This window comes from Dokdonella fugitiva, from assembly GCF_014138265.1.
Lineage (GTDB): Bacteria > Pseudomonadota > Gammaproteobacteria > Xanthomonadales > Rhodanobacteraceae > Dokdonella_A > Dokdonella_A fugitiva_A.
Map to the genome: position 1 here is coordinate 1 of NZ_JACGXL010000001.1, position 57,408 is coordinate 57,408.

The 57,408-nt window shown below is 69.7% G+C and carries 48 protein-coding genes (1 of these 48 only partly in view); 28 read left to right on the forward strand and 20 right to left on the reverse strand.

Translation table 11 applies throughout. The features are described from left to right. Positions 1–141: 141 nt before the first annotated feature. From FHW12_RS00005 to FHW12_RS00015, 3 genes are read right to left on the reverse strand one after another with little or no spacing between them, the layout of a single operon-like run. Positions 142–1,008 (reverse strand): arginase family protein, encoded by an 867-nt coding sequence (locus tag FHW12_RS00005; protein WP_182528946.1) that lies wholly within the window; start codon positions 1,006–1,008, stop codon positions 142–144. Then, on the reverse strand, positions 986–2,104 hold the full coding sequence (locus tag FHW12_RS00010; protein WP_182528947.1) for a peptidogalycan biosysnthesis protein: 1,119 nt from the start codon (positions 2,102–2,104) through the stop codon (positions 986–988). Before FHW12_RS00010 ends, FHW12_RS00005 begins: the two co-directional genes overlap by 23 nt. Next, positions 2,104–2,964 (reverse strand): alpha/beta hydrolase, encoded by an 861-nt coding sequence (locus FHW12_RS00015; protein WP_182528948.1) that lies wholly within the window; start codon positions 2,962–2,964, stop codon positions 2,104–2,106. Before FHW12_RS00015 ends, FHW12_RS00010 begins: the two co-directional genes overlap by 1 nt. Between FHW12_RS00015 and FHW12_RS00020 the strand changes: the two genes are divergently transcribed. The 3 genes from FHW12_RS00020 to FHW12_RS00030 all read left to right on the forward strand — a co-directional run bounded on the left by FHW12_RS00020 (position 2,957) and on the right by FHW12_RS00030 (position 4,272). Beyond that, positions 2,957–3,283, forward strand: coding sequence for a hypothetical protein (locus FHW12_RS00020; RefSeq protein ID WP_182528949.1), 327 nt, complete (start codon positions 2,957–2,959; stop codon positions 3,281–3,283). The genes FHW12_RS00015 and FHW12_RS00020 overlap by 8 nt on opposite strands. A gap of 153 nt (positions 3,284–3,436) precedes the next feature. Next, entirely contained in the window at positions 3,437–3,598 is a 162-nt protein-coding gene (locus tag FHW12_RS00025; RefSeq protein WP_182528950.1) for a hypothetical protein, read from the forward strand. A gap of 98 nt (positions 3,599–3,696) precedes the next feature. Then, positions 3,697–4,272 carry a Maf family protein gene (locus FHW12_RS00030; protein ID WP_182528951.1) on the forward strand — a complete coding sequence of 192 codons (576 nt, stop codon included), beginning with the start codon at positions 3,697–3,699 and terminating at the stop codon, positions 4,270–4,272. Positions 4,273–4,280: 8 nt separating this feature from the next. Here FHW12_RS00030 and FHW12_RS00035 read toward each other — a convergent pair whose 3' ends face one another. Together FHW12_RS00035 and FHW12_RS00040 are read right to left on the reverse strand one after the other, a co-directional pair. After that, the gene (locus FHW12_RS00035) at positions 4,281–4,439 is read right to left on the reverse strand and encodes a hypothetical protein (protein ID WP_182528952.1); all 159 of its coding nucleotides are present in this window, start codon (positions 4,437–4,439) and stop codon (positions 4,281–4,283) included. A gap of 316 nt (positions 4,440–4,755) precedes the next feature. Further along, positions 4,756–7,098 (reverse strand): winged helix-turn-helix domain-containing protein, encoded by a 2,343-nt coding sequence (locus FHW12_RS00040; RefSeq protein ID WP_182528953.1) that lies wholly within the window; start codon positions 7,096–7,098, stop codon positions 4,756–4,758. 214 nt (positions 7,099–7,312) lie between these two features. On the opposite strand from FHW12_RS00040, the gene FHW12_RS00045 reads away from it, so the two are divergent. From FHW12_RS00045 to FHW12_RS00060, 4 genes are all read left to right on the forward strand, one after another. Next, entirely contained in the window at positions 7,313–8,860 is a 1,548-nt protein-coding gene (locus FHW12_RS00045) for an Rne/Rng family ribonuclease (RefSeq protein WP_182528954.1), read from the forward strand. An 18-nt stretch (positions 8,861–8,878) separates the two neighbouring features. Further along, positions 8,879–12,769, forward strand: coding sequence for a YhdP family protein (locus FHW12_RS00050; RefSeq protein WP_182528955.1), 3,891 nt, complete (start codon positions 8,879–8,881; stop codon positions 12,767–12,769). A 115-nt stretch (positions 12,770–12,884) separates the two neighbouring features. After that, complete coding sequence (gene tldD / locus FHW12_RS00055; protein ID WP_182528956.1) at positions 12,885–14,327, forward strand: metalloprotease TldD; 1,443 nt, start codon at positions 12,885–12,887, stop codon at positions 14,325–14,327. Further along, positions 14,324–15,535, forward strand: a complete 1,212-nt coding sequence (locus FHW12_RS00060; RefSeq protein WP_310735100.1) for a hypothetical protein — start codon at positions 14,324–14,326, stop codon at positions 15,533–15,535. The genes tldD and FHW12_RS00060 overlap by 4 nt, the downstream gene beginning before the upstream one ends. 12 nt (positions 15,536–15,547) lie before the next feature. Here the strand turns inward: FHW12_RS00060 and yjgA are convergent, their stop codons facing one another. Further along, positions 15,548–16,090: a ribosome biogenesis factor YjgA gene (gene yjgA / locus FHW12_RS00065; protein WP_182528957.1), complete on the reverse strand. Its 543-nt coding sequence runs from the start codon at positions 16,088–16,090 to the stop codon at positions 15,548–15,550. A gap of 24 nt (positions 16,091–16,114) precedes the next feature. Here yjgA and pmbA point away from each other — a divergent pair, with 24 nt between their 5' ends. Then, positions 16,115–17,470 carry a metalloprotease PmbA gene (gene pmbA, locus FHW12_RS00070; RefSeq protein WP_182528958.1) on the forward strand — a complete coding sequence of 452 codons (1,356 nt, stop codon included), beginning with the start codon at positions 16,115–16,117 and terminating at the stop codon, positions 17,468–17,470. Positions 17,471–17,529: 59 nt separating this feature from the next. Continuing rightward, positions 17,530–18,492, forward strand: coding sequence for a hypothetical protein (locus tag FHW12_RS00075; RefSeq protein ID WP_182528959.1), 963 nt, complete (start codon positions 17,530–17,532; stop codon positions 18,490–18,492). 282 nt (positions 18,493–18,774) lie between these two features. On the opposite strand, the gene FHW12_RS00080 is transcribed toward FHW12_RS00075, so the two are convergent. The 3 genes from FHW12_RS00080 to FHW12_RS00090 all read right to left on the reverse strand — a co-directional run bounded on the left by FHW12_RS00080 (position 18,775) and on the right by FHW12_RS00090 (position 23,059). Then, positions 18,775–20,244 carry an MFS transporter gene (locus FHW12_RS00080; RefSeq protein ID WP_182528960.1) on the reverse strand — a complete coding sequence of 490 codons (1,470 nt, stop codon included), beginning with the start codon at positions 20,242–20,244 and terminating at the stop codon, positions 18,775–18,777. Positions 20,245–20,253: 9 nt separating this feature from the next. Continuing rightward, positions 20,254–21,306 (reverse strand): LacI family DNA-binding transcriptional regulator, encoded by a 1,053-nt coding sequence (locus tag FHW12_RS00085; protein ID WP_182528961.1) that lies wholly within the window; start codon positions 21,304–21,306, stop codon positions 20,254–20,256. Between the two features lie 76 nt (positions 21,307–21,382). Then, the gene (locus FHW12_RS00090; protein WP_259392787.1) at positions 21,383–23,059 is read right to left on the reverse strand and encodes a tryptophan halogenase family protein; all 1,677 of its coding nucleotides are present in this window, start codon (positions 23,057–23,059) and stop codon (positions 21,383–21,385) included. A 235-nt stretch (positions 23,060–23,294) separates the two neighbouring features. Here FHW12_RS00090 and FHW12_RS00095 point away from each other — a divergent pair, with 235 nt between their 5' ends. The 5 genes from FHW12_RS00095 (at position 23,295) to FHW12_RS00115 (ending at position 30,517) form a co-directional block, all read left to right on the forward strand. After that, positions 23,295–25,709, forward strand: a complete 2,415-nt coding sequence (locus tag FHW12_RS00095; RefSeq protein ID WP_182528962.1) for a TonB-dependent receptor — start codon at positions 23,295–23,297, stop codon at positions 25,707–25,709. A gap of 220 nt (positions 25,710–25,929) precedes the next feature. Continuing rightward, positions 25,930–27,327, forward strand: a complete 1,398-nt coding sequence (locus FHW12_RS00100; protein ID WP_259392788.1) for a GH1 family beta-glucosidase — start codon at positions 25,930–25,932, stop codon at positions 27,325–27,327. 18 nt (positions 27,328–27,345) lie between these two features. Beyond that, on the forward strand, positions 27,346–28,605 hold the full coding sequence (locus tag FHW12_RS00105; RefSeq protein ID WP_182528964.1) for a cation:proton antiporter: 1,260 nt from the start codon (positions 27,346–27,348) through the stop codon (positions 28,603–28,605). Continuing rightward, the gene (locus FHW12_RS00110) at positions 28,602–29,990 is read left to right on the forward strand and encodes a sugar porter family MFS transporter (protein WP_182530089.1); all 1,389 of its coding nucleotides are present in this window, start codon (positions 28,602–28,604) and stop codon (positions 29,988–29,990) included. The genes FHW12_RS00105 and FHW12_RS00110 overlap by 4 nt, the downstream gene beginning before the upstream one ends. A 101-nt stretch (positions 29,991–30,091) precedes the next feature. Next, positions 30,092–30,517 carry a DUF4870 domain-containing protein gene (locus FHW12_RS00115; RefSeq protein WP_182528965.1) on the forward strand — a complete coding sequence of 142 codons (426 nt, stop codon included), beginning with the start codon at positions 30,092–30,094 and terminating at the stop codon, positions 30,515–30,517. A gap of 19 nt (positions 30,518–30,536) precedes the next feature. On the opposite strand, the gene ispA is transcribed toward FHW12_RS00115, so the two are convergent. From ispA to FHW12_RS00145, 6 genes are all read right to left on the reverse strand, one after another. After that, a complete protein-coding gene (gene ispA, locus FHW12_RS00120; RefSeq protein ID WP_259392835.1) occupies positions 30,537–31,421 on the reverse strand; it encodes a (2E,6E)-farnesyl diphosphate synthase in 885 nt (294 codons plus the stop codon). Between the two features lie 185 nt (positions 31,422–31,606). Then, positions 31,607–31,858, reverse strand: a complete 252-nt coding sequence (locus FHW12_RS00125; RefSeq protein WP_182528967.1) for an exodeoxyribonuclease VII small subunit — start codon at positions 31,856–31,858, stop codon at positions 31,607–31,609. 11 nt (positions 31,859–31,869) lie between these two features. Next, positions 31,870–33,249, reverse strand: a complete 1,380-nt coding sequence (tilS, locus tag FHW12_RS00130) for a tRNA lysidine(34) synthetase TilS (protein ID WP_182528968.1) — start codon at positions 33,247–33,249, stop codon at positions 31,870–31,872. Between the two features lie 19 nt (positions 33,250–33,268). Beyond that, positions 33,269–34,291, reverse strand: coding sequence for an L-threonine 3-dehydrogenase (gene tdh / locus FHW12_RS00135; RefSeq protein WP_182530090.1), 1,023 nt, complete (start codon positions 34,289–34,291; stop codon positions 33,269–33,271). Between the two features lie 156 nt (positions 34,292–34,447). Continuing rightward, the gene (locus FHW12_RS00140; RefSeq protein ID WP_428993602.1) at positions 34,448–36,832 is read right to left on the reverse strand and encodes a heavy metal translocating P-type ATPase; all 2,385 of its coding nucleotides are present in this window, start codon (positions 36,830–36,832) and stop codon (positions 34,448–34,450) included. Beyond that, entirely contained in the window at positions 36,829–37,254 is a 426-nt protein-coding gene (locus FHW12_RS00145) for a MerR family transcriptional regulator (protein ID WP_182528969.1), read from the reverse strand. The genes FHW12_RS00140 and FHW12_RS00145 overlap by 4 nt, the downstream gene beginning before the upstream one ends. 254 nt (positions 37,255–37,508) lie before the next feature. Between FHW12_RS00145 and FHW12_RS00150 the strand changes: the two genes are divergently transcribed. From FHW12_RS00150 to FHW12_RS00195, 10 genes are all read left to right on the forward strand, one after another. Further along, positions 37,509–37,949 (forward strand): response regulator, encoded by a 441-nt coding sequence (locus tag FHW12_RS00150; RefSeq protein WP_310735102.1) that lies wholly within the window; start codon positions 37,509–37,511, stop codon positions 37,947–37,949. A 43-nt stretch (positions 37,950–37,992) separates the two neighbouring features. Continuing rightward, complete coding sequence (gene miaA / locus FHW12_RS00155; protein WP_182528971.1) at positions 37,993–38,952, forward strand: tRNA (adenosine(37)-N6)-dimethylallyltransferase MiaA; 960 nt, start codon at positions 37,993–37,995, stop codon at positions 38,950–38,952. A gap of 148 nt (positions 38,953–39,100) precedes the next feature. Next, a complete protein-coding gene (gene hfq, locus FHW12_RS00160) occupies positions 39,101–39,382 on the forward strand; it encodes an RNA chaperone Hfq (RefSeq protein ID WP_182528972.1) in 282 nt (93 codons plus the stop codon). A gap of 198 nt (positions 39,383–39,580) precedes the next feature. Further along, entirely contained in the window at positions 39,581–41,002 is a 1,422-nt protein-coding gene (gene hflX / locus FHW12_RS00165; protein ID WP_182530092.1) for a ribosome rescue GTPase HflX, read from the forward strand. 130 nt (positions 41,003–41,132) lie between these two features. After that, positions 41,133–42,170, forward strand: a complete 1,038-nt coding sequence (gene hflK, locus FHW12_RS00170) for an FtsH protease activity modulator HflK (protein WP_182528973.1) — start codon at positions 41,133–41,135, stop codon at positions 42,168–42,170. After that, the gene (gene hflC / locus FHW12_RS00175; protein WP_182528974.1) at positions 42,170–43,030 is read left to right on the forward strand and encodes a protease modulator HflC; all 861 of its coding nucleotides are present in this window, start codon (positions 42,170–42,172) and stop codon (positions 43,028–43,030) included. Before hflK ends, hflC begins: the two co-directional genes overlap by 1 nt. 4 nt (positions 43,031–43,034) lie before the next feature. Continuing rightward, positions 43,035–43,220: a DUF2065 domain-containing protein gene (locus tag FHW12_RS00180; protein WP_182528975.1), complete on the forward strand. Its 186-nt coding sequence runs from the start codon at positions 43,035–43,037 to the stop codon at positions 43,218–43,220. A gap of 206 nt (positions 43,221–43,426) precedes the next feature. After that, a complete protein-coding gene (locus FHW12_RS00185) occupies positions 43,427–44,719 on the forward strand; it encodes an adenylosuccinate synthase (protein ID WP_182528976.1) in 1,293 nt (430 codons plus the stop codon). A gap of 134 nt (positions 44,720–44,853) precedes the next feature. Then, positions 44,854–45,147: a DUF4279 domain-containing protein gene (locus FHW12_RS00190; protein ID WP_310735155.1), complete on the forward strand. Its 294-nt coding sequence runs from the start codon at positions 44,854–44,856 to the stop codon at positions 45,145–45,147. 132 nt (positions 45,148–45,279) lie between these two features. Next, the gene (locus FHW12_RS00195; RefSeq protein WP_182528978.1) at positions 45,280–45,765 is read left to right on the forward strand and encodes a DUF6496 domain-containing protein; all 486 of its coding nucleotides are present in this window, start codon (positions 45,280–45,282) and stop codon (positions 45,763–45,765) included. A gap of 13 nt (positions 45,766–45,778) precedes the next feature. On the opposite strand, the gene FHW12_RS00200 is transcribed toward FHW12_RS00195, so the two are convergent. The 3 genes from FHW12_RS00200 to FHW12_RS00210 all read right to left on the reverse strand — a co-directional run bounded on the left by FHW12_RS00200 (position 45,779) and on the right by FHW12_RS00210 (position 52,143). Next, positions 45,779–47,209: a glutamate synthase subunit beta gene (locus FHW12_RS00200; protein WP_182528979.1), complete on the reverse strand. Its 1,431-nt coding sequence runs from the start codon at positions 47,207–47,209 to the stop codon at positions 45,779–45,781. Continuing rightward, entirely contained in the window at positions 47,206–51,660 is a 4,455-nt protein-coding gene (gltB, locus tag FHW12_RS00205; protein ID WP_182528980.1) for a glutamate synthase large subunit, read from the reverse strand. The genes FHW12_RS00200 and gltB overlap by 4 nt, the downstream gene beginning before the upstream one ends. Before the next feature lie 261 nt (positions 51,661–51,921). Next, positions 51,922–52,143, reverse strand: a complete 222-nt coding sequence (locus FHW12_RS00210; protein WP_182528981.1) for a hypothetical protein — start codon at positions 52,141–52,143, stop codon at positions 51,922–51,924. 248 nt (positions 52,144–52,391) lie between these two features. Here FHW12_RS00210 and FHW12_RS00215 point away from each other — a divergent pair, with 248 nt between their 5' ends. Next, positions 52,392–53,339, forward strand: coding sequence for a sensor domain-containing diguanylate cyclase (locus FHW12_RS00215; RefSeq protein ID WP_182528982.1), 948 nt, complete (start codon positions 52,392–52,394; stop codon positions 53,337–53,339). Between the two features lie 42 nt (positions 53,340–53,381). Here FHW12_RS00215 and FHW12_RS00220 read toward each other — a convergent pair whose 3' ends face one another. Continuing rightward, complete coding sequence (locus FHW12_RS00220) at positions 53,382–54,239, reverse strand: MBL fold metallo-hydrolase (protein WP_182528983.1); 858 nt, start codon at positions 54,237–54,239, stop codon at positions 53,382–53,384. Continuing rightward, the gene (locus tag FHW12_RS00225) at positions 54,226–54,573 is read right to left on the reverse strand and encodes a cupin domain-containing protein (protein ID WP_182528984.1); all 348 of its coding nucleotides are present in this window, start codon (positions 54,571–54,573) and stop codon (positions 54,226–54,228) included. Before FHW12_RS00225 ends, FHW12_RS00220 begins: the two co-directional genes overlap by 14 nt. 92 nt (positions 54,574–54,665) lie before the next feature. Here FHW12_RS00225 and FHW12_RS00230 point away from each other — a divergent pair, with 92 nt between their 5' ends. The 3 genes from FHW12_RS00230 to FHW12_RS00240 all read left to right on the forward strand — a co-directional run. Beyond that, on the forward strand, positions 54,666–55,586 hold the full coding sequence (locus tag FHW12_RS00230) for a LysR substrate-binding domain-containing protein (RefSeq protein WP_220484269.1): 921 nt from the start codon (positions 54,666–54,668) through the stop codon (positions 55,584–55,586). Between the two features lie 102 nt (positions 55,587–55,688). Continuing rightward, positions 55,689–56,798, forward strand: a complete 1,110-nt coding sequence (locus FHW12_RS00235) for a DUF3182 family protein (RefSeq protein WP_182528985.1) — start codon at positions 55,689–55,691, stop codon at positions 56,796–56,798. Positions 56,799–56,895: 97 nt separating this feature from the next. Next, a protein-coding gene (locus FHW12_RS00240; protein WP_182528986.1) for a HAMP domain-containing histidine kinase crosses the window boundary here: on the forward strand, positions 56,896–57,408 show its 5' portion. The gene runs 165 nt beyond the window's last position; 513 of the gene's 678 nt are visible here — the first part of the coding sequence; it begins with the start codon at positions 56,896–56,898; its stop codon lies off the right edge, out of view.

The following is a 57,408-nucleotide window of genomic DNA, read 5'->3' on the forward strand; positions in this document are numbered from 1 at the left end:
TCGGATCCGACCGACGGCAGCTGGTCCACGATGGACAACTTCCTCGTCGGCACCGCCAACTGATCCCGATCCTGGGATGAAACGCAGAGGCCTCCCTTCGGGGAGGCCTCTTTTTTTACCCGAAACGGCGGCCCCCGCGTTTCAGCGCGCGGCCTCGATGCGTTCGAGCAGGCGCAGGTTCAGCGCGTGCTGCTGCGCCTGCCACGCGGCGAGCTGCGCAGGGTCGATCTCCGGTTGCTCGTCGAGCGCGCTGAGCTTGCGTTTCCACCACGTCGCATAGCGGTAGGCGGAGACGTCGCCGGTGACGTCGCTGCCGACCAGGCGGCCGCGCAAGGCGTCGATCGCGGCGAACAGGTCGGTGTCGAGCAGGCGACCCTGGTCCCAGTTCGTGCGCGCGATCGCGGGATCGAGCACGTCCTTGTCGATCGAGAGGTAGACCGCGTGTTTCGCCCCGCATTGCTCCTCGACGAAACGGTCGAGCAGGGCCGCGCGCGTGTCGAACGCGCGGAACGCGTGGGCGAGGCCGATGCGCGCAGCCCAGCGCGTGTCGACGCCGATCGTCCAGTAGCTGAGCTTGCGCCGGTGCAGCGGCGCGAGGTAGTTCTCCCATGCGTGCGTGCGCGATACGTCCGCCGAGCCGATGCCGAGCACGTGCACGTGGCCGACGTGCGGCAGCAGCGCGACCTTGCGCACCCACGAGCCGCAGTGCACGCCGAACGGGAAGCGCATGTTGTCCGGGTGGTTGTCGAACACGACGACGTCGAACGGGCCGCGCGTCGCGCGCCGTTCGATCAATGGCCAGCTCAGGTGGTGGTAGTCGCCGCTGCCGAGGAAGACCGTGCCGTGATCGCGCGGCAGGCGCGCGTCGAGCTCCGTGGCGAGCGCGCGCAGCGCGCGCAGCGAGCAGCCGAAGCGGATCGCCTCCTGCCGGTCGGCGAGGTCGAGCACGGTCGCGCCGGGCAGGGCGCCGACCGAGCGGTCGAAATCAAGGACGACCGGCGCGGCCAAGCGCGGCTCCTTCGTCGGCTTTGGCGTCGGCCCAGGCACGGTCGCTCTCGAAACGCGACGCGACCCGGCGCAGCACCGCGCGCAATACGCGGCTGCGCGGGCGTACCGCGTGCCGCGTGAACGTGAAGCGCGCGCCGAGGTAGGCCTTGATCTCCGGATCGGTCCAGCCGGCGACGTAGCAGCACAGGTCGCGGCGGCGTGCGTAGTCGAGGTTGTGCATCCAGCTCACGAAGTAGAGGTTGTGCTCGCGCGCGGCGGGATAGGAGAAGCCGACGTACTTGTCGACGAGCGCCTCGCCGACCTGGAAGCAGAGGTTCCAGCCGATCATGCGCCCGGCGTGGCGATAGGCGAACAGGATGCCGCCGCTGCCGGCATCCTGCAGCAATGCATCGAAGAACGCGCGGCTGAGCCGGTCGAAATGGATCTCGCTCTGCGCGTACACCTCGAGGTAGAGCGCGTAGCAGGCTTCGCGCAGCGGCGCGTCGGCGAACGCGGGGCCGGTCGGGATCTCCTCGATCTCGAGCGCGGCGCGCGCGCGCAGCTTGCGCCGGATGTCCTTGCGCCGCGATGGCGACAGGCGCCCGAGATAGTCGTCGGCGGATTCGAAGTCGATCGGCACCCAGGCCAGTGCCTGACCTTCGAGCAGCACGAAACCGGCATGCTCGCACGCCTCGGCGATCGCGCGTGCCTGCGCGTTGCTCGCCTGGTCGAGCAGCGGCGATTCCTGCGGAATGTCCTTGACGATGAGGAACGGCTGTCGTGCCGCGGGCTCGGCGAGCCATTCGTCGACGAGTGCCGTCGCATCCGCCCCGCACGGGAACAGCGCGTATTCCGACACGGTGGTGCCGACGAAGCACGTTCGCGGTCGCAGCAGGCGGCCCCACCAGCGGTACAGCGGCAATGCGGACACGCGCCTGCGCAACTCGTCGTCGGCCGTGGTCAGGAGGTCGAACGGCGCGACGAACGCGGGCGTGCCCGAGCGCGTCGCAAGCGCGGTGAATCCGTCGGGCGGGTGCGCGAGGAAGTGGCCGACCAGCGCGGGTGGTTCGAGCAGGTTGCGGAATTCCGCGGCCGGCGTGCCCGTTGCCGTCGCCATCACTCGGTCGCGGTCGCGAGGCGCGCGCCCTGCGGCGGCTCAAGCGCGCGCTGTTCGGCGATGCGCCGGAAGAATGCCGCCGAGCGTTCGATCAGCTTGCCGCGTTCCTGGTCGACCGTGACCATGTGGTAGCTGTCACCGAGCAGCAGCGTTTCCACCGGTGCGCCGACGCCGCGCTCGATCGCGCGCACGTTGCGCAACGACGCGACGTCGTCGTCGGAGGAGTGGGCGACGAAGCACGGCGCGCGCACGCGCCCGAGCCGGTGGCGCACGTGGCGCGAGAGGCGCTGGAATTCGGCGAGCGACGGCCACGGGAAGCCCGCGAGGCCGGCCGCCTGGCTGTCCCCGGCGAGCATCGCGCCGACGACGCGGTTGCGGATGCGTTCGTCCTTGATGCCGTACGGTTCGACTTCGGCCGAAACCTTGTCGCGCCCGAAACCGAGCGACGTCAGCAACGGCAGCAGGAACGCGAGCCGCCCGATCGGCGGGGTCGCCCAGCCGTCGTGGAAGAACGTCGTGCCGTACAGGCCGAGGCCATCGACGTCGTGCGGACGATCGATCGCGAGCTTGAGCGCGAGGATCGCGCCCATCGACAGCCCTGCGACGAACAGGTGGTCGACATCCTCGCGCAGTCGCGCGGCCGCGGCGGTGACGCTCGCATACCAGTCGCGCCAGCTGGTTGCGAGGAGGTCGGCGGCGTCGCCGCAGTGGCCGGCGAGCTGCATGCCGAGCACGCTGAAACCGGCCCGGTGCAGGCCGTTGCCGACGAAACGCATTTCGGTCGGGGTGCCGGTGAGCCCGTGGATCAGCAGCACGCCGGAGCGGCCGCCGCGAAGGTGGAATTCGGAAGGCTTGATCATCTGGCTCGACGAAGGCGCGAGCGCCCGCGGGGCGCCGATGCGACGAAGCATCGCGCGGGCGTCTTTCGCACGGGTTTCGCCGCCGGCAGTTGGCCTGACCTTTGCTTTGGATCATCCAACGCCGGATTCCGAGCCCGTCATGAGCCGCATCGCCCACTTCTGCCACACATCGTTCGCGAGCCTGCATGCGCTGTTTCCCTTGCTCGGCGCACTCGTCGCGGCACGTGCGGAAGGTGATTGCATCGCCAAGGCGATTCCCGGCCTCGGTGCCTGCACGAGCACGTACTGCAAGCCCGAGCGCCGCGTCGCGTTGCGCTGAGGCGCAGCCGCCCCGACGAATGTCAGATTCGCGCGAAGCACGTCAGGTACGGCGTACGCCGCCTTCCGCCATCCCCCATTTGTCGTGCGCGAGTCGCGGCACGAAACTTGCTGAACCCATTTCGGAACATCCGGCGAGTCTCAGGGGGACTCCATGAGCTACGACATCCTCAAGAGCCTCGGGCTCGACCATCTCGATGCCAGTTCGCCCGATTTCGTGAAGACGCTCGAGCGCATGCAGCGCGAAGCGTTCCAGAGCCTGCAGAAGGAAGAGCCGCGCCGCGACGGCGATCGGCCGGAGACGATCGTCGGCTGAAACGCCGTTGCTACGGCCACGCGCGCGGACGCAATCGCCGCCGCACCCGGTATAGTCCGCCCGCGCCGTCGACGACGGCATCGAGCGAACGGACCCGCATGCCGATCCACCTTTTCCTCGCCTCCCAATCGCCGCGCCGACGCGAGCTGCTGCGGCAGATCGGCCGCGAATTCGACGTGCTCGACGTCGATGTGCCCGAACGCCGCGAACCGGACGAAACACCCGAGGACTACGTCAGCCGCGTCGCGCGCGAGAAGGCCGGCGCCGGCCTCATGCAGGTCGCCGCCGTGCACGACGCGGTCGTGATCGGCGCGGATACCGAAGTCGTGCTCGACGACGATGTGTTCGGCAAGCCGGTCGACGCCGCCGATGCAACGGCGATGCTGCGCCGCCTGTCTGGACGCAGCCATCGCGTGCTGTCCGTGGTCTGGTGCATCAGCGCGGGCCGCGAGGAGCATGCGCTCAGCGTCTCGACGGTCGAGTTCGCGCCGCTCACGGAGGCCGACATCGCCGACTACGTCGCGACCGGCGAAGCCTTCGGCAAGGCCGGCGCCTACGGCATCCAGGGCCATGCCGCCGCCTACATCCGCCGCCTCGACGGCAGCCATTCGGCGGTCATGGGATTGCCGCTGCACGAGACCTCGCTGTTGCTGCGCCGGTTCGAGCGCGCCTGAGGCGACGCTCAGCGACGGCCCGCGACGGCGCTTTCGGCGATCATCGCCTCGGCCGGGTCGCCATATGCCGTGGCCCAGGCCTGCTCGAGTTCGGGCGTGAACGCATCGCCGAAGTGCTCGTGCAGCGCCATCAGCAGCGCGGCGCCGACGTCGTCGTCCTCGCGCATGCCGTAGCCGACGTGGCGCCGGCCGACAGCACGCGGCCGGGGGTTTCGCACAAGGTCAGCAGCAGGTCGAACGCGCGCCGCGACGCCGCGCGTTCGCGCGCGCCGACGAACACGCGACGGCCTTCCGGCTCGATCACGACATCGGCGAAGCAGTATCGGTAGGAGGCCGCCTGCGGAATCCCTGCGCCCATCGGTCGTCGTCGTGGATCGAGTGTGGCCGGTCGCGGCCGGTGTCGTCGGCCGTCCTGCCGACGCGTTCGCTCATAGCGTAGCGGTCGTGCGCATCGCAGTGCCAGCCTTGGTCGTCGCACGGTGGCTACGGCGTCGCGACAGCGAGGTCCGGCACGTCGAACTGCGGCGCGTGCTGGAGCCGGTCGAGGCGTGCCTGTTCGGTGTCGGCCTCGGTTTCGCGGTGCGTGGCGCGCAACGCGGCGATGCGCAGGGCGATCGCTTGCGGGTGTTGCTCGAGCCATGGCTTCCACGCTTCTCGCGAAAGCACGTCGTCCGACTGGCCTGCGGCGACCTGCCAGCGGCCGAGCTGGAACAGGCTCGCCAGCGCGGCGGGGCCGGCCGCGGCGGGCGCCCGGTCGAGCCGTTCCGCGAGGTTCTTGATCGCGCCGGCGGCGTCGCCGTCGACGAAACGCAACTGCGCGTCGACGAGCGGCAACCACGCGGCCCATGCGCGCGCGTCGTCCCGGGCGATCGCGCGGAACGCGTCGGCGGCGTCGTGTGCGCGCTTCGCGTCGCCACTCGCGGCGGCGGCATCGACGATGTCGGCGAGCACGGGCGCTAGGCTGCGCGTGATGCCGGCCTCGGCGTAGACCGCGCGTGCCGCGTCGTAGTATCGCAGTGCACCCGCGTGGTCGCCGCGTCGTGCGGAGCGCTGGCCCAACGCCCAGTCGAGTTCGGCGCGCCAGTACGGGTTGTGCTGGCGTTCTGCCGCGGCGCCGATGCGCCGCGCAACGCGGTCGATGTCGCCGTCGCGGCCGAACGGCACGAGCACGCCGAGCAATTGCAGGCTCGCGAGCATCTCGAGCTGCACGTCGCCGCGCTGCCGCGCGAGTGCGAGCGCCTGCTGCAACAGCGTCGCGGCATCGAGCAGGCGGCCCTGGTTAGCCTCCGCCGCGCCGAGGTTCGCGAGCGTGTTGCCTTCGAGCGTCGCGTCGCCCGCGGCCCGCGCGGCGTCGAGGCCTTCGCGCAGTCGCGCCGCCGCCGCGGCCGCATCGCCGGCACCGTTGTCGACCGCCGCGAGGTTGACGAGCACGAGCGCTTCGCCGCGCCGGTTGCCGGTCTTGCGCGCGAGCACGAGCGCGCGTTCGAACAGCGCGCGCGCGTGGTCGAAGCGGCCGCGTTCGTCCTCGACCGACGCTTGTGCGACGAGCAGGTCGGTGAGCACGTACGGCCGGCTTTCCGACACGTCGGCGAGTGCCGCGTCGAGATGGCGGGCGGCCGCCTCGAGGTCGCCGCGACGGAACGCGAGCGAGCCGAGCTGGCGCTCGGCCGCGACGAGCAATTCCTCGTCGCCGTGTTCGCGCGCGGCAGCGGCGACTTTCGCGGCGTTGTCGGCGCTCGCCTGCGCGTCGCCAGCCGCGCCTTGCGCGACCGCGAGGCCGAGGCGCGGCCAGGCGAGCCCGGGATCCTGGTCGAGGCAGATCTCGAAGTACTTGCGAGCACCCGCGGTGTCGCCGTGCAGTTGCGCGTCGAGGCCGCGCGCATAGGCCTCGGCGAGGAACGCACTGCCGATCCCCGTGTGGCGCACGTCGGGCAGCGGCGAGAGATCGAGCCAGCGGCGCACCTGCGCGACCGCGTCGACCGCGAGCGGCGCCGGCGCGCTGCCGTGCAGCGTCTCGCTGCGGTCGGCCGCGCCCGCGGCGACGAGGCGCACGTCGAGTTCGTAAAGCGGGCCGACCCGGCGCAGGCGCGTCGCGACGAGATGGGTCGCGCCGAACGCGGCGCGCAATGCGGCGGCGCCGTCGGCATCGAGCGCGCGCGTGGCCCCGTCGTTCGCGAGCACGTCCTTCGCCGCGACCACGTCGACGCGCCCGTCCTCACCGAAAAGGCCAGCCATGAGGCCCATGAGGCCGTTGCGCGTCCAGGCGAGGCCGTCGTCGCCGCTGCGGTCCTCGATCGGCAGGATCGCAATGCGCGTGCCCGATGCCGCGACTCCGACGGAGCGTGGCGTCCCGGCACCGCGGTAGGTGAGCACACCGGCGAGCAGGCCGGCGAGCACGAGCACGGCGATCCAGGCGACGAGGTGGCCGTGCGATCTGCGCGCGGGTGGGGCAGGCGGCGTCGCCTGCGCAGCGGGCGCGGCATCCGTCGGCGCGCCCTCGGGGGACGCGTCGTCGGCGAGTTCGACCACCTCGCCGACCCAGCGCAGCCCGCGCCCGTGCACGGTGCGGATCACGCGTTGCGCGTCGCCGTCGTCGCCGAGCGCGCGTCGCGCCTTGCGCAACTGCTGCGACAGCGCGGCATCGGTGACCGGTCGGTCGCCCCAGAGCACGGTGTTGAGTTCGCGCTTGTCGAGCGCGCGGCCGCGTTCGCGCAGCAGCAGGGCGATGAGGTCGAACACTTTCGCCTCGACTTCGATCGGCACGCCGTCGCGCCGGATCTCGCGCGCGTCGAGGTCGATCAGGGTGTCGCCGGTTCGGTAACGCAAACGTGCAACCAGGAAGCGGGGAGGGCGAGGCCGCGCAAGTCTACATGGACGCGCCGCGCCGCCGGCGGCCGGGCTCGTGCCGCAATCCCGGCCACCGTTGACGGCGCGCCGAAAGGTAGCTTTGCAAACATTGCTCGACATGCGACCGGCGCATTCGACAAGAAGGTCGCCGTAAAGCTATAAGTCGCTTCAATTTCCCCCTCCAAGTCCTTACATGTCCGAAGAAATCCTGATCAACGTGACCCCGCGGGAAACGCGCGTCGCCCTGGTCGAGAACGGCATGCTGCAGGAGGTTCACGTCGAGCGGGCGAGCCGCCGCGGCTACGTCGGCAATATCTACAAGGGCAAGGTCAGCCGGGTCATGCCTGGCATGCAGGCCGCCTTCGTCGAGATCGGCCTCGACCGCGCGGCGTTCCTGCACGCCTCGGACATCGTGCGCCCGCATGCGACCCTCACCGGCGAAAACGGCGAGGGCGCCGCGGCTCCCTCGCCGCCGATCACCGAACTCGTGCGCGACGGCCAGGACATCGTCGTGCAAGTGGTCAAGGACCCGATCGGCACGAAGGGCGCACGCCTGACCACCCACCTGTCGATCCCGTCGCGCTACCTCGTGCTGCTGCCGTACAGCAAGGTGCTCGGCGTGTCGGTGCGCATCGAGGACGAAGTCGAACGCCAGCGCCTCAAGGACATGCTGGCCGCGTTGACGATCGGGATCGAACCTGCGGCGGCGGCTTCGCCGGCCGCGGCGGCCGCGCCAGCCGCGGCGGCCGCGCCAGTCGCGTCGCGTCTCGGCTACATCGTGCGCACGAATGCGGAGGGCCAGTCGCGCGAGGCGCTCGCCGAGGACATCGACTACCTCGGCAAGCTGTGGACGAACATCCAGGAGCAGATGGCGCGCGTGCGCGTCGGCGAGCGCATCTACGAGGACCTCAGCCTGCCGCTGCGCGCGTTGCGCGACCTCATGCGGCCGTCGATCGAGAAGGTGCGCATCGATTCGCGCGAGACGCTCGAGCGCGCGCAGCGCTTCGTCTCGCAGTTCATGCCCGAGTTGGCCGAGCGGGTGGAGCATTACCCGGGCGAGCGACCGATCTTCGACCTGTACGGCGTCGAGGACGAGATCCAGAACGCGCTCAAGAAGGACGTGCCGCTGAAGTCGGGCGGTTACCTGATCGTCGACCAGACCGAAGCGATGACGACCATCGACGTCAACACCGGCGGCTTCCTCGGCACGCGCAACCTCGAGGAGACGGTGTTCCGCAACAACCTCGAGGCGGCGCAGGCGGCCGCGCGGCAGCTGCGCCTGCGCAACCTCGGCGGCATCATCATCATCGACTTCATCGACATGACCGACGAGGAGCACCAGCGCCAGGTGCTGCGCCAGCTGCAGAAGTCGATGGCGCGCGACCACGCCAAGGCGACCGTGTACGACATGTCCCCGCTCGGCCTCGTCGAGATGACGCGCAAGCGCACCACCGAGAGCCTGGAGCGACAGCTGTGCGAGCCGTGCCCGGCGTGTTCGGGGCGCGGCAGCGTGAAGACCACCGAGACGATCACCTACGAGATCTTCCGCGAGATCACCCGTGCCGTGCGCCAGTTCGATGCGCAGCAACTGCTCGTGCTCGCCGCGCCGAAGGTGGTCAACCGCATCCTCGAGGAGGAATCGGTCGCCGTCGCCGAGCTCGAGGAATTCATCGGCAAGACGATCCGCTTCCAGCCCGAAGAGCATTATTCGCAGGAGCAGTACGATGTCGTGCTGCTGTAGCACCTTCGCGGAGGTCGTGTGACGACGGTCCTGCGGATGTGCCTGCGCCGGTTGCGCTTCGCGCTGCTGGCGGTGGCGGCGACGTGCGTGATCGTGCTCGGCGTGCTCGCCGGCATCACGCAGCTCGCGATGCCATGGCTCACGCAGCATCCGCAGCAGGTCGAACGCTGGTTGTCGGATCGCCTCGGCCGTACGGTCACGATCGGCCACCTCGACGGGCGCTGGGTCGGCGGCGGTCCGCTGCTCGCGCTCGATGACGTGCGCATCGCCGGCAGCACGGGTAGCGCGCCGCTGCTGATTCCGCATGCCGAACTCGCGTTCGACCTGCTCGCCGCCGTGCAGCGAAACAAGGCGTTCACCGAATTCCGCCTCGCCGACGTCGAGCTCCGGCTCGTGCACGAAGGCGGCGAGTGGAAGCTGCGCGACTTCGACCTCGGCGCATCGTCGCCGCGCGACGAGCCGGTGTCGATGGGTGCGCTCGGCGCACTCGAGATCACGCGCCTGAAACTCGGCATCGACGATCCCGCGCAGGACCTGCACCTGCAGTTCGCCGCACCGGTGCTGCGCGTGCTGAACCGCGGCTCGGTCATGCGCGTGCTCGGCCGCGTGCGCAGCGCCGGCAGCGAGGCACCGCCGCTCGAACTCGTCGCCGACATCGATCCGGCCGAACGTTCGGGCGACGTCTACGTCGGCGGTCGCGACCTCGACCTCCCCGCGTTCGCGGCCGGGATGTCGCCCGGTGGCGTGCGGCCACTCGCCGGCCGCGGCGCCGTGCAGGTCTGGTTGCGCCTCGCCGCCGGTCGCATCGACGACGTTCGCGCGCGCATCGACCTCAAGGACGCGCAGTTCGCCGCGAGCGATCCGGTGGCGATCGGCGACGGCTCGCTGATCGAGCCGCGCGCCGCGTTCGACCGGCTCGCACTGGTCGCGCGCTGGATGCGCGAGGCGGACGGCTGGACGCTCGACGTCGCCGATTTCGTGACCGCGCTCGACGGCAAGCCCGCGCGCCTCACGCTCGAACGCCGCGGCGACGACGTGGCGCCGCACTGGCGCGCCGGCGTAGCCGCGGTCGCGCTCGAACCGCTCGGCAACCTCGCGATGCTGTCCGCGCGCGTGCCGGGCGAACTGCGTCGCTGGCTCTATCTCGCGCACCCGCGCGGCTCGCTCGAGCAGGCGGAGTTCGCGCTGCACGACGACGCTTATGCGGTGAGCGCGAACCTGCGCGGCGGCGAAGCGACGAGCGTCGATGCGATTCCCGGCATCGAGGACCTCGACGTCGACGTCGTCGGCGACGAGGCTGCGCTGCTCGCGCAACTGCCGGACAAGGCGTTGCGCGTGAATTTCCCGCGCGTGTTCCGCAAGCCGTTCGCGTTCAGCCGGTTCGGCGGCGACGTCGTCGCGCGCCGCACCGAGGACGGCTGGCGCATCGAAACCGATCGCGTCGGCTTCGAAGGCGAAGGCTACGGCGGCGAGCTGCGCGGCAGCATCGACGTCGCCGAAGGACGGCGGCCGAGCCTCGACTTGTACGCGCTCGCCTCGCACGGCGACGTCGTCGCGGCAAAGCTGTTCTGGCCGACCAACACGATGCCGCCGCAGGCAGTGGCCTGGCTCGATCGCGCGCTCGTCGGCGGCCGCATCGAGCAGGGACGCGTCGCGATCCACGGCGATCTCGCCGACTGGCCGTTCCACAACCGCGCCGGGCGCTTCATCGCGGTCGGCGCGCTCGACGACGCGACGCTCGCCTACCACGAGAACTGGCCGCCGGCCGAACACATCCACGGCACGGCGACCTTCGTCAACGACGGCATGCGCGTCGACGCCGATTCCGTCACGTCGATGGGCAACAAGGTGACCGAGGCGAGCGCGACGATCGAGGACTTCGGTCCGCTCGTGCTCGACCTCGCGGCCAAGGGCGAGGGCGGAGGACCGGGCCTGCTCGCGTTCCTGCGCGCGACGCCGATCGGCAAGCGCTACCAGGAGCAGCTCAAGGACGTCGCGGTCGGTGGGCGCGGCGTGGTCGATTTCACGCTGAAGCTGCCGATCAAGGAAGTCGAGGCGCTCGCGCTCGACGGCAAGGTCGAACTCGCCGGCGCGCGCATCGACCACAACGCCTACGGCCTGCATTTCAACGACGCCAGCGGCGTGCTGCGCTTCAATCAGAAGGGCTTCCTCGCCGACGCGTTGGACACGACGTTCCGTGAACGCAAGGCCAAGCTCACGGTCGCGATCGGCGGCTACGTCGCCGATCCGCGCCACGTATTCGAGGCGAGCGTCGGCGGCACGTGGCCGGTCGCGAGCGTGTTCGCCGACGTACCGGTGCTGTTGCCGATGCTCGGCAGCGTGCAGGGCGAATCGGCATGGACCGCGCGCGTCGGCGTCGACCACGCGGAGAACGGCAACGCGCGCGCGACGCTCGGCCTCGACAGCGACCTCGTCGGCACCGCGATCGCGTTGCCACCGCCGCTCGCGAAGGCGGCCGACGCGAGCGTGCCGTTCCACCTCGACCTCGGCCTGCCGTACGCAGGGCAGGAATTCAGCGCCCGCCTCGGTGCGATCGCCGGGTTGCGCGGCCGTGCACCGGGCGGCGGCCGCGCGTTCGGCGCGCGCATCGATTTCGGCGAAGGCGCGGTCGCCGCACCGCCCGCGCAGGGCATCATGATCGGCGGGCGCGTCGCGCGCCTCGATGCGGGTTCGTGGCTCGACCTCGTCGAGAGCGGCAGCGGCGGCGGCGACATCGTCAACGCGCTCGACGTGCGCGCCGACGATTTCGTGTTCGGCGGGCGCGAGTTCGACGATACCGGACTCGCGATCGAGAACACGCCGGCGAAGACCACGATCCGCATCGACGGCGCCGCGCTCGCGGGCACGCTCGAGGTGCCGCGCGGCGACCTCGCCGCGCACGGCATCACCGCGACGTTCGCGCGCGTGCACTGGCCCGAAGCGCCCGCCGACGCGCCCGACGCCGGTGCGCTCGCCGACGTCGCGCCGGGCTCGTTGCCGCCGCTGCACCTGCGCGTCGAGGATTTCCGGCTCGGCAAGGCGAGTTTCGGCAGTGCGCAGTTCGACAGCCATCCGATCGCCGGGGGCATGCAGATCGACACGCTCGAATCGCATTCGCCGAACGTGACGATGATCGCGAGCGGCGACTGGACCGGCGGCGCGATCGAGAACCGCTCGCGCATGTCGATCCAGCTGAGCGCGCAGAACCTCGGCCGCATGATGGATGCGCTCGGTTTCTCCGGCCTCATCGACGGCGGCAGCACCAAGGCGACGATCGACGCGAGCTGGTTCGGCCCACCGTCCGCGTTCGCGCTGCCCAAGCTCGACGGCACGCTCGCGATCGACGTCGCCGAAGGGCGCATCCTCGACGTCGAGCCCGGAGCCGGCCGCATCTTCGGCTTGTTCTCGCTGACCGAGATCCCGCGGCGCTTGAGCCTCGATTTCAGCGACTTCTTCCAGTCCGGCCTCGGCTTCAATTCGATCAAGGGCACGTTCCGGCTCGCCGGCGGCAATGCGTACACGGACGGGTTGCGGATCGACAGCCCGGCCGCGGAGATCATCGTCAGCGGCCGCACCGGCCTGCGCACGAAGGACTACGACCAGCTCATGGACGTGCGCGCGCGCGCGGGCGCGACCTTGCCGATCGTCGGTGCGCTCGCCGCGGGGCCGGTCGGCGCGGCCGCCGGCCTCGTCGTACAGGGGATCTTCAACAAGCCGATCGGCAAGGCGGTCGCCCGCCGCTACAAGGTGTCGGGATCGTGGGACAAGCCGCAGATCACGCAGCTTTCGCGCATCAAGGCAGGCAAGGGCGCCGACACGCCGCCGATGCCGGAGCCGCTGCCGCCGGACGAGCCTGCGCCGCCGTGGCAGGTGACGCCGTCCGGCGAGGACGGCGGCGGCCGGTTCTAGCCCGCCGCGTTGCATCGGGCCCGGTTGTGGTCCAGCATGCGCGGCCCCATCTACCCGGCTGGTTCCGCGCCCCACGTGCCGCGGCGCCGCCTTCCTCCCGCGCCTGGTCCCCCTCATGTCCAATCTCATCGCCGTCGCCGAACGCCAACTGCTGAGCCCGGGCGGGCTCGCCACCCGCGATCTGGACGGCGTGTTCGCGCGCCTCATGGGGCCGTCGATCGATGCGGCCGACCTGTATTTCCAGCATTCGCGCTCCGAGTCATGGGTGCTCGAGGACGGCATCGTCAAGGACGGTTCGCACTCGATCGAGCAAGGCGTCGGCGTGCGTGCGCTGTCGGGCGAGAAGGCCGGCTTCGCCTATTCCGACGAGATCGTGCTGCCGGCGCTCGTCGAAGCCGCGGGTTCGGCGCGCGCGATCGCGCAGGCCGGAGCGAACGGCGTCGGCAAGCCGCTCGCGATCGCCGCCTCGCGCGCCCTGTACGCACCCGTCGATCCGATCGACAGCCTGTCCAACGAAGCGAAGATCGCCGTGCTGCGCGAAGTCGATGCGACCTGTCGCGCAGCCGACCCGCGCGTGAAGCAGGTCATCGTGAGCATCGCCGCCGCGCTCGACACCGTGCTCATCGCGCATTCGGACGGCACGCTCGCCGCCGACGTGCGCCCGCTCGTGCGCATGAACGTGCAGGTGATCGCCGAAGCGAACGGCCGGCGCGAGTCGGGCAGCAGCGGCGGCGGCGGCCGCTATACCTTCCCCGAGCTGCTCGAGAACGGTCGCGCCCATGCATTCGCGCGCGAGGCCGTGCGCGCGGCGCTGGTCAACCTCGACGCGGTGCCTGCGCCGGCGGGCAACATGCCGGTCGTGCTCGGCCCCGGCTGGCCCGGCGTGCTGTTGCACGAAGCGATCGGCCACGGTTTCGAAGGCGACTTCAACCGCAAGGAAACGTCCGCGTTCGCGGGCATGCTCGGCGAAAGAGTCGCGGCCGACGGCGTCACCGTCGTCGACGACGGTACGCTCGCCGGGCGCCGCGGCTCGCTCAGCATCGACGACGAAGGCACGCCGACGAACTGCACGGTGCTGGTCGAGAACGGCGTGATGAAGGGCTACATGCAGGACAAGCTCAACGCGCGCCTGATGGGCATGCGTTCGACCGGCAACGGCCGCCGCGAGTCGTTCGCGCACCTGCCGATGCCGCGCATGACGAACACCTACATGCTGCCGGGCGAGCGCGATCCGCAGGAGATCATCGCGTCGGTCAAGCGTGGCCTCTACGCGGTCAATTTCGGCGGTGGCCAGGTCGACATCACGAACGGCAAGTTCACCTTCTCGGCGAGCGAGGCCTACCTCATCGAAGACGGCAAGGTCACGCGCCCGGTCAAGGGAGCGACCCTGATCGGTTCCGGCGCGGACGTGCTCAAGCGCGTGTCGATGATCGGCAACGACCTCCGCCTCGATGAAGGCGTCGGCGTCTGCGGCAAGGATGGGCAGAGCGTGCCCGTCGGCGTCGGCCAGCCGACCCTGAGGATCGACGGCATGACCGTCGGAGGCACCGCGGCGTGACGTTCGCGCGTTCGCTGCGCGGCGCGCGTTGGCTCGCCGTCCTCGCGTCGGCGTCGATCGCGGCGTTCGCGCACGCGGGCGGGGGGGGCGATTCCGCGCTCGCGACGAAGAGCTGTGCGGCGCTGAAGGACCGCGTCGACGCGGTGCCGGGCAGCGCGCCCCTGTTCTTGCGCAGCTACGATGGCCCGAGCGGCGCCGGCGAACCGCTGGAACCTGCGTTGAAGGCGGCCGCGTTCGTCTACGACGAGGCGCTCGCGACGATCGCACTCGCCGGCTGCGGTGCGCTGCCCGAGGCCGCACGCATCGGTGAAGCGTTGCGGCTGGCCGCGACGACCGACACGCGCCTGCGCAACGTCTACCGCGCCGGTGTCGTCGACGCGAAGGTCTTGCGCAACGGCTGGTGGGACGCGGCGCAACAGCGCTGGGTCGAGGACGGCTACCAGTCGGGCACCGCGACCGGCAACGTCGCCTGGGCGGCATTGGCGTTGCTCGCATTGCACGACGCGACGCACGAGGCGAAATGGCTGGACGCGGCGCGCACGCTCGGCCGCTGGATCGTCGCGAACGAATCCGATGCGCGCGGCGGCGGTTTCCGTGGCGGCGTGAACGGCTTCGACGCTTCGCCGGAACCGCTCGACTGGAAATCCACCGAGCACGCGCTCGACCTCGTCGCGCTGTTCACGCGACTCGCCGTGCTCGACGCCGGCGGCCACTGGGACGCGCAGGCGGACATCGCGCGCCGCTTCCTCGATGCGCAGTGGGACGCGCCCGGCGGATATTTCCGCATCGGCACGTTGCCCGACGGCAGCGCGAACCGCATGTCGTCCGCACTCGACGTGCAGCTGTGGTCGCAGCTGGTGCCGCGTGCCGACGACGATTGGCGCCGTGGGCTCGCCTATGCGCAGCGCGCGCACGGCGTCGACTGCGGGTTCGATTTCAATGCGGACCGCGACGGCATCTGGATCGAAGGCACGGCGCAGGCTGCGCTCGCCTATCGCGTGCGCGGTGACCCGCAGGCCGCGCGGAAGCACCTGTCGTGCGTCGCGCGCGAGTTCGCGCCGGGCGGCTACGCGTACGCGACGCGCGAGCCGCGCATCACGACCGGACTCGCGGCCGACGCGTACTACTTCCGCTTGCCGCATCTCGGTGCGACGGCGTGGGTCGCGCTCGCGGCGACGGGCACGAATCCGTATGCAGCTGCACGCTAGGCCGCGCGGGCGTCATTCCGCGGCATCGACGTCGCGCTCGCTCGCCTCGCGCAGCACGCGGAACAGTTCGCGATACGCGTGCGGCGGCTTGTCCGCCTTGCGTTCGGCGAGCGCGTTGCGCACGAGCTGGCGCAGGCGCTGGCGATCGGCGGACGGGTGCTGCGCGATGAATTCGGCGAGGGCGTCGTCACCGTCGGCGAGCAGGCGTTCGCGCCACGTTTCCAGGCGGTGCATCGCCGCGGTTTCACGGTGCGCCTTCTCGCGGTCGACGCCGAGCGAGTAGCGGATCGCCTCCACCGATTCCTCGTCGAGCTTGCGCATCTGCTTGGCGAGGAACTGGTTCTGGCGCTTGCGGGCGATGTGCGAGGTGACCGCGCGCGTGCGTCGCACTTCCTCGCGCAGGTCGTCGTCGAGCGGCACGCGGGCGAGTTCGGCCTCGCTGAGGTTCGCCAGCGTCTCGGCGAGCTTGAGGATGTCGAGTGCCTCGCGGCGCAACTGGCTGCGGCTCGGCTCCAGTGTCTCGTCCGGCGATTCGTCGTCGTGCGGGTCGTGCATCAGGAATTCCAGGATAATGCTGCAATGAATGCCATCGTGACCGACAAAGATACCAGCTCCGCCGACCTCGACCGCCTCGCGACGATCGCCGAGGACGTGGTCCGCCTCGCCCGGGCGAAGGGCGCCAGCGAGGCCGATGCCGCGGCGAGCATCGACCTCGGCCTCGCCGTCGGCGTGCGCCTCGGCGAAGTCGAGACGGTCGAGCGCACGCGCGATCGCGGCGTCTCGGTGACCGTCTATTTCGGCAGGCGCAAGGGTTCGGCCAACACCGCCGACCTCGATCCGAAGTCGATCGAGCAGACGGTCGAGCACGCGTGCGCGATCGCGCGCCACACCGAAGAGGATCCGGCCAACGGCCTCGCCGACCCGGCCCTGCTGGCGACGACGTTCCCCGAACTCGACCTCTGGCATCCGTGGGACATCACCCCAGAAGAGGCGATCCGCCTGGGCGTCGAGATCGAGGACGCCGGTCGCGCGTACGACCCGCGCATCGACAATTCGGACGGCGCTTCGGTGCAGGTCGGCGCGTCGCTGACCGCGTACGCGAACACGCTCGGCTTCGTCGGCACCGAGCGCGGCACGAGCCATACCCTGTCGGTCGCGCTGATCGCCGAGAACGAGTCGGGGATGCAGCGCGACTACTGGTACGACAGCGTGCGCCGCGCGAGCGACTTCGCGAGCGCCGCATCGATCGGCCGCAAGGCGGCCGAACGCACGGTCGCACGCCTCGGCGCGCGGCGCCTGTCGACGCGTGCGTGCCCGGTGCTGTTCGTGCCCGAGGTCGCGCGCAGCTTCGTCGGCCATTTCCTCTCCGCGGTGAGCGGCGGCTCGCTGTACCGCCGCGCCAGCTTCCTCGTCGACCACGTCGGCAAGCCGGTCTTCCCGGCCTGGATGCAGATCGTCGAGCGGCCGCACATCCCGCGCGGCCACGGCTCCACCGCGTTCGACTCCGAGGGCGTCGCCACGCGCGACTCGGATCTCGTCAGGGACGGCGTGCTCGCGCGCTACATCCTCGGCAGCTATTCGGCGCGCAAGCTCGGCCTGAAGTCGACCGGCAATGCCGGCGGCGTGCAGAACATCGTGGTGCAGCCGGGCACCGACGACCTCGCGGCGATGCTGCGGCGCATGGGCACCGGGCTGCTCGTGACCGAGCTCATGGGGCAGGGCGTGTCGCTCATCACCGGCGACTACTCGCGCGGTGCGAGCGGGTTCTGGGTCGAGAACGGCGAGATCGCTTACCCGGTCGAGGAGATCACGATCGCGGGCAACCTGCGCGACATGTACGCGAACGTCGTCGCGGTCGGCCACGACGTCGATCCGCGCTCGCACGTGCTGACCGGCTCGATCCTGCTCGAGCGCATGACGATCGCGGGCGAGTAGTGCGATGCGACGCCGGCGTGCGTCCGTGCGTCGTTGCATCGAAACGCAAGGAGGTGCGGATGCGGAATCGGCTGGACATGGCGTTCCTCGCCGCGGCCTTCGCGTCGATCGCCACCTGCGTGGGCGCGGCGGAGCCGCCCGCCGATGAACTCGAGACGATCACGGTGCCGGCCCGGCCGCGTTGCGTGACGGGCGAGCCGCGCGCGTTCGAGCAGTCATGTGCGTACCTCGACCGGCGCGACGCGGTCGCCGCAGCGGAAGCGGGGGCGAAGGCCGCCGCGCTGGCCGGCATCTACGATTTCAGCACCGGCACGATCGGCGCCGAGCTCGCGCTCGCCGCCGACGGCTGGGCTGGATACCGCGAGTTCGCCGATGCCGGCGTGTCCCAGGGCATCACGGGGCGCTACCGCGAGCGTGGCGGTCGGCTCGTGGTGGACCTCGATCGGAGTACCGGCGGCCCGGACGGCGTCTCGCGCCTCGAATACGTCGTCGTCCGCTGGGGCAGCCACGTGTTCCTGATTCCGCGGGGCTCGCTCGTCGGGTTCATCGCCACGCTCGATGGCGAGGGGCTCGGCGGCACGACCCGGCTCGAACTGCGCGACTACCTGCAGCGTCGCCGCCAGCGCGACGACGCGTTGTGCGGCCTGCCCGAACTGCCGCCCGACTGGCGTGGCTATCTCCATCCCGACCCGTTGCGGATGGTGCTCGCCGACGCGCGCATCGACGCCGCGCCGACGAGCAACCCCTATCTCACGAACGTGCGCCGGTATCGCGTCACCATCGATGCGGGGAGCGCCGACGGCGTGTTCGCCGGCATGTGGCTGGAAGGCGACCCCGCGCAGTTTCCCGGCGCCGACATCTTCGGCCAGGTCGACGATGTCGAACCGCACCGCGCGCGCGGCCATCTCTCGATCCTCGGCGATCGTGCGAACGCACCGGTCGCCGGCGTGTCGATCGGCAAGGGGACGCGCCTCGCGTCCGGGCGGGGCTGGAAGCCGGATGCATGCATGGCGTCGGATTGAGCGCTGTCCCGCCAGGCATGACTTCCGCGCCAGTGCGAGGACGCGTGGCGGTACCCAGAACGAGTTGCCACACCCGTCGGAGAGAGTGCACGAGCGAGAACGAAACACCGCGGGCAGCGAGCGGTTCCACGACCATGCCCGAAGCGGCGGCGCCGACCGCGCGGTCGAACGACGACCGTACCTGCGCGTTGATCAGCCACTACCCGGTCGAGGAGATCACGATCGCGGGCAACCTGCGCGACGCGTACGCGAACATCGCCGAGGCTCCTCGCGCGACAGCGGTCAGCGCGATGCCGGCTCGGGGACGCGCAGCATGCACGCGCCGGCCAGCAGCAGGCCGACGCCACCGAGCAGCAGCGCGTCGATGGCCGCGTTCGCGAACAGGCTGCGCAGCAGGAACGCGAGGATGCTCGCGGCGAACAACTGCGGCACGACGATGGACAAATTGAAGATGCCCATGTAGACGCCCATCTTGCGCGTAGGCACGCTGTTGGCGAGCAGCGCGTAGGGCAGCGACAGGATCGACGCCCAGGCGAATCCCACGCCAGCCATCGAAAGCAACAGCCAACGCGGATCGCGAATGGCCAGGAACGAGGCGAGCCCGCATCCGCCGAGGAAGAGGTTGAACACGTGACTGGCGCGCAATCCGAATCGGCGCGTCATCGGCGGTATCAGCGCGGCCGCGACGATCGCGAAGGCGTTGTACGCCGCGAACAGGACGCCGACCCAATTGGCGCCTTCGTTGTAGCGGGAGGACAGGGGATCGGTCGTGCCGAACTGGACTTGCGTGACCGCCGCGGTGGTGTAGATCCACATCGCGAACAGGGCGAACCAGGAAAAGAACTGGACCGGGACGAGGCGTCGCATCGTTTCTGGCATCGCGCGCAGGTCGGCGACGATATGGGTGAATGCGTTGTCGCGACGCCCGGTCGATGCGATCCACAGCACGAATCCATAGGCGATCATTCCGCCGCCGAGCAGATAGAGCTGCCGGTCCGAGCGTAGCCATGACGTCGCCGCGAGTGCGATGCCGCCGGCGGCGAGCCATAGCAGCGCACGACGATGCACGTCCGCTCCCATCGGCGGGTCGTCTCCGGGGGGCGTGGCGTCGTCGAACGCATCGAGTGTGGCGGGCGCGTACTCGCGCGTCGTCAGCACGCTCCAGCCCATCGCCAACAGCAGCACGCATGCGCCGATCTGGAACGAGTAGCGGACCGTGTCCGGAAGGGCGCCCGCGGTCGCGGTGTTGGCGACGCCGAAGCGAGCGAACAGCCAGGGTGCGAGGCTCGCCACGACCGAGCCCGCGGCGATGAAGAAGGTCTGCATCGCGTAGCCGAGTGCACGCTGATCCGCAGGCAGCTGGTCGCCGACGAACGAGCGGAACGGGCCCATCGAGACGTTGATCGAACCGTCGAGCAGCCAGAGCAGCAGCGCCGCTATCCATAGCGCGGGCGAGTCGGGCATCGCGAACAGGGCGATCGCGGCGAGGATCGCGCCGCCGAGGAAGTACGGGCGCCGACGCCCGAACCGGCTCCAGGTGCGATCAGAACAGTGCCCGACGATCGGTTGAACGATCAGGCCGGTCAGCGGCGCCGCGATCCATAGCACGGGAATGTCGTCCACGCCCGCTCCGAGCGTCTGGAAGATGCGGCTCATGTTCGAGTTCTGAAGCGCGAACGCGAACTGGATGCCGACGAAGCCGAAGCACATGTTCCAGATCTGCCAGAACCCCGAGCGCGGCCGCGTCGTCATGGAGTACGTTCAGCGCGTACGCGAGCGCGGCCGTGGCCGTGGCCGCGAAGGAGCGGGACCGCTGGACTGGCGGATCTGCAACTCGTACGGCACGTGCACGAGCTCGCCCGCGGTCGGATCGCGGATGAGGGCAAGCAACTGCTCCGCCGCGATGCGACCCATGTCGCGGCACGGCTGGCGCACGGTCGTCAGGCCTGGCCAGACGTGGCGCGACGTCGGTGTGTCGTCGAAGCCGAAGACGGACAAATCGCGCGGAATGGCCAGGCCGCGTTCGAACGCCTCGTGCATGACGCCGCATGCACTGTCGTCGTTGGCGGCGAAGATCGCGGTGGGCGGCTCGTCGAGGTCGAGCAGGTGTCTGGCGCCGGCGATGCCGGCCTCGAACGAGAAGCCGCCGTCGACGACGAGCGCTTCGTCGTAGGGCAGGCCCGCGCGGCGCAATCCGTCGCGGTAGCCTGCGAGGCGCCAGGCGCGGCCGCCGTGCGGCAGCGGGCCGGCGACGTGACCGATGCGGCGGTGACCGAGTGCGACCGCGTGCGCGATCATCTCGGCCGATGCTTTGCGTTCGTCGAGGATCGTGCCGACGCGCTCGTGGCCGATCTTCGCCTTCGCCGAAATCGTCGCGTAGCGCACGCCGAGTTCGTCGAGCCTGCGCAGCAGCTTCACGTCGTCGGCGAAGGGCGGCACCAGCACGAGGCCATCGGGGCGATAGCGTGCGATCGAATCCTCGACCGCGCCGATATGGTCGGCGCTGGCGTATTCGAGCGGTCGCAACATGGCGCTGTAGCGCGACTGCTCGCACGCGACGAGCATGCCGACGATGATTTCCATGATGTAGCTCGAACCTGCCGCTGGATCGTCGAACACCAGCGAAACGAGATAGGATCGATTGCCGGCGAGGCCGCGTGCCGACGGATTGGGGCGGTAGTTGAGCGCCTTGGCTGCGGCCTCGACGCGGGCGCGCGTCTTCTCGCGCACGTTCGGTTCATTGTTGAAGACGCGCGACACGGTTTTCATGGAAACGCCCGCGGTGGCGGCGACGTCCTCGATTCTTGCTGGCATCCAGTTCCTCCGCAGGGGCGGTTCGCTGCCTGGCGGCGACCGGTGGCGCGCCGCATCGCCATGCTAGCGCAGAGTTTCAGGCCACGGCAGCGCCCGTCATGTCGCGCGCGCACAGGTGTTCGACCAGCGCGCGATGATCCGGCAGGTCCGCAGCGGCGCGCGGCGCCAGCGACCGGATCATCGCGAACTCGGCGCGCGCGCGCTCGTAGTGCGGGTAGAGCGCGTATGCCGGCTGCAGGTCGGTGGGGTACTCCATTCCGTACAGGATGAACTGCCAGCTCGCCGGCAGGAACATTTCGACATCCGTCACGAAGTCCAGGCGGTGAGGCGGCCGTGAGCGCCACATCGCCAGTTGATCACGCAATGCGTCCGGTATGCTGCGTGGGTCGGCATTGTCGGCCCAGAACGCGGAATCCGTGCGCCGGCTGAGACAGTAGTGCATCTTGATGAAGTCGAAGATGCGCTCGTAGCGTCGCGTCATCAGCGTGTTGAAATGGCGAGCGACGCGCGTCATGTCGCCATCGAGCGGGAGCAGGTGTGCGATCAGGTACGCCGCCATCTCGATCAGGCCGATACCGGTCGATTCCAGCGGCTCGACGAAGCCGGCCGACAGGCCGACGGCGACGCAATTGCGCAACCATTGCTCCGGACGATGACCGGCTTCGAAACGAAGCTGCCGCGCCGCAAGGCCATCGGCCGTTGCACCGATGTGGCTGCGCAGCACTTGCTCCGCGCGTGCGTCGTCCGTATGCGCCGACGAATAGACGTAACCGACGCCGCGCCGAGCCTGCAGCCCGATGTCCCAGGTCCATCCGGCCTCGTGCGCGGTGGAAATCGTGTACGACGGAATCGGCGCATCAGCGCTCGCATAGGGAACCTGTATCGCGAGCGCGCGATCGACGAACAGCACGTCCTTGGCGCTGCGAAACTTGGAGCCAAGTGCGCCGCCGATCAACGCCGCGCGAAAGCCGGTGCAGTCGACGTACAGGTCCGCCGTCAGGGCACCCGCTTCGCGCGTGCGCACGCAGGCGATTGCGCCGTGTTCGTCGAGTTCGACCTCGTCGACCGTGGCGATGCGGTGCTGGACGCCGAGGTCGCGCCCGTGCCGCGCGAGCAGGGCGGCGAAACGCGCTGCGTCGAAATGGTAGGCGTAGTTGAGGCGCCCCTGGTAATCGGCATCCGTGGCGCGCTTCGGTGCCCGTGAACGATCCGCGACATGCTTCTGCATGGTCGCAGCCTCGGCGAATGCGACGCCGTCGCCGGCCGCGCCGAGCAGCCAGTAGGGCAGCAGCTCGAGGTCGCGCTCGCGCTGGCTGGGCAGGCTGAAAGGGTGGAAGTAGTGATGGCTGCCGGTGCCGTCCGGGGCTTTCAGCCAGTGATCGAAGCGAATGCCTTGCTTGAACGTCGCGTTCGCCTCGCGCACGAAGCGGGCCTCGTCGAGTCCGATCGCCGAGAGGGTGCCGCGGATGGAGGGAAACGTGCCTTCGCCCACGCCCAGTATGCCGATGTCGCTGGATTCGACGAGTTCGACCGACAGTGACCGCCCCGACGCGATCTGCAGCGTACGGGCGAGATAGTTGGCCGTCAGCCAGCCCGCAGTGCCGCCGCCGACAATAAGAATCTTGTGCAATGCGGGCATCGCCGCCTCCAGGTATCCAAGTCGAATTCCCATCATTTTTGCTGCGCTGCAAGGCAATGCTGCGCGCGCTTTCGGAACGCGGAACGTCGATGCGAAACGCTCGCCCCCGGTCATGGCGCTCGTTCGCATGCATGTTGCTACGCAGCGTAAATAGTCGCGCCGCGAGCGAGCCGATGCGCGTAGGTGGCGTGCGGTTGCAACACGTCCTCGTGCGAAGCATAGCGCGTTCGATGGGCCAATTGGCAGCGCTGTCAATTCAAAATTGACAGCGCTGCCAATTTGGACTATCAATCGCCTCCGCTCCGTCGCGCGGTGGCATGCGGCGGATCTTTTCCGACGAGGAGGGGACATGAAATTGCGCACACGAGCGCTGTCGAGCGCGATCATCGCGGTGCTTGCCTCGCATGCGTACGCTGCCGAGGACGCGCCTGCCGACGATCCGGCGGCGTCGAAAGACAAGACCCAGTTGCTGGGCGAGATCCAGGTCACCGCGACCAAGCGCGAAACGCCGCTGCAGAAGACGGCCGTGGCGATCAGCGCGATCGACGGCGGCACGCTCGACAAGGAACGCGTCGTCAACGTGGTCGACATCACCAAGCTCGTGCCGGGTCTCGCCGCGACGACCCAGGGTGACCATGGTGTCGTCACCCTGACGATGCGCGGCATCGGCAACGACAGTGCGAAAACGGAGTACGCCGATCCCGAAGTGGCGCTGTTCGTCGACGGCGTGTACGCGCCGCGCGCGGAAGCTGCGGCGTCGCTGCTGCTCGATCTCGACTCGATCGAAGTACTGCGCGGGCCGCAGGGAACGCTGTGGGGACGCAACTCCACCGTCGGCGCCGTCAACTTCCAGACCGCCAAACCCGACCTCGGCAAGACGTACGGCTACGGCCAGATGGAGGTCGGCGACTACGGCCACGTCGGCCTGCGTGCGGCGATCAACGTGCCGCTGAGCGACACCTTCGCGTTCCGCGTCGCTCTCGGCCAGGAGCAGCACGACGGCTACGTCGACTACCAGTCGCCGAACGGCCAGTTGCCTTCGGTCGACAGCCAGCGCGCAGCTTATCTCGCGTCGGGCGGACTGCCGGAGAACTTCCGCGCGATCGACCCGAACATCTACGTGACGAGCGGCGACAAGTACAGTTCGCAGGACCAGTCCGGCGTGCGCGTGAGCACGCTGTGGACGCCGACGGCGACGCTGAGCTGGAACCTCTCGCTCGAGTACTTCCGTGATCGCGGCACGCCGCTGGCGAACCTGATGCAGCACCCGCGCGACGGCCAGGACTTCTGGTCGATCCTCGCCGACACGCCGGCGAAGCTCGAACGCGACGCGTATGCCCTGCGCAGTCGCGTCGACTGGGATATCAGCGAGGCGATGAGCCTGAGCTACATCGCGGGCTTCTCCAAATTCGATGGTTCGAGCGACTTCGACCAGGATGGCGGCGTGCAGGTGCCGACCAGCTTCGCCACCGGCTCGACCTTCCAGGACGACCGCACCAACTACGAGCGCTTCCGCAGCAACAGCCACGAACTGGACCTGAAATCGTCGGGCGACAACACCGTCGACTGGATTCTCGGCCTCTACTACGCGTCCGAAGACAATTCGATCCGTTTCGACATCCCGATCTTCAACGGCACGCCGCAGGGCACCGTCGCGTGGCAGGGTTCGTTCATCCAGCCGAAGGAGACGGTCGAGTCGACCGCGGGTTTCGCCCAGGCGACATGGCACATCAACGACCGTCTACGCCTGACCGGCGGCGCGCGCTACACGCACGACGAGAAGGAAAACCGCGGTGGCCGCGGCTGGGGTTGGGCCTACGACGCGAACGTGCCGCAGATTCCGATCGCGCCCGGCACGATTCCGGGCCCTGGCACGGGCTTCGGCCTCGGTGTCGGCGGCATCAATGACGGCAAGTACGATGCGAACAAGACGACGTGGCTGCTGCGCCTGGAGGGCGACCTCTCGGACACGACGTTCGTCTACGGCAGCGTGTCGACCGGCTACAAGTCCGGCGGCTTGCAGGACGGCGGCGTGCCGTACAAGGGCGAGACGCTGACCAACTACGAGGTCGGCGTGAAGATGACCTTCCTCGACCACCGGCTGACCTGGAACAACGCGCTGTACTACGAGGACTTCAAGGACTTCCAGCTGTCCGCGCCGATCACCTTCATCGACGGCAGCCGTGGCCTGGGTTTCTCGAACGTCGCGGGTAGCACCAAGGTGGTCGGCTTCGAGTCCGAGATTGCTGCGCAACTCGGCGAAGCGGATCGCCTCAATCTCGTGCTCTCGTTGCTGCCGAAGAAGGAACTCGGCACCTTGCGCTATGCCGGCAGCAACGACTACGGCGGCCTGCCGCCGTGCGCACCGGAATCAGGAATCGGCAATTGCCTTGACGTGTCGGGAAACGAACTCGCGCATGCGCCGGATGCGTCGTTGACGCTGATCTACGAACACGTCTTCACGTTCGCCAACGGCAGTACGCTCGCGCCGCGTTTCAGCGGTCACGCCGAAACGTCGAGCTGGCTGAGCCCGTTCAACCTCGGTGAGGGCGACAAGCAGAAGGCGTACTTCCGTGGCGATTTCAGCATGCGCTACACGCCCGCCGATGCGCGGTGGTGGGCAGGCCTTTACGTGAGCAATTTCACCGACGAAAAGGTGCGTACGAACGCCGGCCGCACCGCGCTCGGCAACGGTCAGTTCATCTACACCTCGCAGTATCTGCCGCCGCGCACGATCGGAGTCAATTTCGGCTTCGACTTCTAGGCGGATGCCTTCGATGCGTCACGTTCCGCGCCGGTTCCTTGCTCGGGAAGGATCCGATCGGGCGTGACGCATCGAACGGCAGCCGCCACCACGATGGCACGTGCCACACGCCGTTTGAACTTGAACAGGAATGCGATCCATGCGACGACGCGAAGCTTTGCGCCACGTCATCGGTCTGGCGGGAATACCCCTGCTGGCAACCCGCTGGGGGCGTGCGACGATGGCGACCGATGAGGCCGCAGTCGGAGGTGCGAAGCTGCTCGACGTCGATGCGTTTCCCGCCGGCTTCCTGTGGGGATCGGCGACGGCGGCGTATCAGATCGAAGGCGCCTGGAACGTCGACGGGCGCGGCGAGTCGATATGGGATCGTTTCGCCCACACGCCGGGCAAGGTGAAGAACGACGCCAACGGCGACGTCGCGTGCGACAGCTATCACCGCTATCGCGACGACATCGCTCTGATGCGCGAGCTCGGGCTGAAGACCTACCGCTTCTCGATCTCGTGGCCGCGCGTCCAGCCAGGAGGGCGCGGTGCATCGAACCCGAAGGGGCTGGACTACTACAAGCGCCTGGTCGACGCCTTGCTGGAAGCGCGCATCCGCCCGTTCCCGACGCTCTACCACTGGGATCTCCCGCAGCCGCTCGAAGACGCGGGTGGCTGGCCGAACCGCGACACCGCGGAACGTCTCGCCGACTACGCGCGGATCGTCGCGGACGCGCTCGGCGACCGCATCGGCCAGTGGGCGATCTTCAACGAACCCAAGACGTTCACGCACGTCGGCTACTGGCAAGGCACGCACGCGCCGGGGCGCACGGACCCGCTCGCGTTGTTGCGCGCCACCCATACGGTGAATCTCGCCCAAGGCCTGGCGTTCCGCGTACTCAAGGCGGCCAAGGCGAAACCGCAGGTGGGTGGCGTAATCGATGTCGCGCCGATGAATGCCGCGACCGATTCGGATGCCGACCGCGCCGCCGCGCAGCGCTGGTTCCGCTTCCTCAACCTGTGGTTCCTCGATCCGCCCTTGAAGGGAAGCTACCCGCAGGGGGTGCTGCCGCCTGCCCAGCAGGATGCGCTGCTCGGCTGTCGCGCCGGCGACGACGCGATCATGCGTGCGCCGCTCGACTTCATCGGCCTCAACTATTACTCACCGTGGGTCGTGCGTCACGCTCCGCGAGGCAACGGCATCCCCGGGCTCGACACGCAGGCCGACTGGGCGGCCGGGCCGGACGAGAAGACCGACAACGGCTGGGACATCGATCCTCCGGGCTTCTATCGCATCCTGCGCGAGATCACGCAGCACACCGGCGGGCTGCCGATCGAGATCACCGAGAACGGCGCTGCCTACAACAACTTGCCGGACAGCCAGGGTCATGTGCACGACCGCAAGCGCATCGTCTGGCTGCAGCGTCACCTGCGCGAACTGTCGCGGGCGATACGCGACGGCGTGCCGGTGCGCGCGTACCACTGCTGGAGCCTGCTCGACAACTTCGAATGGGCGGAAGGCTATACGCAGCGCTTCGGGCTCGTCTACGTCGATTTCAAGAACCGCCAGCAGCGCACGATCAAGGATTCGGGCCACTGGTACGCGAAAGTCATCGCCGCCAACCGCGTCGTGTGAGGGTGGCCGGGTGATCGCATGAAAATCGAAGCGTTCCTGCTCGCGATGGTGCTGATCCTCGCCGCGCCGTTCCTGCTGTGGCGCCTGCTCGGGCTGGAGCGCTTCTTTCCGATCGTCGTCGTGCAGATCGTCAGCGGCATCCTGCTCGGGCCTGGCGTGCTCGGCCGCGCGTTCCCCGGCTATTACGCCGCGGTGTTCACGCCCGAAGCCGTCGGAGCGCTCGGCGGCATCGCATCCTGGGCGGTGATGATATTCGTCGCACTGGCCGGCATCGAACTCGACATGCATGCCGCCTGGAACGACAGACGCGAGAGCTTCATCACGGCCGGTCTGGCGCTCGGCACGCCCTTGTTGTGCGGATCCGTCGCGGGCGCGTGCCTGCTCGCGTTCGACGGGTGGATCGGTGCGGACGCGTCCGCACCGCAGTTCGTGCTGGGCGTCGGCATGGCGTGCGCGGTGACGGCCTTGCCGATCCTGGTCCTCCTGATGGAGCGTCTCGGTATCCTGCACGCGCCGCTCGGGCAGCGCATCCTGCGTTACGCGAGCGTCGACGACGTCGTGATCTGGGCGGTACTCGCACTGATCCTCGTCGATTGGTCGCGCCTCGCCGCGCAGGCTTGTTTTCTGCTCGCGTTCCCCCTCGCTGCCTTCGCCTTCCGCGGCCTGATGCGCCGCTTCGGCGAAGACGATCGCTGGTTCGCGGTACTCGTCTGGATACCGGTATGCGCCGTGGCGGCGGACGTGGCCGGTCTGCATTTCATGGTCGGGGCCTTCCTTGCCGGTGCCGTCGTCGATGCGGGGTGGTTAGGGCGCACGCGGCTCGACGCGATGCGGCACGACGTGCTGCTCGCGTTCATGCCCGTGTTCTTCCTGTCGACCGGCCTGCGCACGCACTGGAGCATGAGCGGGCGTGCAGTGCTGCTGGCTACGGCCGCCCTGTTGCTCGCATCGGTCGGCGGAAAGTTGATCGGCGCCCGCCTCGCCGCGAAGGTGCTGCGATGGCCGGTCCTCGAGGGCAGGATCGTCGGCTGGCTGCTGCAGACCAAGGCGCTGATCATGATCATCTTCGCGTCGGTCCTGCTCGATCGCGCGATCATCAGTGCGGCGACGTTCACGGCCCTGCTCCTGATGGCTGTTGCAAGCACGATGCTGACCGTGCCCGTGGTCGCGCCTTTGCTCGCGCGGCTACGGCACGCCGAGCGCTCCCATGCCTGTCGCGCGACCGTTGCGAGCGTGCCGGCCGAATTGCCCGATCGACGCGCCAGGAGATATGCATGAATGCCGCAACACCCAGCGTCACCGCTCGCCCTGGTGCGACCGCATTGGTCACTTGCGTGCTCGCCGCGCTGGCAGGGCTGATGTTCGGCCTCGATATCGGCGTCATTTCCGGTGCGACCCAGTTCATCCAGGCCGAATTCGGAATCCCCGACGACACGATCGAATGGATCGTCAGCGCGATGATGTTCGGCGCTGCGGTCGGTGCCGCGGCGGCCGGCTGGATGTCCAATGCGCTCGGGCGAAAGCGTTCACTGCAGCTGGGCGCGGCCCTGTTCGTGGTCGGCTCTCTCTTGTGCGGCATGGCGCCTTCGCCGTCGAGCCTGATTGTTGCGCGTTTCGTGCTCGGTCTGGCGATCGGTCTGGCCGCGTTCGCCGCACCCCTCTACCTCGCCGAGGTCGCGCCCGAGGACACGCGCGGCGCGATGATCTCGTTGTACCAGCTGATGATAACGATCGGCATCCTTGTCGCGTTCCTGTCGGACACGGCATTCAGCTATTCGGGTAGCTGGCGCTGGATGCTCGGCATCATTGCATTGCCCGGCATCCTGTTCCTGCTTGGCCTTGTGCTGCTGCCCGACAGCCCTCGCTGGTTGCTCATGCGCAATCGTCGCGAGGAAGCACTGCAAGTACTCGCGCGCTTGCGACGCGATCCGCAACTGGTCGCCCGCGAGGCGGCGGATATCGAGGAGCAGCTGCGCACGCCGCAGACCGGCTGGCGGCTGTTCCTCGAGAACGCCAACTTCCGTCGGTCGGTCTTCCTGGGAATCATGCTGCAGCTCGTGCAGCAATTCACCGGCATGAACGTCGTCATGTACTACGCGCCACGCATCTTCCACGACATGGGCTACGATACGGCGTCGCAGATGTGGTTCACCGCGATCGTCGGTGCGACCAACGTGCTTGCGACCTTCATCGCGATCGCCTGGGTCGACCGTTGGGGTCGCAAGCCGATCCTGTACGTCGGCTTCGCCGTGATGGCCCTCGGCCTCGGCGTAGTCGGCACGTTGATGGACGGCGGCATCGCCGGTCGTGCACAGCAACTTGTCGCGGTCGGCATGCTGCTGCTGTTCATCGTCGGGTTCGCCATGTCGGCAGGGCCGTTGATCTGGGTACTGTGTTCGGAGATCCAGCCGCTGAAGGGCAGGGACTTCGGCATCGCCTGCTCGACCGTCACCAACTGGATCGCGAACATGGCCGTCGGGGCGACGTTCCTGTCGCTACTCAACGGCATCGGCCATGCCGCGACGTTCTGGCTCTATGCCGCGCTCAACCTCGCTTTCATCGGGCTCACCTGGGCGCTCGTTCCGGAGACCAGCGGCGTTACGCTGGAGCAGGTGGAGCGCAAACTGATGCGCGGCGTACGCCTGCGCGACATCGGCCGCTGACTGCGCCGATCCCGCCGTGCCTCCGGGCATGACTTCCGCGCTATTGTGCCGGTGCCTGGCGGCGCCCATGAAGGGGGCGTCACTTCAACCGGAGAGAGCAGATGAGCGAGAAGGATGCTGGCGTCGGCGATGGCGCCGCGGTGCCCGAAACGACCACCTTGCCGGCCGCGCAGTCGAACGACGACCGTACCTGGGCGTTGATCGGCCACCTGTCCGCGTTCAGCGCGTTCATCACGGGCATCGGCTGCGTGATCGGGCCGCTCATCGTCTGGCTCGTCAAGCGCGACACCTTGCCGTTCGCGGCGGACCAGGCGAAGGAAGCGCTGAACTTCAACATCACCGCGATCATCGTCGCGGCGGCGTTGTGGATCGTCACGATCGGCACGTTCTTCATCGGCGCACTGCTCACCGTGCCGATCGGCCTGCTGTTGTTCGTCGCATGGTTCGTGCTGACGATCATCGCCGCGATCAAGGCGAACGAAGGCGTCGCCTACCGCTACCCGTTCGCGCTGCGCCTGGTGAAGTGAACGTCGCGGGCGCGCCGCCTCAGCTGGCGCGCCCGGAGACGAAGCGGGCGAGGTCGCTGAGCGCGTCGACGCGCGCATCGAGCGGTTCGATCGCGGCGAGCGCTCGTGCAGTGAGCGTCGCGAGTTCGGCGCGCGAGGCGTCGATACCGAGGATCGCCGGATAGGTCGGCTTGTTCGCCGCGACGTCCTTGCCGGCGGTCTTGCCGAGTTGCGCGGTGTCGGCCTCGATGTCGAGCAGGTCGTCGCGGATCTGGAACGCGAGCCCGATCGCGTGACCGTAGGTTTCGAGCGCGTCGAGCGCGCGCGCGTCGCGCACGCCCGCGGCGAGCGCGCCGAGGCGCACGGATGCGCGAATCAGCGCGCCGGTCTTGTGCACGTGCATGCGCTCGAGTTCCGCCGCGTCGAGCACGTGGCCGACCGCAGCCAGGTCGAACGCCTGGCCGCCGGCCATGCCGTGCGAGCCGCAGGCGCCAGCGAGCGTGCGCAGCATTGCGAGGTGGTTGGCAGGATCGGCGGCGAGCGCGGGATCATTCGCGAGCACCTCGAATGCGAGCGCCTGCAGCGCGTCGCCGGCGAGGATCGCCATCGCTTCGCCGAACACGACGTGGCAGGTCGGCCGACCGCGCCGCAGGTCGTCGTCGTCCATCGCCGGCAGGTCGTCGTGCACGAGCGAATAGGCATGGATGAGCTCGACCGCGGCCGCCGACGCATCGAGGCGATCCGGCGCGGCGCCGAACGCGCGGCCGGTCGCATAGACGAGCAACGGCCGCAACCGCTTGCCGCCGCCGAGCACGGCATAACGCATCGCGCGATGCAGCTCGACGGGTGGCTGCGCCTCGTCCGGCACCGCACGCGCGAGCGCCTCGTCCGCGCGTGCAGACAGCGCCACAAGTTCAGGTGTCAGCTCGTTCACGCGGGAAGTATGCTCTCGATGAAGCGCGGCGAAGCCGGATACATGGCCCGTCCGCGCAGTAATGCTCTTGATGAAAAGTGCGGCCATGGATGGCCGCTGTGGATTTCCGGACCTGCAGACGTACCAAACGAATCTCGACGTTCCGTCGAAGCCGCGATCAGGGACGATCGCAAAAGCTAAGGCACGTCGGGATCGAAGGGCTGCGCGTTCTCCGGCGCCGCCGGATCCAGCAACTGGTTCACGCGCAGCTTGGCCTGGTCGAGCGCGCCCTGGCAGTTCCGGTACAGCGCGATGCCGCGCTCGAACGACTGCAGCGATTCGTCGAGGCTGAGATCGCCCTGTTCCATGCGGCCGACGAGCTGTTCGAGTTCGTCGAGGGACTTCTCGAAATCGGCGACCTGCGAGGTTTCGGCGGCGGGCTTTGGCATGGGCGCGAAAACTAGCTCAGCGCGTCCGCAAGATCAATCGCGAGCTGGCCACCGCCGCGGCGCGTACCGCCCTCGGCGGGCGTCCATTCGAAGCGCGCGCCGATCGGTTCGAGCAGGGCGGCGCCGGCCTCGCTGAGCCAGATGTCGGCGACCGCGACGAGCGCGCCGTCGGCGTCGAATGCGAGCGGTAGTCGCCCGCGCTTCCACGGCGGCACGCCGGCCTCCTGGAACAGGTCGCGCAGTTCGCGCGTGCGCCCGCCGCTGGACAGGCGCAGGCTTTCGCCGCCGCGCCGGAAACGCACCTGCAGCGGCGTCGCCAGCCGCGCCTCGCCCGCGGCCGCGCGCAGGCGCAGCACGCCGAGGTCGAGCGGCAGCGCGAGCGGGCCGCCGTCGAACGCGCCGACCCATTCGAGCGGAGGGAACTGCAGCGGCGCGAGCGCGTGCAGCAGGTCGCGGTAGCGGCGCACCTCGGTACCCGGCCAGCGCACGCACGGCTGGCGGTCCTCGCCGGCTTCGCCGAGCTGGCGCACCAGTTCGGCGGCCTGGTAGTGGGTCGGCTCCGGCAGGTCGAGCGCGCGCAGCCAGCGACGCAGCACCGGATCGCGCAGCGCGGTCGGCAGCGCGAGCCACTCGCGGAACTGCAGGGTCGACGGATCCAGGCCCTGGATGCGCGCGAGCGCGCGCTCGGCTTCCACTTCGATGAACTCCGCCGCCGCGCGCGCCCACGCGGCGCTCTGCGCGATGCTGCTCTCGGCCTCGGGCCAGCGTGCGCTGATGCGCGGCATCACCTGCATGCGCAGGTAGTTGCGGTCGATCGTCTGGTCCGCGTTGCTCGGGTCGGCGATCCAGCCCAGGCGATGCTGCTCGGCGTACTCGCGCAGCGCCGCGCGCGGCAGCAGCAGCAGAGGGCGCCAGGCGAAGCCGCGGCCGAGGCGGCGCAGCGGGCGCATCGCGCCGATGCCCTCGGGGCCGGCGCCGCGCAGCAGCTTGAGCAGCACGGTTTCGGCCTGGTCGTCGCGATGATGGGCGAGCGCGACGATCTCGCCGGGCGACAACAGGGTTTCGATCGCTTCGTAGCGCGCCCGCCGTGCGCTCGCTTCGAGGCCGAGGCCGGGGCTGCGCACGACGTCGACCGCGCGCACGACGAGTTCGACGCCGAGCGCGTCGGCGAATTCGCGGCAGCGGCGCGCCCACGCCTCGCTGTCCTCGTGCAGGCCATGGTCGACGTGCACCGCGCGTAGGCCGCGGGCGCGCACCGCTTCCGACTGCGCAAGCGCGTGCAGCAGCACCATCGAATCGAGGCCGCCGCTGAACGCGGCGAGGATCGGCGTCTGCGGCAGCTCGGCGAGCGCCGATTCGAGGATGTCGCGGATACGGCGGCTCGGCGTCATGACGATCGTCCTCGGCGCGTCAGGCCCAGGAACAGACCACCTTGCCGCAGTTGCCCGAATCCATGAGGTCGAAACCCTTCTGGAAGTCGTCGATGTGGATCTGGTGCGTGAGCACCTTCTGCAACGGGAAGCCGGTCAACACCATCTGCGTCATCTTGTACCAGGTCTCGTACATGCGCCGGCCGTAGATGCCGTGCAGGGTGAGGCCCTTGAAGATGACCTTGTCCCAGTCGATGCCCGCGCCGTTCGGCAGGATGCCGAGCAGGGCGACCTTGCCGCCGTGGTACATGCAGTCGAGCATGTCGCTGAACGCGCGCGGATTGCCGCTCATCTCGAGGGCGACGTCGAAGCCCTCCATGTGCAGGTCCTTGACGACGTCCTTGAGCGACTGCTTGGACACGTTGACGACGCGCGTCGCGCCCATGTCGGCGGCGAGCTTGAGGCGGTAGTCGTTGACGTCGGTGACGACGACGTTGCGCGCGCCGACGTGCTTGCAGATGCCGGCGGCGATGATGCCGATCGGGCCGGCGCCGGTGATCAGCACGTCCTCGCCGATGACGTCGAACTCGAGCGCGCAGTGCGCGGCGTTGCCGTACGGGTCGAAGAACGCGGCGAGCTCGCTCGGGATCTGGTCCGGGATCGGCCACAGGTTCGAGGCCGGCACGGACACGAACTCGGCGAACGCGCCGTTGCGATTGACGCCGATGCCGACCGTGTTCGGGCACAGGTGCTGCTTGCCGGCACGGCAGTTGCGGCAGACGCCGCAGACGATGTGCCCTTCCGCCGACACGCGCTGGCCGAGGCTGTAGCCGCGCACGCCCGCGCCCATGTCGACGACGCGGCCGACGAATTCGTGGCCGATCACCAGGCCCGGCTTGATCACGCGCTGCGACCAATCGTCCCACTTGTAGATGTGCAGGTCGGTGCCGCAGATCGCGGTCTTCTCGAGCTTGATCAGCACGTCGTTCGGGCCGATCTCCGGAACCGGGACCTCCTCCATCCAGATTCCGCGCGCGGCTTCGCGCTTGACCAGGGCCTTCATCATCTGCGACATGGACGTACTCGCTCGGTGCGGTAGGGCGAACCGCGGGATTATACGTCCTGCACCGGCATGCCGTGCAGCCGGCACGGGTGCCCGCGCGTGGATCCGCCGGCGAGCCACGGCGCCTGCACCGACGCACGGTCGCGGCCGGCCTTGCTACGTCCGCGCGTGGCGCAGGCGCAGCGCGTTCGCGACGACCGACACCGACGACAGGCTCATCGCCGCGGCCGCGATCATCGGCGAAAGCACGATGCCGAAGGCGGGGTACAGCACGCCCGCGGCGAGCGGCACGCCGGACGCGTTGTAGACGAACGCGAACGCGAGGTTCTGGCGCATGTTCGCGACCGCCGCGCGCGAGATCGCTCGCGCGCGCACGATGCCGCCGAGGTCGCCGCCCACGAGCGTCACCTGCGCGCTGGAGATCGCCACGTCGGTACCGCTGCCCATCGCGATGCCGACATCGGCGGCGGCGAGCGCGGGCGCGTCGTTGATGCCGTCGCCGGCCATCGCGACGCGGCGTCCCTGCCGGCGCAGTTCCTGCACGAGGGCGACCTTGTCGCCGGGTCGGAGGTCGCCATGCACCTCGTCGATGCGGAGTTGCCGCGCGATCGCCGCCGCGGTGGCGACGCCGTCGCCGCTCGCCATCACGATGCGCACGCCGCCTTCGCGCAGCGCATGGATCGCCGCCGGCGTCGACGCCTTGATCGGGTCGGCCACCGCGAGCAGGCCGGCGAGGCGGCCCTCGACGACGAGATGCATCACGCTCGCACCGTCCGCGCGCAACGCGTCGGCGCGTGCGGCGAGCGCGCCGGCGTCGATGCCGCGCTCGCGCAGCAGTGCGGCGTTACCGAGCGCGACCTCGCGCCCGCCGAGGCGGCCGCGCACGCCGATGCCTGCGGTCGATTCGAAGTCCCCGGCCGCTTCGAGCGGCAGCGCACGCGCCTGCGCCTCGGCGACGAGCGCCGCGGCGAGCGGGTGTTCGCTGCCGCGGTCGAGGCTCGCGGCGATGCGCAGCACGTCGTCGGCCGACCAGTCCGGCGCAGGTACGACGTCGCGCAAGCGCGGGCGACCTTCGGTGAGCGTGCCGGTCTTGTCGACGACGAGAGTATCGATGCGGCGCAGCGTCTCGATCGCCGTCGCGTCGCGGAACAGAACGCCGGCCTGCGCGGCACGCCCGCTCGCGACCATCACGGACATCGGCGTGGCGAGGCCGAGCGCGCACGGGCAGGCGATGATGAGCACGGACACCGCGTTGAGCACGGCCCAGGTCCACGACGGCGCAGGCCCGAACAGGCCCCAGGCGAAGAACGTCGCGATCGCGACACCGAGCACCGCGAGCACGAACCACACGGCGATGCGGTCGGCCATGCGCTGGATCGGTGCACGCGAGCGCTGCGCCTGGGCGACGAGCTGCACGATCTGCGACAGCACGCTGTCGGCACCGATGCGCGTCGCGCGCACGACGAGGCTGCCGCTCGTGTTGAGCGTCGCGCCGATCACCGCGGCGCCCGGCGCCTTCTCGACCGGCAGCGGCTCGCCGGTCAGCATCGACTCGTCGACCGCTGAACGCCCCTCGACGACGTCACCGTCGACCGCGACCTTCTCGCCGGGGCGCACGCGCACGCGGTCGCCGACCACGATGTCGGCGAGCGGCACGTCCTCTTCGCTGCCGTCCTCGCGCAGGCGTCGTGCGGTCTTCGGTGCGAGGCCGAGCAATGCCTTGATCGCCGCCGACGTGCGCGAGCGCGCGCGCAGTTCGAGCAGCTGGCCGAGCAGGGTCAGCGAGACGATCGTCGCCGCGGCCTCGAAGTAGACGCCGACGCGGCCGTGTTCGCGGAACGAGTCGGGGAACAGGTCCGGGGCGAACAGCGCGACGACGCTGTAGCTCCATGCGGCGGCGACGCCGATGCCGATCAGCGTCCACATGTTCGGATGGCCGCTTCGCAGCGATTGCACGCAGCGCACGAGGAACGGCCATCCGGCCCAGAGCACGACCGGCGTCGCGAGCGCGAATTCGATCGCGCTGCGCCAGCCCGCCGAAGGCAGCAGCGCGTGGCCGCCGCCCATCGCGAGCGCGAACGTCGCGAGCGAGAGCGGCAGGGTCAGGAAGAAGCGTCGCGAGAAGTCGCTCAGCTCGGGATCGTCGTCGTCGTCGAGGCTCGGCATCTCCGCTTCGAGCGCCATGCCGCAGATCGGGCAGGTGCCGGGACCGCGCTGGCGGATCTGCGGGTGCATCGGGCAGGTGTAGATCCCATCCGCCGATGCCGGCGCGGCGGCGGCTGCAGCGGCGTGCGCGCCGACGTACTTCGTGGGCTCGGCGACGAAGCGCTCACGGCAGCGCGCGGAGCAGAAGTGCCACGCGGTTCCGTCGTGCGTGGCGTGGTGCGGCGTCTCCTGCGGATCGACCTGCATCCCGCACACGGGATCGCGCACGGTCGTCCCGGCGGTGTCCACGCGGCCGGCGCAGCACGCGTGCGTCGATGCCGTGGCTTCCTCCGGATGCGCTGGCGAAGGGTGCGCGTGTGCTGGCGTCGGTTTCACGGGCTCTCCTTGTCGCCGAGCGCGGCGAGGATCGGGCAGGTGTCCGGCGGGCCGTGGCCGGGGCAGGCGTCGACGAGCTTCTTCAGGCCGCGCTGCACGCGACGCAACTCGGCGATGCGCCGTTCGACGTCGGCGAGTCGGGCCTCGGCGCGCTGGCGAGCGCCCTGCGTGCCGTGGCGGCCGTCGGCCGAAAGGGCGAGCAGGTCGCGCACGTCGTCGAGGCTGAAGCCGAGATCACGCGCGCGCCGGATGAAGCGCAGGCGCGTCGCGCTCGCGTCGTCGTAACGCCTGTAACCGCTTTCATTGCGCGCCGGGGCGGGCAACAGGCCTTCGCGCTCGTAGTAGCGCACGGTGTCGATGCCGACGCCGGCGGCCGCCGCGAGCCGCCCGATCGTCACGAAATTGCGATGGTTGGTGTTCATGCGCCGCAGCGTAAACCTTGGACCCGGGTCCAGGGTCAAGTCGGCCGGGCCGCGACAAATGAGAACGGGTCGGCTTGTGCGCCTGCGGCATTGCGCGGACACTAAAGGCCTATGTCATGCAAGTGGCATAGGGGGGAATCGACGGGGGGTCGATGGATATTCTTGGTTTTCTGAAGCGTCTTTTCGGCGCGGGCGGGGGCGAACGCCCGCCGCCGCAGCGTCGCGCGGGGCCGCGCCTCAATGCGCGCGGTGGCATGCGCGTGCTCGTCGTCGACGATTCGACCACGGTGGTGACCTTGCTCGGCCGCATGCTGCGGCAGAACGGATACGTCGTGCTCGAAGCGTTCGACGCGGAGAAGGGCATCGAGCTCGCGCTCGCCGAGCGCCCGGATCTCGTCTTCCTCGACATCGTGCTGCCGGGCATGAGCGGCTTCGCCGCCCTGCGCCAGTTGCGCCGCCAGCCGGCGACGCGCGACATCCCGATCATCATGATGAGCGGCAACGAGCAGGCGACCGAGCAGTTCTACGCGCAGCGCATCGGCGCGGACGACTTCATGAAGAAGCCGTTCTCGCGCTCGGAGGTGTTCATGCGCATCGAGAACCTGCTCGATGTTTCGCTGTTGCCGCGCCGCCACTACATGCACGCATCCGCGCAGAGCGTGGCACCGGAATCGGAGTCGTCGACGCTCCCGTGAGCCGCGCGCACGTCGTCCGCGACGGTGGCACCCTACGCGAAGCATGAATCGAACCGACCAGCGCCCGCGCGCGATCTTCCTCATGGGACCGACCGCGAGCGGCAAGACTGCGCTCGCGTGCGCGCTCGCCGACCGCTTCGACGTCGAGCTCGTCAGCGTCGACTCCGCGCTCGTCTATCGCGGCCTCGACATCGGCGCAGCGAAGCCGGATGCGGCGACGCTCGCGCGCCATCCGCACCGGCTCATCGACATCCGTGATCCGGCGCAGGCGTATTCGGCGGCCGATTTCCGCGCCGACGCGCTCGCCGCGATGGACGCGATCACGCGGGCAGGGCGCGTGCCGTTGCTCGTCGGCGGCACCGGCCTGTACTTCCGCGCGCTCGAACACGGCCTGTCGGCGCTGCCGGACGCGGACCCGGGGATTCGCCGCCGACTCGCCGACGAAGCGGGCGACCTCGGCTGGGCGGCGCTGCACGAGCGCCTGCGCGGGCTCGATCCGCTCGCGGCCGAGCGGATCCGGCCCGGCGACGCGCAACGCATCCAGCGTGCGCTCGAAGTCATCGAACTCAGCGGTCGGCCGTTGTCGGCGCAACAGACCGGACCGCGCGAGCGGTTGCGCTGGCGCGTGCTCAAGCTCGCGCTCGTGCCCACCGACCGCGCGCCGTTGCACGCGCGCATCGCGCGCCGTTTCGACGCGATGCTCGCCGAAGGCTTCCTCGACGAGGCGCGGCGCCTGCGCGCCGATCCCGCCTGGCAGGCCGATCTGCCAGCGATGCGCGCGGTCGGCTATCGCCAGGCGTGGCCGCATCTCGCCGGGGACATCGACGCGGCCACGTTCCGCGATCATGCGGTGTTCGCCACCCGCCAACTCGCGAAACGTCAAATTACATGGCTGCGCAGCGAACTGGACGCGCGCCCGTTCGATCCCGATCGCTGCGCATTGGCCGACGATGTGTCCCAAGTCGTGCGCATGTTCGGTCCGAGTGCCGGTCTTTCGACGTAAATGTGGACGGCGTCGTTTTCTTTTGTGGGAACAAATCGTTAAGATGATCGAAACTGAATGCGGGTTGAATCGGACGTGACGCGCGGCTGGGGTAGCGGTCACACGGCCTTTTACCGGTTCGGGGTTCTCGGTGCAGGAGAAGAAGACCATGTCCAAGGGGCAGTCCTTGCAGGATCCGTTTCTGAACGCGTTGCGCCGCGAGCGCATCCCCGTATCCATCTATCTGGTCAATGGCATCAAGCTGCAGGGCACGGTCGAATCGTTCGACCAGTTCGTCGTGCTGCTGCGCAATACGGTCAGCCAGATGGTCTACAAGCACGCGATCTCGACCGTCGTGCCGTCGCGCAACGTGCGCGTGGGCACCGCCGACGGCCACGCTCCGCATGCGGCGCCGACGCCGGAAGCGCACGAGGAAAACGAAGGCGCGTGACCTGCAACCCTTGAAGCGGTGCGGCTGCGGCCGCATCCAAGGGCCTCTCCGGCGGACGTCGCGGGGCGAGTGGCATGCCCGCTCCTGCATGTCGCGGGTCGGTCACGGCCATCGTGCCGGCGACCCGGCGTCGTCGCGCGCGGATCCATGAAGGATCGCGCCGCTGGATGTCCCTAGCCCTGTCGCGAGGTCACTCCGCTGTTCGAACGATCCAGAAAAGGCGAGCGCGCGCTGCTGCTGCAGCCGCAGGCGCCCGGGCGCGCCGATCCGCTCGCGCTCGACGAGTTCTCCGAACTCGCCCGCTCCGCCGGCGCGACCGTCGTCGGCAGCCTGACCGCGCGCGTCGAGCGGCCGAACCCGCGTTATTTCGTCGGCACCGGCAAGGCCGAGGAACTGCGCGACCACAAGCGCTCGCTCGATGCCGACATCATCCTCGTCAACCACGCGTTGAGCCCGGTGCAGGAGCGCAACCTCGAGAAGCTCACCGAGTGCCGCGTGGTCGACCGCACCGGCCTCATCCTCGACATCTTCGCGCAGCGCGCTCGCTCGCACGAAGGCAAGCTGCAGGTCGAACTCGCGCAGCTCAAGCACATGGCGACGCGCCTCGTGCGCGGCTGGACCCACCTCGAACGCCAGCGCGGTGGTGCGATCGGCCTGCGCGGTCCGGGTGAAACGCAGCTCGAGCTCGATCGCCGCCTGCTCGGCGAGCGCGTCAAGCAATTGCAGAAGCGCATGGAGAAAGTCGAGACGCAACGCGCGACCGCGCGGCGTTCGCGCCAGCGCAACGAGTTGCCGGTGGTCGCGCTGGTCGGCTACACCAACGCCGGCAAGTCGACGCTGTTCAATGCGCTGACCGGTTCGGCGGTGTACGCGGCGAACCAGCTGTTCGCGACGCTCGATCCGACCCTGCGCCGGCTCGACGGGCTCGATTGCGGCCCGGTCGTGCTCGCCGACACCGTCGGTTTCATCCGCGACCTGCCGCACGATCTCGTCGCGGCGTTCCGTTCGACGCTCGCCGAAGCACGCGACGCCGACCTGCTGCTGCACGTCGTCGACGCGTCCGACCCGGAGCGCGACGAACGCATCCTCGACGTCGAACGCGTGCTGAAGGAAATCGGCGCGGACGAGCTGCCGCAGATCCTCGTCTACAACAAGATCGATCTGCTGGATGCCGAGGCCGCCGGCGAAGAGGCCGCAGCGACCGTCGATGGCCACATGTCCGAGCCGGCCGCTTCGTCCGCGATGATCGGGCGGGTGGATTACCTCGAAGGCGGCGAATTGCCGCGTGCGTGGGTGTCGGCGGTCAGCGGCGCCGGCATCGACGGCCTGCTGCACGCGATCGGCTTGCGCCTCGGTGACGAGCGCGTGCGCGCGGAACTGCTGCTGCCGAGCGATGCCGGTCGCCTGCGCGCACGATTGCACGCGCAGGGCCTGGTCGCGGCGGAGCACGTCGACGAGCGCGGCTGGCACATCCGCATCGATGCGCCGCGCGCACTGGTCGAGCCGCTGTTCGGCCTGCCCGGCGGCGACGGCGACTGGTTGCGCGCACGCTTGCTTGCCGCGACGGATGCCCCTACCTACAATCGTGCGACACCGTCCGACCTGCGCGATCGGTCGTAGGCGTTCTCCACGGCGATCACCGCTGCGGCCGCGATTTCCGGTCGCACGGGCCGAACGCATCACGGCGGCTGCACGCGGTCGCGCTTCCACGAAGTCCTGGCGTCTGCGTTCCGCAGCGAGGTAACGAGCGATGGCATGGAATGAACCTGGCAGCGGCAAGCAGCGCGATCCGTGGAAGGACGGCGGCGGCAACGGTCCGTCTCCCGATTTCGACGCCGTGGCGCGCCGCGTGCGGGACTTCTTCAATCGCCTGTTCGGCGGCGGTGGCGGCGGCATCGCGGTCGCGCTGTTCGGCGCGTTCATCGCCTGGTGCGCATGGGACAGCATGGTGCGCGTCAATGCGAGCGACACGGGCGTGGTGCTGCGCTTCGGCCAGTACTCGCGCTCGATGATGCCCGGCATCAATTTCAAGTTCCCGCGGCCGATCGAGAGCGTGATCACGGTGCCGATCGGTTCCGCGCCGCAGATGAGCGACCAGGTGCGCATGCTGACGCGCGACGAGAACATCGTGATGGTCGACTTCAACGTGCAGTACCGCATCACCGACGCACGCCAGTATCTGTTCGGCGTGCGCGATCCCGACGCGACGCTCGGGCAAGCGGCCGAAAGTGCCGTGCGCACGGTCATCGGCGGCAGCGACATGGACTCGATCCTGCTCGGCTCCCGCAACGAGTTGATGGGAGAGGCGAAGAAGCTGTTGCAGGCGACGCTCGACCAGTACCGTACGGGCCTCGCGGTCAGCGATCTCAACGTCAAGAACATCCGTCCGCCTTCCGAGGTCAAGGGTGCGTTCGACGAAGCCAACAGCGCGATCCAGGACAAGACCAAACTGGTCGAGGAAGCGCGCGCGTACGCGAGCCAAGTGGTGCCGGAGGCGCGCGGCGACGCGGCGCGCGTGCGCGCCCGCGCCGAAGGCGACAAGAGCACGCGGATCGCGCGCGCCGAAGGCGACGCGCAACGCTTCGCGCTCGTCGAGGCGCAATACCGGGCGGCGCCCGAGGTGACACGCAAGCGTCTCTATCTCGAGACGATCGAACAGGTCGTCGCGAACACGTCGAAGGTGGTCGATCTGACCACCGGCAAGAACATCATCAATCTGCCCGCCGCGGACGTGCGCATTCCCGCCGCAACGGTCGTCACGCCCGAGACGGGCAAGGGAGACCGCTGATGCGCCCCGGTATCATCGTCGCGGTCCTGCTCGCGCTGCTCGTCGCGCTGAAATCGGTGTTCGTCGTCAGCGAGGGGCAGACTGCGCTGCTGCTCCAGTTCGGGCGCATCGTGCGCACCGACTACAAGCCCGGCTTGCATTTCCGGATCCCGCTCGTGCAGCAGGTGCAGCGCTTCGACGCGCGCGTGCTCACCCTCGATTCCGCTCCCGAGCGTTCGATGACGTCGGAAAAGAAGGACGTCGACATCGATTTCTTCGTGAAGTGGCGCATCTCGGATGCATCGAAGTTCTTCGTTTCGGTCGCCGGCGACGAAAGCAAGGCGCGCAACCTCGTCGTGCCGATCGTGATGGACGGACTGCGCAGCGCGGTCAGCACCCGCACCCTGCGCGAACTGGTCTCGGGCGGACGCGCGGACGTGACCCAGCATCTGCTGGCGGACGCGAATGCGAAAACCGCAGGCTTCGGCATCGAGATCATCGACCTGCGCATCAAGCGCATCGACCTGCCGGAGGACGGCAGCGTGATCGGATCGGTCTATGACCGCATGAAGGCCGAGCGCAAGAAGGTCGCGAGCCAGCTGCGCGCGGAAGGCGAGGAACAGGCGCGCACGATCCGCGCCGACGCGGACCGCCAGGCGCAGGTCATCAAGGCCGAAGCCTACCGCGACGCCGAGAAGGTGCGCGGCGAGGGCGATGCCGCGGCGTCGCAGGTCTATGCCGCGGCTTACGGCAAGGACGCGGATTTCTATTCGTTCTACCGCAGCCTGGAGGCGTATCGGGAAGCTTTCTCGACGTCCAACGGCACGCTCGTGCTCGACTCGAAGTCCGAGTTCCTGCATTACCTGCAGGACAGCAAGTAGCCGCATGGGCGACGCCCTCGCGAGCGCGCTCTGCCTCGTGCTCGTGCTCGAGGGGCTATTCCTGTTCGCGGCGCCGGACGCATGGAAGCGCATGGCCGAGCACCTGCAGCGGATCGAGCCGCGCCGCCTGCGCCTGTTCGGCGGCGGCATGGTCGTGATCGGCCTCATCCTCCTGCGGATCGTCCACTGATCGCCGCCGCGGGCACGCGTGTGCTCGGCGGCGACAGGCACTACAATTCGCGGGTCAGCGACGGCGAACCGGCGAACCGGCGGTCCGGCATCGCCTGCGTCGTGCCGTTTCCACATCCTCTGCAACCGCCCGGTCACGGGGGCCGCCGAGGATCGATGTCCGGTCGCGCGCGTCACGCCACTCATTCTCGTATCAGGAACGTTCGCATGGGCAAGTCAGTCGTCATTCTCGGCGCGCAATGGGGCGACGAAGGCAAGGGCAAGATCGTCGACCTGCTCACCCAGGACATCGGCGCGGTCGTGCGCTTCCAGGGCGGCCACAACGCCGGCCACACGCTCGTCATCAACGGCAAGAAGACGGTGCTGCACCTGATCCCGTCGGGCATCCTGCGCGACGGAGCGCTGTGCCTGATCGGCAACGGCGTCGTGCTCTCGCCGGCGGCGCTGCAGAAGGAGATCGCCGAGCTCGAGGGCAACGGCGTCGAAGTGCGCTCGCGCCTGAAGATCAGCCCGGCGACGCCGCTGATCATGCCGTACCACATCGCGCTCGATCAGGCGCGCGAGAAGGCGGCCGGCGGCAAGGCGATCGGCACGACCGGTCGCGGCATCGGTCCCGCCTACGAGGACAAGGTCGCGCGTCGCGGCATCCGCGTCGCCGACCTGCACTATCCGCAGCAGCTCGGCGAGCTGCTGCGCACCGCGCTCGATTACCACAATTTCGTGCTGACCAAGTACCTCGGCGTCGACGCCGTCGACTACCAGAAGACGCTCGACGAGGCGCTCGCGTTCGGCGAGTACGTCGAGCCGATGAAGTCCGACGTCGCCGGCATCCTGCACGACCTGCGCAAGCAGGGCCGCAAGGTGCTGTTCGAGGGCGCGCAGGGCGCGCTGCTCGACATCGACCACGGCACCTATCCGTACGTGACCTCGTCGAACACGACCGTCGGCGGCGCGCTCGCCGGCACCGGCGTCGGCGCCGATTACATCGATTACGTGCTCGGCATCGCCAAGGCGTACGCGACGCGCGTCGGTGGCGGCCCGTTCCCGACCGAACTCGACGACGAGATCGGCCAGGGCATCCGCGACCGCGGCCAGGAGTACGGCGCATCGACCGGTCGTCCGCGCCGTTGCGGCTGGATGGACATCGTCGCGCTCAAGCGCGCGGTCGCGATCAACGGCATCACCGGCCTGTGCATCACCAAGCTCGACATCCTCGACGGGATGGACAAGCTGAAGATCTGCATCGCCTACGAATACCGCGGCAAACGCACCGAATACGCACCGCTCGACGCCGCCGGCTGGGAGGAATGCACGCCGGTCTACCTCGAGTTCCCGGGCTGGCAGGAGTCGACCCACGGCATCACCGAGTGGGACAAGCTGCCGCCCGCGGCGCGCGCGTACCTGCGCGCGCTCGAGGAACTCGCGGGCTGCCCGCTCGCGATCGTCTCGACCGGACCCGATCGCGACGCGAACATCGTGCTGCGCGACCCGTTCGCCTGATCCGGACGCGGGCGCTTGGCTGAGCTCGCACGCGCCGTCGCTACGCTGCGCATCTTCGGCGATGCGCTGGATCCGGCCGAGGTCACGCGGGTGCTCGGCGTCGAGCCGAGCACCGCGGAGAGGAAGGTGAGGCGATCACGGGGCGATCCGGGCACGTGCGCGTCGCGAAGACCGGTCGGTGGGACTTGAGGCTCGATGAATGCGTGCCCGGCGACCCCGACGCCCAGGTGCAACGGCTGCTGGCGCGCATCCGTGCGGATATCGTCGTCTGGCGCGCACTCGCGTCACGCTTCGACATCGACCTGTTCTGCGGCTGGTTCATGGCCGGAGGAAACGAAGGCGTCGAGCTTTCGCCGGCGACGCTGCTCGCGCTCGGTGAGCGCGGCATCCGGCTCGGCATCGATCTCTACGCGCCGGACGACGACTGACGCGAGACGCCGTCGAGTCGTCTCCGTGCGGTGTTCTCGCCTGAATGCGGACATGCACATTCATTCGGGCTTCAAGCGCGCGACGCTAGACCGACGAGCGTGTCGTTCCGGCACGACGACGGAGTAAGGACCATGCCCGAGAAGAAGACGATCGAGCGCGCGCGCCGCGACCGGCGCCAGGGCAAGTCCGCCAGCAGGCAGGCGGGCGAGTTCGTGCGCGAGGAAATGGAGCACATCCGCAAGGGCAAGCACGGCGCGCGCTCGACGCGCCAGGCGATCGCGATCGGGTTGTCGAAGGCGCGTCGCGCGGGCGTGAAGCTTCCCGCGTCGAAGACCGCTCCGGCGGCGACGAAGCGCAAGGCGAAGCAGGACACGCGCAAGGCGGCCTCCCACGCGACGCCGTCGCGGCGCCGTTCGCGCGCGACGACTACCGCGCTCAAGCGCGAGGGCCGCTCGGCGGCGAGCCGTTCGTCGCTCGCGCGCCAGGCGCGCAGCGCGGCTTCGAAGCGCAGTGCGGCGAGCCGCTCGGCGGCGGCGAAGAAGGGTGCGCGCACCAAAGGCAGCGTCGTTCGCCGCCGTGCCGCGAAGAAGGCGGCGCGTACGCGCGCGCGGCGCTGACGTGCTCGTCGCGTCACGCGGCGACGACAGCCTCGCTCTCGACGCTCGCGAGCAGGCGCGCGATCGCGACGCCTGCCTCGCGACCGTCGTGCACCGCGCGCACGACGAGGTCGGCGCTGCGCACGCCGTCGCCGCCGGCGAACACGCGCGCATTCGTCGTCTGCTGCGGCAGCCGATGGTCGCCGCCGACGAGGATTCGACCATCCGCATCGCGTGCGATCGCGTGCGTCGCGCACCAGTCGGGCGGACTCGGTCGGAAGCCGAACGCCTGGATCACGACGTCGGCGATGATGTCCTCCTCGCCGCCAGGAATGAAACGTGGTGACGCGGCGCGGTCGTCCGTCGCCTCGGTGCGTGCGACGCGCACCGCGCGAACGCGCCCCTCGAGGCCGAGCAGCGCGACGGGCTGGCGCCGGAACAGGAAGCGCACGCCTTCCTCGCGCGCATACGCGACCTCGCGCGCGGAGCCGGGCATGTCCGCTTCGTCGCGCCGGTAGGCGCAGGTGACCGACGCGGCGCCGAGGCGGATCGCGGTGCGGTTGCAGTCCATGCCGGTGTCGCCGCCGCCGAGCACGACGACGTGTTTGCCGCGCAGGTCGAGCGGCGGCGACAGCGGCCGGTCGTCGAGCAGGCGATCGATGTTCGCGACGAGGAACGGCAACGCGTCGTGCACGCCGTCGAGCTCGCGGCCGGGCAGCGCGCCGTCGACATTGCGATACGCGCCGATGCCTAGGAACACGGCGTCGTAGCGCGCGAGCAGTTCGTCGAACGCGAGGTCGCGGCCGATCTCGATGCCGAGGCGGAAGCGCACGCCCATGCCTTCGAGCAGCCGGCGCCGTGCCTGCACCACCGCCTTGTCGAGCTTGAACGCGGGAATGCCGAACGTGAGCAGGCCGCCGATCTCGCGCTGGCGGTCGTACACGTCGACCGCGATGCCGGCGCGACGCAGGCGATCGGCGCAGGCGAGTCCGGCGGGGCCGGCGCCGACGACCGCGACGCGCCGGCCGTTCTCGCGCACGCCGGAAAGGTCCGGACGCCAGCCGCGGCGGATCGCCTCGTCGACGACCCAGCGCTCGACGCCACCGATCGTGACGGCGCCGAAGCCACCTTGCTCGAGCGTGCAGGCGCCTTCGCAGAGGCGGTCCTGCGGGCAGACGCGTCCGCAGATCTCGGGCAGCGGATTGGTTTCGTGCATGAGGTCGGCGGCTTCGAGCAGGCGGTCCTCCTGCACGAGCCTGAGCCAGTTCGGGATGTGGTTGTGCACGGGGCACTGCCACGCACAGTAGGGATTGCCGCAGTCGATGCAGCGACCCGCCTGCGTCGCGGCTTCGTCGCGCGCGAACTCGCCGCCGATCTCGCGATGGTCGAGCACGCGCACGGCGACGGGCAGCACGCGCGGCAGCTGGCGCGGATGGTCGAGGAAGCGGAAGTCCTTGCCGCTCATGCGGCCCTCCGCAGTTCGTCGGCGAGCGCGTCGAGCGTCGCGGCTTTCGGCTTGACCAGCCAGAAGCGTTGCAGCAGGCCGCGGAAATCGCCGCGCAGCCGCTGTGCCCAGGCGCTGCCGGTGAGATCGGCGTGGCGTGCGATCAGGCCGCGCAGGTGCTGCATGTGATGCTCCATGCCTTCCGGCGTGATGCGAACGATGTCGACGAGTTCGTGGTTGTAACGATCGACGAAATCGCGCTCGAGGTCGAGCACGTAGGCGAAGCCGCCGGTCATGCCCGCGCCGAAGTTGAGCCCGCATCCGCCGAGCACGGCGACGATGCCGCCGGTCATGTACTCGCAGCAGTGGTCACCGGCGCCTTCGATCACCGCGAGCGCGCCCGAATTGCGCACCGCGAAGCGTTCGCCCGCGCGGCCCGCGGCGAACAGTTCGCCGCCGGTCGCGCCGTACAGGCAGGTGTTGCCGACGATGACCGCGTCCTGGCTTTCGTAGCGCGCATCCGCGGGCGGGCGCACGACGATGCGCCCGCCGGCCATGCCCTTGCCGACGCCGTCGTTCGCTTCGCCGACGAGGTCGATCTGCACGCCGCCCGCGTTCCACGCGCCGAGGCTCTGGCCCGCGCTGCCGTTCAGCGCGAGCACGACGGGTGCGACCATGCCCGCATCGCCCCAGCGACGCGCGACGTCGCCGGAAAGACGCGCGCCGATCGCGCGATCGGTATTGGCGATGGCGTAGGCGAGCCGCGCGCCGCTGCCGTCGGCGATCGCGCGCGCGGCATCGGCCGAGATGCGCCGCGCGAGCGCGGAGTCCTCGCGCTGCGGATTGCGCGCGGCGGTACAGGCGGCGTCGACGTCGCGGCCGAGGCCGTCGTCGGCGACGAGACGTGAAAGATCGAGGCGGCGCTGCACGGGCGTGCCGCCCGCGTCCTGCCGCAACAGCGTGCTGCGCCCGACGAGCTCGCCGAGCGACCGCGCGCCGAGGCGCGCGAGGTGTTCGCGCACGTCGGCCGCGACGAAGCGGAAGTAGTTCACCACCATCTCGGGCAGGCCGGTGAAGTGTTGCCGGCGCAGCGTCTCGTGTTGCGTCGCCACGCCGGTCGCGCAGTTGTTGAGATGGCAGATACGCAGGTACTTGCAGCCGAGCGCGACCATCGGCGCGGTGCCGAAGCCGAAGCTCTCGGCTCCGAGCAGCGCCGCCTTGACCACGTCGAGCCCGGTCTTGAGGCCGCCGTCGGCCTGCAGGCGCACGCGGCCGCGCAGGCCGTTGCGCCGCAGCGTTTGCTGCGTCTCCGCGAGGCCGAGTTCCCACGGAGTACCCGCGTACTTGATCGAACTGAGCGGGCTCGCGCCGGTGCCGCCGTCGTGGCCGGATACGGTGACGAGATCCGCGCCCGCCTTGACCACGCCGGCGGCGACCGTGCCGACGCCTGCATGGCTCACGAGCTTGACCGAAACGAGGGCCGACGGGTTGATCTCGCGCAGGTCGTGGATGAGCTGCGCCAGATCCTCGATCGAATAGATGTCGTGGTGCGGCGGCGGCGAGATGAGCCCGATGCCCTTCTTCGCGTAGCGCAGGCGCGCGATCGTCGCGTCGACCTTGTGCCCGGGCAGCTGGCCGCCTTCGCCGGGCTTGGCCCCCTGCGCGATCTTGATCTGCAGCACTTCCGCGTTGACGAGGTAGGACGGCGTCACGCCGAAGCGGCCCGAGGCGACCTGCTTGATCTTCGACATCCGCTCGGTGCCGTATCGCGCCGGATCCTCGCCGCCCTCGCCGGAATTGCTGCGCGCGCCGAGCCGGTTCATCGCGATCGCGAGCGCTTCGTGCGCCTCGGGCGAGAGCGCGCCGAGCGACATGCCGGCGGAGTCGAAGCGACGCACGATCGCTTCGACCGGTTCGACCTCGTCGAGCGGCAGCGGCGGACCGAGCGGCTGCACGTCGAGCAGGTCGCGCAGCGCCGACGGCGGTCGCGCGTCGACGTGCTGCGCGTAGCGACGGTAGTCGGCCGTATCGCCGCTGCGCACCGCGCGCTGAAGGCTCGCGATCACGTCGGGGTTGTACATGTGGTACTCGCCGCCGTGCACGACCTTGTAGAGGCCGCCCGCGCGCAACGGCTGCGCCTCGTCCCAGGCTTCGGCCGCGTGCAGGCGCGCGTCGCCTTCGAGTTCGGTGAAGCCGGCGCCGCCGATGCGCGACGGCGTGCCCGGGAAGCACAACGCGACGACCTCGGGCGCGAGCCCGACGATCTCGAACAGTTGCGCTCCGCGATAGCCGGCGACGGTCGAGATGCCGCTCTTGGAGAGGATCTTCAGCAGCCCGGTGCGGATGCCGCGCCGGTAACTGCGGCCGATTTCCGCGGGCACGCCTTCGCCGCGCTTGAGGTGGCCGTCGCGGCCGAGTGCGAACAGGCTCTGGTAGGCGAGCCACGGATAGATCGCGGTGGCGCCGAAACCGAGCAGGCAGGCGAAGTGGTGCGGATCGCGCGCAGTCGCGGTCTCGACGATGAGGTTGCACTGGCAACGCAGGCCGGCATCGACGAGGTGCGCGTGGATCGCGCCGAGCGCGAGCAGCGCGTGCGCCGAGAGCGTGTCGCGGCGCGGATAGCGGTCGGTGAGGAAGACGATGCGCGCGCCGCCGCGCACGCCGTCGGCGGCTTCGCGGCAGAAGCGATGCAGTGCCGCCTCGAGGCCTTCGTCGCGCGCGTGGCACAAGTCGATGCGCACGGTCGCATCCGCGCAGGCGGGCTGTGCGAGGATCTGGCGCAGCTTGCGCTGCGACAGCACGGGTGAATTGAGCAGGATCTGCCGCGCGTTCTGCGCGTCGAGTTCGAACACGTTGCCTTCGCAGCCGATCTGCGTGACCAGCGACATCACGCGCCGCTCGCGCAGCGGATCGATCGGCGGGTTGGTGACCTGCGCGAAGCCCTGGCGGAAGCCGTCGAACAGCGCGCGCTGCTGGCGTGACATCGGCGCGATCGGCGTGTCGTCGCCCATCGACCCGGTCGCTTCGCCCTCGGTTTCGGCGAGCACCTTGAGCACCGACTCGCGCTCCTCGCGCGTGAGCCCGTACAGCTTCTGGCAGCGATGCAGCTCCGGTTCGGGCAGCGGTTCGGCGGCGAGGCTCGGATCGATCAGGTCGGATTCGAGATAGGTGACACCCATGCGCAGCCAGTCGCGGAACGGTGCGCGCGCGCGGTTGATCGCGTCGATGTCGGCGTTGCGCAGCAGGCGCTTGCCGGCGAAGTCGATCGCGATCATCTCGCCGGGACCGAGCCGACCCTTGGCGACGATGCGCGATGCGGGTACGTCCCACAGGCCGGCTTCGGACGCGACGATGAGCCGGCCGTCGTCGGACAGCGCCCAGCGCGCCGGGCGCAAGCCATTGCGGTCGAGTGCGCACGCGGCGTGCCGGCCGTCGCACATGACGAGGCCGGCCGGCCCATCCCACGGCTCGGTGTGCAGCGCGTAGTACTCGTAGAACGCGGCGAGGTCCTCGTCGATGTCCTCGCGCATCGCGTACGCGGGCGGCACGAGCACGCGCATCGCGGCGAGCAGGTCGAATCCGCCCGCGAGCAGTACCTCGAGCGCATTGTCGAGGCTTTCCGAATCGGAGCCGTCGTCGCGCACGAACGGCCCGATGCCGGCGAGGTCGACCAGCGGCGAGCGCCACAGCGCCTCGCGCGCGCGGATCCAGCGGCGATTCGCGCGGATCGTGTTGACCTCGCCGTTGTGCGCGAGCAGGCGGAACGGTTGCGCGAGCCGCCATTGGGGCTGCGTGTTGGTCGAGAAGCGTTGGTGGAACACGACCGCGTCGCTCGCGAGCGCGGGGTGGCGCAGGTCCACGTAGACGTCGCGCAACCGGCCCGGGGCGGCCATCGCCTTGTAGCCGATCACCTGTGCCGACAGGCTCACGACGTAGAACGACGCATCGTCGGCGAGCGCGGTTTCGGCGCGTCGGCGCGAGCGGAACAGCGCGCGCTCGAATGCGGCGTCGTCCATGCCGTCGGCGGCGTCGACGAACACCTGGCGGATGCGCGGTCGGGCCGCCGCGGCGAGCGGGCCGCAGGCAGTGGGATCGACCGGCACCTCGCGCCAGCCGGCCACGCGCAGCCCGCTCTCGCGCAGGTATGCGGCGAGGGTGCGGTCGGCGCGCGCGCCATCGTTCGGATCGGTGAAGACGAGACCTGCGGCGAAGCGCGGCGCGACCTCGATGCGTGCTTCGGTAGCGAGCGCGCGCAGCCAGTCGAGCGGGCGGCGGATCAGTACGCCGCAGCCGTCGCCGCTGATGCCGTCGGCGTTGACGCCGCCGCGATGGGAGAGCTTCGCGAGTGCGGCGAACGCCGCGTCGACCAGCGCAGCGCTCGCGCGGCCGTCGATCTGCGCGATGAGGCCGAATCCACAACTGTCGTGTTCGTACGCGACGTCGTAGAGCGTCTTGGCATGCGGCTGGGCCATCGGGCCTCCTCGGGAAGCGCCGACCGCCGTGCCCCGGTGGATGCCGGAGCATCGAGCGATGGGACGCCCCGACTACAACACAAGATGCTGCGTCGCGTCAAAGACGTATGGACGGCTGGATGCGGGCGTCGGCGCTTCGGCGCCCGTCGGATGCAGCGCCGCAACGTGTCATCGCCGGACCCGCAACGCGTTGGCGCTGGGCCGCGGGACGGGAATTTCGAAGCAGGGTGGCCGGCGCGATCGCGCCGGCACAGGCGTGGATCAGGCGCTCTTCGCGTCGCGCTGCGAACGGAAGCGCTCGAGGGCGGCCTTGAGGGCGTCGGTGCGGTCGCGCATGAGCTTGAGCTTGACGCGCGCTTCGATGACCTTGACCTTGAACTCGTCGCGTTCGACCACGTTCGGCGCCGCCGCGGTGGCCGGCCCGTTCACCTTGAGCTGGGTCAGCGCCGCATTCCAGTCGCGCGAATCGAACTTGGCGGTCATCGAAACCTTCCTCACTTGCAGTTGCCGTGTTTCGCCGCGATCCTCGTCGGCGTGGGCCCAATCTGGCGGACATCGGGGGCGCGGACTGTGACGGCCGGCACGCAGCGCCGTTCAGGCGGGCGGACGGTAGCGGGCAGGCGCTGGACGGCGGCCGCCGGCGGGCTTGCCGTCACGTTTTTCGGCGGCGCCGGGGGCGGCGCATCGCCGCAGGAGAAGGCGGGAGTACCCGCGATGCAGGAGCAGCGACGATGACGGAAGACCGCAGTCCCTCCACGATCGGCGTCGATCCGGCGGTCTACAAGACCCTGCTGGAATCGACGCGCGCGATCCCGTGGAAGATCGACTGGAACACGATGAAGTTCGCCTACATCGGGCCGCAGATCGAAGGCCTGCTCGGCTGGACCCCCGACAGCTGGGTCACCGTGCAGGACTGGGCCGAGCGCATCCACCCGGAGGATCGCGAGCGCGTCGTGCAGTTCTGCGTCGCGCAGTCGCAGGCCGGCGTCGACCACGAGGCGGACTACCGCGCGTTGACGCCGGGCGGCGACTACGTCTGGATCCGCGACGTCGTGCACGTGGTGCGCGACGGGCAGGGCAGCGTGGAAGCGCTGGTCGGCTTCATGTTCGACATCTCCGAGCGCAAGCGCACCGAGGAGCAGCTGCTCGGCCTGCAGGCCGAATTGCAGGACCTGTCGTTCAAGGACGCGCTTACCGGCCTCGCCAACCGACGCCGCTTCGACCAGGTCGTCGAGCGCGAATGGGCCGAGGCGAAGGCCCACGTGCAATCGCTGTCGCTGGTGATGGTCGACATCGACTACTTCAAGCAATACAACGACCACTACGGCCATCTGCGCGGCGACGCCTGCCTCAAGCAGGTCGCCGACCTGCTGTTCGGCGCGGCGCAAGGCGGTCGCAACTTCCTCGCGCGCTTCGGCGGCGAGGAGTTCGCACTGGTACTGCCGGAGACGAAGGCCGAGGCCGCGCGCAAGATCGCCACGCGCTGCCGGGACGCGATCACGCGCGCACGCATCGCCCATGCGGCGTCGGCGATCGGCGATTGCCTGACGATCAGCCTCGGCGTCGGCACGGCCGTGCCGCGCGACGAGCACGGGCTCATGCCGTTCATCGAGGCGGTCGACCGGCGCCTGTACCTCGCGAAGCAGCAGGGGCGCGACCGCATCGTCGCCGAAGGCTGACCGTGGCGACGCGCCGCATCGAGCGGTGCACGCCGCGGGTAGTCACGCGTTCCAGTCGATCCATTCACCTGGCCTGAGGATGCGCACTGCGACGTCGCGGCGCGCGGCGTGCTCGAGCAGTTCCTGCTGTGCGTGCGGATCCTCGGCGTAGCCTTCGGCTCCACGCACGCCGTAGTGGATCGGCACGATCCTGCGCGCGCCGATCACGACCGCCGCGGCGACCGCTTGCTCGGCGGTCATCACCGCAGGCACGTCGCTGACCGGCTTGCGCCAGCTGAAGCGCGCGCCGTTGATCGGCAAAAAGGCCGCATCGAACGGGCCGAACTGCCGGCCGATGCGCCACCAGCCTCCGTGCCAGAGCGTGTCGCCGCAATGGATGATGCGGCGCCCGCCGGCGGAGGCGATCCACGACACCTGCGGATCGCCGTAGCCGTCCACCGCGGGCACTGCGGTCGCGGTGAAGTTACCGAGCAGCTGCGGCTCGTAGAGTGATGCAGCGCGCATCTTCACGCCGTTCACGGCGGGTGCGCCCCCTTGCGCCGGATAGAGCAGCGTGCCTTCGTCGCCGAGCGCCTGGCGGATCGCGGCCGGATCGCAGTGGTCCGGATGGCGATGGCTCACCAGCACCCAGCGTTCACCGCGCGCGTCGCCGACCGGTACGAGCGGGTCCTTCAGCGCGTCTTCCCACACGTTCGCGCTGACGAGCGGATCGAGGAACACGCAGGCATCGTCGAGCTGCAGGCGAATGCCGGCCCAGGCGAGGCGCTGCACTCGCAGCGTCGGCGCGTCGGCGGCCGCCGCGAGCCGATGGCGCGGCGGCAACAACGCGGCAGCACCGAGGGCGACCGCGCCGCGCAGGAACGCGCGACGCGTCGGTCGACCATGCTCAGGCATGGACATCGGCGACCTCCTTCGCGACGGGGTTGATGCCGTACAGGCGCACGCCGGTGTCCGAGCGCGGCTGATGCAGGCTGTGCGGCGCATACGCGAGGTGGCGGCCGGGGCCGTAACGCCGCCCGCCGTCGACGAGTTCGCCGCGCACGACGTAGACGAACTCGCCGCCGGCGTCGTGGCAATCGACCCAGGGCCATTGCGCACCGGCAGCGATGTCGACGACCCAGATGCGCAGGCCTTCGCGCGCGGGCAGGTCGCGTCGCGTGCAGCCGGGTCCGATCGTGACCGGCTCGACCGCGTCGACGTCGACGTCGGCGACGTCGGGATGGATGATCGGCATGTGTTGCTCCTCGATGGCGTTTCGACGATCCGACTCTAGGGCGCGCCAGCGCCTTGACATAGAGCGCCGATCGATGAGGAGATGTGCGTGCCATGCACAGCTCGTCCGACCTGCCGCCGTTCGAAGCGCTCGCTGCGATGCTCGCGGCCGCGCGGACGGGCTCGTTCAGCGCGGCCGCGGAAGAACTCGGCCTCACGCACGGCGCGGTGAGCCGGCGCGTGCAGGCGGTCGAGTCCTGGCTCGGCGTCGCCGTGTTCGAGCGGCACGGCCGCGGCGTGCGCCTGAGCGCGACCGGCGAGCACTTCGCGCGCGAAGTCGAGCAGGCATTCACGCGCATCGCCGACGCGGCGGCCGACCTCCGCTCGGACCGGCGCGCGGCGAAGCTGCGCATCGGCGTGCTGCCGTCGTTCGCGCGCCTGTGGCTGATGCCGCGCCTCGGGGCGTTGCAGGCGATCTGCCGCGGCTGTGCGATCCGCCTGCTGGTCGAGCATCGCGTCGCGAGCCTCGAGGGCGGCGAGGCCGACCTCGCGATCCGCTACGGGCGCGGCCGCTGGGCCGGTGTCGAATCGACCCTGCTGCTCGCCGAACGCGCGTTCGCGGTCGCCGCGCCGGCGATGGCTCGCGCGCTGCGCGGTCGCGGCCCGGAGGCTGTACTCGGCGAATTGCTGCTGCACGACAGCGACACGCGCCTGTGGCGCGCCTGGTGCGACGGCGCCGGCCTGCGTTACCGGCCGCGCGGTGGCGAGCGGCGCTTCGACGACTACGACCTCCTGCTCGCCGCAGCCGAGGGCGGCCTCGGAGTCGCGATCGCGCGCTGGCCGCTCGCCGCGGCGGCGCTCGAAGCGGGGCGGCTCGTGCGCCTGCAAGGGCCGGAGTTCGACGCACCCAAGGCGCACTACATCGTGTCGCGCAGTGGCGAGATGCGCCGCGACGTGCACGCACTCGTCGATGCGCTGCTCGCGCAAGCGCGGGCGGACGCGCCGGCGGCAACGGTTTCGCGCACGGCGAAATAATTTCCCGGTGCGCCGTACGCGAGGGCGCTGCCGTGCGCTCGCCATGCTTGGCACGGCACCTGCTTCAGTGCTCGCAGCTCCCACTCCAGAAGGGTCGCGTCGATGAGCGTCGAAGAGTTGCAGTTCCGCGGAGCGGGTCGGGTCGAAGCCGTCACGCGCGACGAACCGGCGAGCGGTGCCGGGCGCGAGTGCCTCAACCATACCGCCGAGCGCATCGCGCGGCTGCTCCAGTACGAGTACGGCAGCGCGTCGCGCGACGAGCGCCAGCGCATCTACTTCGTTCCCGACCACACGCTCACGCTCGGCGAGGCGGCGCACCTGGGCATCCGCTCGGAACTCGATCTCTACGGCGGTGTCGTGCCGTACGCGTTCGTCGGCACGCGCGCGGCGACGCACGCGCCGATCTCGGCGGACGCGATCGTGCCGCAAAGCTGGTCCTACGCGCTCGCCCGCATGCTCGCGGCGAGCGTGCTGCGTGGTTACTCGGCCTTCTCGCTCATGGACGCCTGCATCGCCGCCAAGCGCCTGTTGCGCAGCGGTCCGGTGCGCATCCATCGTGGCGACGCCGAACCGGCGGAGGCGAGCGAGGTGCTGGACGACATCGACGCCTGCATCGAGGCGCTCGAGGCGATCCCCGTGGTCGACCTTGCCGTGCGCGGCGTGGTCGTCGAGCACGCGCTCGCCGAGGAGACCGTGCACGTCGTAGGCAGCGCACGCATCGGCGCGCAATCGATCAGCTACGTCGGCACGCGTCGCGCCGCGCGCATCGTGCAAGGCCATGCAGTGCACGCCGGCTGCGACCTCGTCGTCGTGCAGGGCGACTTTACCGCGCTCGATCGCGTCGGCCTCGATGCCGACGAGCGCGCCGCCGTGCTGAAGGCCGCGCATTACGACGCGGCGCTCGCGCACGCCTACCGGCCGTCGTTCGCGTCGCGGCGCAGCTACGACGTCGTGCGCGGGCGCAACGCGCACGACGAAGTGCGCATGGGCGTGCGTGGCCAGCTCTGGCGCTGCTCGGCCGAGAGCCCGGCCGAAATCGCCGCGATGCTCGCGTTCCGCGACCTGCCCGGGCTTGCCTGCCTGCGCGCATCGACCTACGAGGCGATCGGCGACGTCGAACTCCCGGCCGACGCGATGGTCTATCATCGGGCCGGTGACGACGCTGGCGGCGTGGTGACGCGCTACTGCACAATCGACATGCATGCGTCCTGAAGCCGCGGCGTCGCCGCACGCGCCCGTCGTGGGGAAGGCCCCTGCGGTGGATGGTCCCCGACGGCGGCGACGCCATCAGCCCACAGCGAGGCACGCCATGGAATCCGCTGCGTCGATGACGGGCGCACCACGCGTCGAAACGCTGGGCCAGCTGGTCGGCCAGTTCGCCCATGACCTCAACAACCAGCTCGCGATCGCGCTCGCGAGCGTCGAACTCGCGTCCCGCCTCGACGACCGCGACAAGGTGCGGCAACTGCTCGTGCGCGCGGTCGAGGCGATCGAACGCCAGCGTGTCCTGCTCGAGGCGATGGCGAATGCGTCGGCTGCGAGCGCGCGGCCGGAAGCCTGCGACGTGCACGCGCTGCTCGAAGACGCGCGCCTGCGCCTGCCTGCGCGCATCGTCCTCAAGCCTGCCGCCGCCGACGCGATCGTGCTGTGCGACCGCGCGTTCCTCTGCGACGCACTTTCGCACGTGCTCGCGCAAGGCGGAGTACACGACGTGCTGACGATCGAGACGAGCAACGGTCCCGCCTCGCGGCTCGACGGGTCCACCGCGCTGGTGCTCGTCGTCACGCCGCTCGCGCCGCCGGAGCGTGGCGCAGAGCGTGCG

Excerpts from the sequence above, each read along its gene's own strand:
- FHW12_RS00090 (WP_259392787.1), bottom strand. The coding sequence starts at position 23,059 with ATGACCGGGGGCGAGCGTTTCGCATCGACGTTCCGCGTTCCGAAAGCG.
- FHW12_RS00145 (WP_182528969.1), bottom strand. The coding sequence starts at position 37,254 with ATGAACACCAACCATCGCAATTTCGTGACGATCGGGCGGCTCGCGGCG.
- FHW12_RS00220 (WP_182528983.1), bottom strand. The coding sequence starts at position 54,239 with ATGTCCATGCCTGAGCATGGTCGACCGACGCGTCGCGCGTTCCTGCGC.
- FHW12_RS00095 (WP_182528962.1), top strand. The coding sequence starts at position 23,295 with ATGAAATTGCGCACACGAGCGCTGTCGAGCGCGATCATCGCGGTGCTT.
- FHW12_RS00115 (WP_182528965.1), top strand. The coding sequence starts at position 30,092 with ATGAGCGAGAAGGATGCTGGCGTCGGCGATGGCGCCGCGGTGCCCGAA.
- FHW12_RS00110 (WP_182530089.1), top strand. The coding sequence starts at position 28,602 with ATGAATGCCGCAACACCCAGCGTCACCGCTCGCCCTGGTGCGACCGCA.
- FHW12_RS00180 (WP_182528975.1), top strand. The coding sequence starts at position 43,035 with ATGGGCGACGCCCTCGCGAGCGCGCTCTGCCTCGTGCTCGTGCTCGAG.
- FHW12_RS00225 (WP_182528984.1), bottom strand. The coding sequence starts at position 54,573 with ATGCCGATCATCCATCCCGACGTCGCCGACGTCGACGTCGACGCGGTC.
- FHW12_RS00080 (WP_182528960.1), bottom strand. The coding sequence starts at position 20,244 with ATGACGACGCGGCCGCGCTCGGGGTTCTGGCAGATCTGGAACATGTGC.
- FHW12_RS00125 (WP_182528967.1), bottom strand. The coding sequence starts at position 31,858 with ATGCCAAAGCCCGCCGCCGAAACCTCGCAGGTCGCCGATTTCGAGAAG.
- FHW12_RS00150 (WP_310735102.1), top strand. The coding sequence starts at position 37,509 with ATGCGCGTGCTCGTCGTCGACGATTCGACCACGGTGGTGACCTTGCTC.
- pmbA (WP_182528958.1), top strand. The coding sequence starts at position 16,115 with ATGAATGCCATCGTGACCGACAAAGATACCAGCTCCGCCGACCTCGAC.
- FHW12_RS00025 (WP_182528950.1), top strand. The coding sequence starts at position 3,437 with ATGAGCTACGACATCCTCAAGAGCCTCGGGCTCGACCATCTCGATGCC.
- FHW12_RS00235 (WP_182528985.1), top strand. The coding sequence starts at position 55,689 with ATGAGCGTCGAAGAGTTGCAGTTCCGCGGAGCGGGTCGGGTCGAAGCC.
- FHW12_RS00210 (WP_182528981.1), bottom strand. The coding sequence starts at position 52,143 with ATGACCGCCAAGTTCGATTCGCGCGACTGGAATGCGGCGCTGACCCAG.
- FHW12_RS00105 (WP_182528964.1), top strand. The coding sequence starts at position 27,346 with ATGAAAATCGAAGCGTTCCTGCTCGCGATGGTGCTGATCCTCGCCGCG.
- FHW12_RS00075 (WP_182528959.1), top strand. The coding sequence starts at position 17,530 with ATGCGGAATCGGCTGGACATGGCGTTCCTCGCCGCGGCCTTCGCGTCG.
- FHW12_RS00185 (WP_182528976.1), top strand. The coding sequence starts at position 43,427 with ATGGGCAAGTCAGTCGTCATTCTCGGCGCGCAATGGGGCGACGAAGGC.
- tilS (WP_182528968.1), bottom strand. The coding sequence starts at position 33,249 with ATGACGCCGAGCCGCCGTATCCGCGACATCCTCGAATCGGCGCTCGCC.
- FHW12_RS00230 (WP_220484269.1), top strand. The coding sequence starts at position 54,666 with ATGCACAGCTCGTCCGACCTGCCGCCGTTCGAAGCGCTCGCTGCGATG.
- FHW12_RS00010 (WP_182528947.1), bottom strand. The coding sequence starts at position 2,104 with ATGGCGACGGCAACGGGCACGCCGGCCGCGGAATTCCGCAACCTGCTC.
- hflC (WP_182528974.1), top strand. The coding sequence starts at position 42,170 with ATGCGCCCCGGTATCATCGTCGCGGTCCTGCTCGCGCTGCTCGTCGCG.
- FHW12_RS00030 (WP_182528951.1), top strand. The coding sequence starts at position 3,697 with ATGCCGATCCACCTTTTCCTCGCCTCCCAATCGCCGCGCCGACGCGAG.
- FHW12_RS00215 (WP_182528982.1), top strand. The coding sequence starts at position 52,392 with ATGACGGAAGACCGCAGTCCCTCCACGATCGGCGTCGATCCGGCGGTC.
- FHW12_RS00100 (WP_259392788.1), top strand. The coding sequence starts at position 25,930 with ATGGCGACCGATGAGGCCGCAGTCGGAGGTGCGAAGCTGCTCGACGTC.
- FHW12_RS00045 (WP_182528954.1), top strand. The coding sequence starts at position 7,313 with ATGTCCGAAGAAATCCTGATCAACGTGACCCCGCGGGAAACGCGCGTC.
- tldD (WP_182528956.1), top strand. The coding sequence starts at position 12,885 with ATGTCCAATCTCATCGCCGTCGCCGAACGCCAACTGCTGAGCCCGGGC.
- FHW12_RS00035 (WP_182528952.1), bottom strand. The coding sequence starts at position 4,439 with ATGCGCGAGGACGACGACGTCGGCGCCGCGCTGCTGATGGCGCTGCAC.
- FHW12_RS00195 (WP_182528978.1), top strand. The coding sequence starts at position 45,280 with ATGCCCGAGAAGAAGACGATCGAGCGCGCGCGCCGCGACCGGCGCCAG.
- hfq (WP_182528972.1), top strand. The coding sequence starts at position 39,101 with ATGTCCAAGGGGCAGTCCTTGCAGGATCCGTTTCTGAACGCGTTGCGC.
- gltB (WP_182528980.1), bottom strand. The coding sequence starts at position 51,660 with ATGGCCCAGCCGCATGCCAAGACGCTCTACGACGTCGCGTACGAACAC.
- FHW12_RS00015 (WP_182528948.1), bottom strand. The coding sequence starts at position 2,964 with ATGATCAAGCCTTCCGAATTCCACCTTCGCGGCGGCCGCTCCGGCGTG.
- miaA (WP_182528971.1), top strand. The coding sequence starts at position 37,993 with ATGAATCGAACCGACCAGCGCCCGCGCGCGATCTTCCTCATGGGACCG.
- FHW12_RS00200 (WP_182528979.1), bottom strand. The coding sequence starts at position 47,209 with ATGAGCGGCAAGGACTTCCGCTTCCTCGACCATCCGCGCCAGCTGCCG.
- yjgA (WP_182528957.1), bottom strand. The coding sequence starts at position 16,090 with ATGCACGACCCGCACGACGACGAATCGCCGGACGAGACACTGGAGCCG.
- FHW12_RS00085 (WP_182528961.1), bottom strand. The coding sequence starts at position 21,306 with ATGCCAGCAAGAATCGAGGACGTCGCCGCCACCGCGGGCGTTTCCATG.
- hflK (WP_182528973.1), top strand. The coding sequence starts at position 41,133 with ATGGCATGGAATGAACCTGGCAGCGGCAAGCAGCGCGATCCGTGGAAG.
- tdh (WP_182530090.1), bottom strand. The coding sequence starts at position 34,291 with ATGAAGGCCCTGGTCAAGCGCGAAGCCGCGCGCGGAATCTGGATGGAG.